Consider the following 56,930-nt stretch of genomic DNA (forward strand, 5'->3'; position numbering starts at 1 on the left):
GCACGGCTACTCCTACTTCCTCAACTCGATGTACGACGACGAAGAAGAGTCCAAGCGCATCATCGCCACCGCCCGCCGCCCGGCAGGCAATGTGGTGATCGCCAACTCCGACTCCGACTGGAACCCGTACACCCACGCCGCCATCGACCAGGCATGGCGCGCCGTCAACGAGCTGAGCTGAACCACAGGAATACCGTGATGAAACTGATGAATACCTTGGGCCTTTTCGCCCTGCTGGCCGCCGCGCAGACGACGTTGGCCACCGCCGACACCGACAGCGTGCGCCGCGGTGCCTACCTCGCGCGCGTATCCGACTGCATCGCCTGCCACAGCGCGCCAGGCGGCAAACCCAATGCCGGCGGCCTGGCCATGGACACCCCAGTCGGCAAGATCTACTCCACCAACATCACGCCGGACAAGGAAACCGGCATCGGCGACTACAGCTACGAGGACTTCGCCCGCGCGCTGCGCCAGGGCGTGGCCAAGGACGGCCATTCGCTGTATCCGGCCATGCCCTATACCTCCTTCGCCCGCATCAACGACGCCGACATGCGCGACCTCTACGCCTACTTCATGCGCGGCGTGGCGCCGGTGGCGCAGGACAACCGCGACAGCGACATCCCGTGGCCGCTGTCGATGCGCTGGCCGCTGGCGTTGTGGCGCTGGTTCTTCCATGACGACAGCGCCTACCAGCCGACCGCCGGCCAGAGCGCGCAATGGAACCGCGGCGCCTACTTGGTGCAGGGCATGGCTCACTGCGGCACCTGTCACACCCCGCGCGGCGCGGCCTTCCAGGAAACGGCGCTCACCGACAAGAAGCCGGGCTACCTCACCGGCTCGCAGCTGGCCGGCTGGTACGCCGGCAACCTCACCGGCGACGCGCGCGAAGGCCTGGGGGGCTGGTCGGCGGAAGAACTGGTGGAATACCTGCAGAAAGGCCGCAACCGCTACACCGCCGCCTTCGGCCCGATGGCCGAAGTGGTGCATTACAGCACCCAGCACGTCAGCCACGACGATCTGACGGCGATGGCGGTCTACCTCAAGAGCCTGCCGGGCGCCGGCGCCGCCGATGTGAAGCCGGTGCGCACCGGCTCCGCGCTGTTCTTTGAAAACTGCGCCACCTGCCACCAGGCCAACGGCCAGGGCCACGACAACGTGGTACCGGCGCTGGCCGGCAGCTCGGCGGTGATGGCCCGCGACGCCACCTCGCTGATCCGCGTGGTGCTGGAGGGCGGCGTCAACACCCGCACCAGCCATCTGCCGTGGGAATACAGCATGCCCGGCTACGCGCAGCAGCTGTCCAACCAGGAAGTCGCCGACGTGCTGAGCTATATGCGCCAGAGCTGGGGCAACGCCGCCAGTCCGGTCGACGCGGACCAGGTGGCCGAAGTGCGCGGCGCCATCGCCAAGACCAGCCAGGCGCAATAAGCGCCAGGGACGCAAGAACGCCGCCGCATCTTTAATATGATGCGGCGGCGTTTGTCCTTGCCTCCCCAGGCGGGCTGACGGGACGGGCCCGTCAGCGATCAGGGCGCGTTCAGCGTGAACACATCGCCGCACTGGACGGTATTGCCGCGGCCGTAGACGCTGAGGGAGATCTGCCGCCCCGATTGCACCGCGCTGACGATGTCGCCGGTATTGAAGCAGTTGTACCAGGCGCCGCTGCGGTCGTTGATCACGCCCCAGGAATAGACGCCGCGGCCGGCGATCTTGTCGATGCCGGCCTTGGCGAGATCGACCTCGTAAGGATGGCCCGCCAGCGGCCCGCTCGCCCAGTTCACCGCCAGCCCGGTGGCGAAGCCGCCCACCGAAGGCCGGCAGCTGAGCGCGCCCTGCTGGCGGCCATCCGCCAAGGCGGAGGTGGTGAACGCGCACACCGCGCCGCTGCTGCCCACATAGCTGCCGGCGACGAACTGCAACCCCTGCGGGCTGGCCGACGGCTTGATGGTCTGGGCCGGCTTGCCTATCGCGCCATTCTTGTCCACTGGCAGGGTCAGGGTGATGTCGGAATAATGGATTTTGCCTGCCGCATCCTGGCTAGGCACCCGATACAGGCTGACGGTATTGCCGTTGGCGATCACGCTGGCGCCTTCCAGATTGACCACGGGCACCACGGCTGCCTGCCCCGCCGCGGCAAAGCCGCAGGACGCGGCCAATAACAAGAGTTTTTTCATCAAATGCGCGCTCCATCGCTGTGCGGTCTACCGGCAGCCGCCGGCTCATCCGCAACGGCCGCCGAAAACAAAGAATGGATAATATCAGCGCGCAAACATTGCCAAAAGCATGTTTTGAATGAAAGCGCGCCAGAAAATCGCTCCCCTGGCGCAAAACATCAGCGGCTGGACCGATACGTCGCATCGCCATACGGCGCGGCCCTGAATTCCGCCAGCGCCTCCGCTTGGGCAGACAAGGCGCTCAGTGCGGGATAAGGCCCGATGGGCACGATGTCGGCAATCATCTGCTGGCTGAAATTCCAGGCTACCGCGGCGGTCAACAACGCTTGATCCATCGATTCGCTGCGAATCTCCGGCAAACCCGGAGCGAACTCCCGCTCCAGCTCGTCATAAGCGGCCAGCAACTGGCCGCTTATCCGCTCCAGCCAGGGCTGGTACAGCATCTGCTCCGGCCGCAGCTTGCGTTCATAGACAATCTGCACGCTCTTCTCGCAGGCGGCCAGGGCCAGCCCCGTAAGCCGCAGGCCGCGCAGCAGCTGGCGCGGCTCGGACGGCAGCAGGCTGCGCGCCCCTGCAATCGATTCGGCATACTGCAGGATCAGTGTGGAGTCCATCAGCGCCGAGCCGTCGTCGCAAATCAGGGTCGGAGCCTTCACCACCGGATTGACGGCGCGGAAGTGGTCAAAGGTGCTGAACACCGATAAGGGCTGGTGCTCAAAAGGAATGTCCAGTAATTGCAGGGAAATCGCGACGCGACGGACATAGGGGGAATCCAGCATGCCAATCAGCTTCACAAGCGCTCCTTATCACAGTTGGGAATCAGCGGCCGGACCGCTCCTCTCCATCGCCCGGAACGCGACGAACCGGGTACAGCCACTGTAACAAAGACTCGTCGTCCTGATCCACCACCACCCCGCCGCGCAAGAAGCCCAGCTTCTGCGCCACCCGGGTCGAAGCCAGATTGTCCGCATTGATCTGCGCCAGGACCTCCAGCACTTCGCCGCTGTCCCGCGCGCGCTCCAGCAGCAGGCGCACCGCCATTGCCGCCGCGCCCAGCCCCCGGCAGGCGGGAGCGACCGAATAGCCTATCTCCACCCGGCCTGCGCATGGGCTTCCCTTGAAGCCGCAGGCTCCGACAATGCGCCGCTCGGCGTCGCGCATGTAAAACGGCAGACACCAGCGCTCGGGATCGCCGGCTCGCAGACGCTCCAGCGCCCGCGTCGCCACCCGCGGCGGCGGCATCGCCCCATCTACCGCCCGGCCCGACAAGCGGCGCGGCGTCAACGCCTGTTCGAGATCGACCAGTTCGCCTGCCGCAATCGGCTCAAGAAATATCTGCATTACGCCTCGCGCTGGAACGTTGGAAAAGATTAAAGGAAACGGACGTCCCCGATCCAGTTGCGGGCCAGGCGATCAGCCTCGCCCTCGCCGTCAAACGAAACCGGCTCATCGCAGCCCTCCGGAATGGACAGCGCTTCAAACGCATTGACGTTGACCACCGCGTATACATTGCCAGCAATCCGGCTGCTCACCAGCGGCACCACGCCGCATGCGGCGCAGACATGGAATTCGGCGGTGCCGGCGCCGGAACGGCAGCACGACACCCGCCCCGGCTCGCGGACGCTCACCCGCAAACTGCCATCGCGGCAAGAGGTCCACACCCCGCCATGCTTGCGGCAGAAGCTGCAGGCGCAACGCCGGGCTGGAATCTCAGCCGGCCCCGGCAACCAGTTCAGGTCGAACGAGATATTGCCGCAATGGCAAGCGCCATCGATTCGCCTTGTAATGGAACGCCGTTGCGCAGAGCATCCCGCCCGCCAAAGAGAACGGCCCGCTTGCGCGAGCCGTCGCATCCGCGCAAGCCCGGCATCAGCACGGAATATGCACGCTGTTCGATCCGGCGTACAGATTGACGCAGGACTTGCCCGACCCGGCACCCTTGACCGTGAAATGCCTGTCATTGGGCTGATGGCAGCCTTTGACCACGGTCAGCTTGCAGGCGCTCTTGTCTATCATCTGCTTCAGATCGCTGCTGTAGCCGGCCAGATAGGCGCTTGCGCCGGCCTGGGTATAGGCCTGCGCATTGCTATTGGCGGGCGAATCCCAGCCACTCTCGAAAACGATGCGCGCCTGCGCGGTGGAAGCCAGCAGCGCGCAAGCGCAATATGCGATCAACGGAACGCTCATCTTCACTCTCCCAGGGTTGACTTTCTTCATCAGTCAGAACGCCCTGCCCTGGCGCGCGTGAAAACAACAGACGCCTCACCCTTTGCGCTGATGCAGCACCCGGCGCACGTCCCGCGCCGCCTTCAATGGCGTGGCGGAAAAATTGGTGGCGGCGAAATGCCCCGCCTGGCGCGACGCCTGGGACATCGCTGCGCCCGAGGCGTAGCCCACTTCCAGCGCCTGGCGCATCACCGCTATCGGCGCGGCATCGTTGTCCGGCAGCTGCTGCCGCAAGCAGCGCCCCACGTCGGCCATCAGCCTTTCCGCGACCAGCATCAGCTCGCGCTGGGTATCGGCCTGAGCCTGCCACAGCGCGGCCCCGACCAGCAGGCCGCCGTCTATCCTTTTTTCCATCTCGCATTCGGACAAGGGAAAGCTGGGCGACAACGACGACAGCCAGGTGCTACAGACGTCCTCCTGCACCTCAAGCCAGCGCCGCTGCCCCCTCTCCATCGCACCGCAATACGTTTCCATCGCTCCGACGATCCAGCTGGCCATATGGCCTCCTCATCGATAGACGCAAGCCGCGTCTCAGGCAACAGATTGCGGGCACGGCAGTTTCCACACCGCCAACAGCTCCCGCAACAGGGTCTCCAGCACCGGATCACCCGCCCGGTCCGCCGGATAGACAAACTGCAAATCCGCGCTCTTGCGCAATTCCGGCACCAGCCAGACGCGGCCGTCGGCCTGCCAGGCCAGCGCATCCTCCTCGCGCACCAGCGCCACGCCGACGCCGGCGGCCACCAGTTCCAGAATCACCGACAGATGGTCGCTCTCCGCAACCTTCTTCGGCGAGATGTTCAACTCGCGCCACAATTCCGCGGTGATTTTCGACAGGCTGGAAAACTGCGAGATGCCCACCCATGGCAACTTGCCCAGTTCCTTGAGCTTGCCGCCCTCCAGTTGCTCCGCCCAGGACACGGGCAGCGCCACCCGGAACGACAACGTCTGCAGCGGCACGGTACTGACATTCATATAAGGGTTGCGGCCAAGATAGAAGCCGGCGTCCAGCTCTTTCTTGCGCACCAGGTTGAGCACATCCACCGACACCCCGTGGTTCAGTTGCACCTCCAGCAGCGGGTACGCCGCCACCAGCGCCGCCACCCATGGCCCCAGCTTGAGGATGTCCGGCATCAGGGTGACGCCTATCCTGGCCTGGCCAGCCAGCTGGCCTTTCAGCTTGCGCGCATGATTGATGATGTCGCGCGCCGCCCCCAGCACGCCCTGCGCTTCCGGCAACAGCTCCTGCCCGGCCCGGGTGAGGCTCACGCCGCCGGCGTTGCGCTCGAACAACTGCATGCCGACCTCCTCTTCCAGCGCCTTGATCTGGGCAGTCACCGCCGGTTGCGACAGATGCAACAGTTCGGCCGCCTGCGTCAGGTGGCCCTGCTGCGCCACGGTGACAAAGGTCCGCAACTGGTAGATTTCCATGCTCTTCCCTGCAGTTCGATCACAGAGGCCCGGCATGGCTGTCCGCCGGGCCAGTATATGCCAAATGTCGCCTAGGCTAGCACAGGGTTGCCCGTCCGCTCAAAAACAAACCGCCTGCCACTTCGGTTGCTGGCAGGCGGTTGACTCACGACGCGCGCATTGCGCATCGCATCAGTCGTCGTCCTCCTGCACCCAGCCGGGCGTGCGCTTGGCCATGAAGGCGGCTACGCCTTCCACTTGCTCGGAGCTCCCCACCAGGCCCAGCGTGGCGGCGCGTTCGCGCGCCAAGTGCTGTTCCAGAGTCAGGTTGGGGCTGTCTTCGATCAGTTTGCGCGCCACGGCCACCGCGTCCGGCCCCTGCGCGGCGACCTTGTTGGCCAGACTCACCGCCACGATCTTCGCGAAGCCCTGATCCACCACTTCCTCAATCAGGCCTATGCTCAACGCCTTTTCCGCATTCACCACCTCGCCGCCCAGAATGATGCGCTTGGCCCAGGACACCCCCACCTTGTCGGCCAGGGTCTTGGTGCCGCCGGCGGCCGGAATCAGGCCCACCTTGGCCTCCGGCAGGCCCAGCTTGGAGCCGCGTTCGGCGATGATGTAGTCGCACACCAGCGCGCACTCCAGGCCGCCGCCCAAGGCGTAGCCGTTCACCGCCGCCACGGTCACCCCGCGGTAGCCGCGTATCGCCTGCAGCGCATCGGCGAAGGCTTGCAACAGCACATCGGCTGCGGCCTTGTCGCCGGCGGCGAACTGCTTCAGGTCCGCTCCGGCGGAGAAGAAAGCGTCGCCCGCTCCGGTAATCACCACCGAGCGGACGGAATCATCGGCATTCAACGCCTGCAGCGTGGCGGTCAGCTCGTTCAGGCTTTCCGTCGTCAGCAGATTCGCCGGCAGGTTGGAAAGCGTGATGATGGCTGATTTGCCCAGCCGTTCAAGTGTCAGATACCTAGCCATATTGTGTTCCTCACTGTATCCCCATCTATCTTCGTTAGCCTCCCGGCCCGGATCGACCCCGCCTCTACAGCATGGCATCGCTCCCATTTCCGGCCCAGGGCTGGGGCCATCCACCGCGTCATTGCGTTGCAGCGTCTTGCGTCCAGGCGGACATTCTCTTTGCAAACTGTACTTTTAGCCAGTAGGCAAAACAATTATATCCAACCTTTTTTGTAGAATGCTTGTTTCAACAATGCCAAAAAGAATCAGACAAAACGGCTGTCATCCCCACGGCAAGTCCACGCGCCGCAGTATGCAACTTCGTCATGGTCCTCTGTTACCATAGAGCTTTCGTCGGCAGCTTGCGGCATGATTGAAACGAATTTCTGGATTTTGTTCTTGGCCGGACTGCTGGGCGGCGGCCACTGCGTGGGCATGTGCGGCGGCATCGTCGCCGCGCTCACCCTGCACCATCCGGCCGGAACTGCCCGCTGGCGCATCCTGGCCGGCTACAATCTTGGCCGCATCGCCAGCTATGCGCTGATCGGCGCGCTGCTGGGGGCGCTGGCCGCCAGCGGCCTCGGCCTCGCCGCCGCCCATCCCTACCAGCTGGCGCTGCTGGCGCTGGCCAACCTGATGCTGGTGGCGATGGGCCTGTACCTGGCCGGCTGGTCGGCCGCTATAGGCTCGCTGGAGAAACTCGGCCAGCCGGTATGGCGGCGCTTGCAGCCGCTGGCGGGCCGCATGCTGCCGATACGCGGCGCCGGCGGCGCGGTGGCGGTGGGCGCGGTATGGGGCTGGCTGCCCTGCGGCCTGGTCTACAGCGCGTCGATCTCGGCGCTGGCCAGCGGCTCGGCATGGCATGGCGCAGGGCTGATGCTGGCTTTCGGCCTGGGCACGCTGCCCAATCTGCTGCTGATGGGGGTGTTCGCCGACGGATTGCGGCGCTGGATGCAACAACGCCCAGTGCGGCTGGCGGCCGGACTGGGCGTGGCGGGACTGGGCGCGTATCGCCTGATCCAGCTGCTTATCTGAACGATTTCATGATGGTTTCGACGTTGTAGCGCACCAATCGCAGATAGCTGGGCGCCGGGCCCTGGGGGCCGGACAACGCGTCGGCGTACAATTGTCCGCCGATCTTCACCTTGGCTTCATTCGACAACTGCTGCAACAGGCGCTTGTCGCTCATATTCTCCATGAACACGGCAGTGACCTTTTCCTGGCGCACCTGGCGCACCAGTTGCGCCACGCCCTTGGCCGACGCCTCGGCCTCGGTGCTCACGCCCTGTATCGCCAGCACCTTCAACTGGTAATGCTCGCCCATGTAGCCGAAGGCGTCGTGCGAGGTCAGCATCTTGCGCCTGGCTGCCGGCACCGCGGCGAACTGCTTCTTCGCCCAGTCGTCCAGCGTCCGCACCTTGGCGGCGTAGTCGGCGGCGCGACGCTGGTATTCGGCCTTGCCGGCCGGGTCGGCCTGAATCAGGCCGGCACTGATATTCTTGATATAGATCTGCACCCGCGACGGATCGTGCCAGGCGTGGGGGTCCAGCTCGCCGTGATCATGGCCATGCTCGTCGGCGGCATGCTCCTCCTCCGGCGCCTGGCGGGTCTTGATGCCCTTGGCGGCCACCACGGTCACGCCTCGGAAGCTGGCCGCCTTGTCCAGCCTCGACATCCAGCCCTCCAGACCCAAGCCGTTCAACACCAGCACCTTGGCGGCGGACACTTTCTTGATGTCGGCTGGCGCTGGCTGGAACACGTGGGCGTCCTGGTCCGGCCCCACCAGCGACACCACCTCGACGCGGTCGCCGCCGATTTCGCGGGTCATGTCGGCGATGATGCTGAAACTGGCCACCACCGGCAGCTTGGCCAGCGCCAGCGCCGGCATGCCCAGCAGCAGCAAGGCGGCTAAAGTCTTCTTCATGCGGTTTTCCTCACTCTTACGATTCAAGATGGCGCGCGCGGATATAGCGCGGCAAAGCCCCGCCCACCGGCGCAAACAGCAAAGACAACAGGTAGACCACGCCGGCCAGCAGGATGATGGCCGGACCGGACGGCAGCTCGAAGTGGTAGGACAGCAGCAGGCCGCCCAGGCCGCTGGCGAAGGCGATGCCGACGGACAGCGCCAGCATCGCCTCGATGCGTTCGGTCCACAGCCGCGAGGTGATCGCCGGCAGCATCATCAGCCCCACCGCCATCAGCGTGCCCAGCGACTGGAAGCCGGCCACCAGGTTCAGCACCACCAGCATCAGGAACAGCAGATGCCACCAGGCGCCGCGCGCGCCCACCGCGCGCAGGTAGACCGGGTCCAGGCTTTCCAGCAGCAGCGGCCGGTAGATCAGCGCCAGGGTCAGCAAAGTAACGCTGGCCACGCCGGACACCAGGTACAGCGCGGCGTTGTCCACCGCCAGCACCGAGCCGAACAGGATATGCATCAGATCGACATTGCTGCCGCCGCGCGACACCAGCAGCACCCCCAATGACAGGGACAGCAGGTAGAAAGCGGCGAAGCTGGCGTCCTCCTTGATGCTGGTGAAGCGGGTGGCCAGGCCGGCCAGCAACGCCACCAGCACGCCGGCGACAAAGCCGCCCAGGCTCATCGCCGGCAAGCTGAGGCCGGCGAACATGAAGCCGACGGCGGCGCCGGGCAGCACCGCGTGGCTCATCGCGTCGCCCATCAGGCTCATGCGCCGCATCACCAGGAACAGCCCTATCGGTCCGGAGCCCAGCGCCAACGCCAGGCAGCCGGCCAGCGCGCGGCGCATGAAGGCGAATTCGACGAAGGGCGAAATCAGTAGATCGTACAGATGTTGCATCAGGCTCTCGCTCCGTCCAGGCCGCAGACCGGCGCTTGCGCCTGCCAATGGGCGGCGGTTTCCACCGCGCGCCGCAGATTGTCCTCGCTCAGCACCGCGGCGCTGTCGCCCCAGGCGATCACCTCGCGCGCCATCAGCAGCGTGTGCGGGAAATGGGTCCTGACCTGCAGCGCGTCGTGCAGCACCGCGATCACGGTGCGGCCCTCCTTGCGCCACTGCGCCACCAGCCGCAGCAGGTCTTCGGTGGTCTTGGCGTCCACCGCGTTGAAAGGCTCGTCCAGCAGGATCAGCCTGGCGTCCTGCACCAGGATGCGGGCGAACAGCACACGCTGAAACTGGCCGCTGGACAGCGCGGCGATGGGCCGCAAGGCGAAATCCGCCAGCCCCACCTGCTCCAGCGCCGCCAGCGAGCGCTCCACGCCGGCGCGCCCCACCTTGCCGAACGGCCCGCTCTTGTGCCACAGGCCGGTGCCCACCAGCTCCAACACGCTCACCGGCATGCTGCGGTCGATTTCGGCCTGCTGCGGCAGATAGGCGATGTCGGCGCGGCGATAGCCGTTCAGGTCCACATTGCCGGAATCCGGCGTCAGCGCGCCTATCATCGCCTTCAGCAGCGTGCTCTTGCCGGCGCCGTTCGGCCCGCAGATGGCGGTGGCGTCGCCTTCGGCGAAGCGGCCGCTGATGTGATGCACCGCGGGGTGGCGCTGGTAAGACACCGTGAGATTGTTCAGGACGATGCTCATGCCAGCTCCTGCAATGCCCACCACACCAGCAGCCACAGGGCGGCGAGCGGCAGCAACGCCAGCGCCAGGCGCTGGCCGGCAGACATCGCCAGCAGGCTGAGCGGCGCGCGCAGCGTGGCCGGGGTCAGATGTTGATGGCTATGCGGGCGGTGGGGGGCGTGGCCATGCGAATGGCCGCCTGACGATTCGCTCATTCCAGGCACTCCTTCAGCCATTGCTCCATCTGGGCAGCGTCGAATTGCGGCGCAATCAGCTCGAAGCGGCTGTCGCGGCGCCAGGACACCTGGGCGGCGCCCCACTGCCCGGCCGCCCAGTTCAGCCACACCCAGCTGTCCAGCACGCGGAACACGCCCTTGGCGCGCACGAGACCCGGCACCTTCTTAGGCAAATCGTCGAACAGCCGCGTCAGACGCTCGCCGTCGAAATTCAGTTCCGGCTCGAAGGTCCAGCCGGCCGACTGCCATTCGCTGGCGATGTCCGGCAGCACCGCAGGCCGGTAGCGCGGCTTGGCCGCCAGCTCGGCGTCCAGCCAGGCCACGTCCAATTCGCCGTTGCGCACCTCACCCACAAGCGATTTGGGCGGAAACAGCGCCGCCGCCTGCTGGCGGAAGGCGTCCATGGTCGGGATGTCGGCGGTGTCTATCTTATTGGCCACCAGCACGTCGGCGATCGATATCTGGTCGCGGTACAGCGGCTGGCGATGGTAGTCGGGCTGGATGAACTGACGCGGGTCCACCAGCGTCAGCACCGCCGCCACCTCCAGCGCGTCGCCCAGCGGCTTGGCGCGCAGCTCGTCGATGACGCCGGCGGCGTGGGCCAGGCCGCTGGCTTCGACCAGCAAGCGGTCGGGCTTCTCGCGCCGCAGCAATGTCGCCACGGTGGCGGTCATTTGCGGACCGGCCACGCAGCACAGGCAGCCGCCGGCGATCTCCGCCACCGCCAGCTCGTCGTTCAGCAGCGCGGCGCCGTCTATGCCCACCTCGCCGAATTCGTTGACGATCACCGCCCACTTTTCATGCGCGGGACGATGGGAGATCAGATGTCGCAGCGCGGTGGTCTTGCCCACGCCCAGAAAGCCGGTAAACAGATTGACTTTGGTCTTGTTCATGATTGTTTGGCGCTTCAAATGGCACAGGACTGGCAACGGCCAGCCAGCACCAGGTTCTGCGGGCTGAGGGCGAAGCCTGCCGCCTGCGCCATTTCGCGCAAGGTGGCGAGGCCGCTGGCGGCGTCCACCTCATTGACGCGGCCGCATTGCTCGCACACCAGAATCAGGCTTTCATGCTGGCAATCGAAATGGTCGCAGACGATGAAGCCGTTGAGCGCATCCACCTTGTGCAGCAGGCCGTGCTCCACCAGAAAGTCCAGCGCGCGGTAGACCGTGGGAGGCGCGGCCGCGCCGCGCTCCTGCTGCAAGTCGGCCAGCACCTGGTAGGCCTTGACCACGCCGCTGCGCTTCAACACCAGCTCCAGCACCTGGCGGCGCAAGGCGGTGAGCTTGCTGCCGCGCCCGGCGCAATGCCGCTCGGCGGCGGCAAGATAAGAAGATTGGTCCATGGAAGCCATTGGGAAGGAAACCGGATCAGTAGATGTTGCAAATGTTACTATATAACATCACGAAGCGGCAACCCTTTACATATTGCGGGTTTTGACAGTCCCGACGCTGTGATACGCTGACCAGCGGCATTTTCCACCACTTCCAAAGGGATATTCATGAAAAAGATGTTGCTCGGCATGGCAGCGACGCTGATCGCCAGCCAAGCCATTGCCGCCGATCCGATCAGCCAGCGCAAGGACGCGCTCAAGCAGTACAAGCCGGTCATCGGCGCGATGGGAAAAATGGTGAAAGGCGACACGCCGTACAACAAGGACGAGTTCGCCAAGCTGGCCAGCCAGTTGGAAGCGCTGTCGCAAAAACCGTGGCAGTACTTCCCGGCAGGCAGCGGCGTCGGCAAGACCGATGCCCGCCCGGAAATCTGGAGCAAGCCGGCGGACTGGCAAAAGGCCATCGACAACCACCAAGCCGCCACCGCCAATCTGAAACAAGTGGCCCAGGCCGGCGACCTGGCCGCGGTCAAGAAGGCTTTTGCCGACACCCAGCAGACCTGCAAGGCCTGTCACAAGGACTTCCGCAAGGATTGATCTCCGGGGCCGTCCGGCCCCATTGCCCCCCTCTGCCGCTTTACTGCCGATATAATGGCCACCGGCCCGCAAATCGTCGCACGCCAGTTTGCCTACCCACAGTAGAGTGACCATGAAAAAGATACTGACCGCGCTGCTATTGGCAGCGATCGCCGTCCCCGCCGCCCACGCCGACACCCCGGCGGAAATCCGCACCAAAGCCTTCAAGAAGATGCTGCTGACTTTCGAGCCGCTGGGCATGGTGGCGCGCGACCGCGCGCCCTACAACAAGGCGCAGTTCCAGCAGCAGGCGGAAACGCTGAAACAGCTGGCCGCCGAGCCGTTCAAGCACTTCCCCGCCGGCAGCATCAGCGGCAGCAGCCGCGCCAAACCGGAAATCTGGAGCCAGCCGGCCAAGTTCGAGGCCGACCGCGACGCCTTCCTGAAGTCGGTGGGGATCTGGCCGCCATCGCTAAGAACGGCGACCTGGCAGCGGTCAAAAAGGGCTACGGCCAAGTGGCGCAAAACTGCAAAACCTGTCACGACAGCTTCCGCGGACCGGAAAAGTAAGCCTGCGATCACGCAAAAAAGCCGGCGCACGCCGGTTTTTTTGCCGAAACAAACCCTGCCGCTATTGCAGCAAGGCGAAGTACAAGCCCCCCGCCGACAGCAGCAATGCCAGCAAAGCCAGCGCGCCATGGGCGAAATGCAATTGCGGCTTGCGGCCAGCCATGCGCTTGTAGCCGGTCAGCATCGGCAGCAACAGATTCTGCTTCTTCACCACCCGATACAGAACGATGGCCGCCACGTGCAGCGCCACCAAACCCAGCAAGCCGTTGAACAACAGCTTGTGCACGCTGGTCAGCGACTCGGCCAGCGAACTGTCGACATGCCTGGCCAGCGGACCATCGAACAGATAGCTGTCCACATCTGCGGCAAACAAGCCGGTCAGCACCTGGAATGCCAGCGCCAACAACATCGCCACCACCATCCAGCCGCCCAGCGGGTTATGGCCGGGCGCCTCGTGCTCCGGCAATTCGCCCCTCAGATAGCGCAGGATGGCGCGCGGCCCCCTGACGAAGCTGGAGAAACGCGCGGTCTGGCTACCCGCCACGCCCCAGATCAGACGGAACAGCAGCAGCGACGCCATCGCCACCCCGCCATAGATGTGATACTGCAGCCACTCGCCGCCCCGCTCAGCGCAGAACCACATGGCGGCGAACAGCGCCACCAGCGTCCAGTGAAACAATCGGGTGGGCATATCCCATACCTTGACCTGCTGCGACATCATCGACTTCCCTTCCTGATCCGGCATCCCGCTATTTTGCCGCATCGCGGCGGCCAGGCATACCGCGCACCCGCAATCCACCTCAACAATGTGGTCAACCCAGCGCAATTTCCGCTCATTTTCGGTTAAGATTGTTGTTTCTCCGGCTGCGCGCTTGGCGCGGCCGGACCTGTTTTCCGCGACGGCCCTGAGTGGGCCGTTGTTTTCTACCGTGTTGGAGACCCAGTCAAATGACGCAAACCGCCCTTCTTCAGGATCTAGAGGCCCGTGGCCTGATCGCGCAAACTACCGATATGGCTGCGCTGCAAGACCTTCTGAACAAGGAAACGGTTACGCTTTATTGCGGCTTCGACCCCACCGCCGACAGCCTGCACATCGGCAGCCTGGTGCCCATCCTGATGCTCAAGCGCTTCCAGCAGGCGGGCCACCGCCCGGTGGCGCTGGTGGGCGGCGCCACCGGCATGATAGGCGACCCCAGCTTCAAGGCCAGCGAGCGCAAGCTGAACACTCCGGACATCATCGAAAGCTGGGTGGCGAAGATCCGCGCCCAGGTGGCGCCCTTCCTCAGCTTCGAAGGCGACAACGCCGCGGTGATGGCCAACAACTACGACTGGTTTGGCGGCATGGGCGCGCTGGAGTTCCTGCGCGACATCGGCAAGCACTTCTCGGTCAACGCCATGATCAAGAAAGAAGCGGTGCAGCAGCGCATCGCCCGCGAAGACCAGGGCATCTCCTACACCGAGTTCTCCTACAGCCTGCTGCAAGGCTACGATTTCTCGGAACTGAACCGCCGCCTGGGCTGCCAACTGCAGATCGGCGGCTCCGACCAGTGGGGCAACATCACCGCCGGCACCGACCTTACCCGCCGTCTGAACCAGACCCAGGTCTTCGGCCTGACCATGCCGCTGGTGACCAAGTCCGACGGCACCAAGTTCGGCAAGACCGAATCCGGCACCATCTGGCTGGACGCCAAGAAGACTTCTCCCTATGCCTTCTACCAGTTCTGGCTGGCCACCGCCGATGCCGACGTCTACAAGTTCCTGCGCTACTTCTCCTTCCTATCGGTAGCGGAAATCGCCGCCATCGAAGAAGCGGACAAGAACCGCGAAGGCAAGCCGGAAGCCAGCGCATCCTGGCGGAACAGGTGACCGCGCTGGTGCACGGCCAGGCCGCGCTGGAAGCGGCGCAGCGCATCACCCACAGCCTGTTCAGCAACGATCTGTCCAGCCTCACGGCGGAGGACTTTGCCCAACTGGCACAAGACGGCCTGCCCTGCGTCAAGCTGGAAGCGGCCCACAGCGGCCTGGTGGACGCGCTGGCCGCGGCAAGCCTCGCCAAGTCCAAGACCGAGGCGCGCACCTTCATCCAGAGCGGCGCGGTCAGCATCAACGGCGTCAAAGCGGAAAGTCTGGATCATGCCATCCGCGCAGAAGAGCGCCTGTTCGGCCAGTACACGCTGCTCAAGCGCGGCAAGAAGCTGTACGCGCTGGTGGACTGGCAGTAAGCCTGCCGCGGCAAACCCAAAAGCCCGTCGATTGACGGGCTTTTTTGCGCCTGGCCGCCGGCTAGACCACGCTGAAGGCTTCCCCGGTGGCGAAGAACGCCCCGCCGGCGATGTAATGCAGGCTGCGCCGGACATCGTCGGAAAAGTGCCAGCGGCCGTCGCGGAACACCCCGTCGTCGGCCTGCGCGGCCACCACTTCGCCGATGAACAGGTCGTAGCGCTGCTGGTTGTGCGGCTCCGGCACCACCTTGCATTCCAGGTAGGCCAGGCAATCCGCCACGCGCGGCGCTCCGACCCGCTGCGCCGGCTGCGGCTGTAAACCGCTGACGGAAAACTTGTTCCGCTCACGCCCGCTGTCCGAGCCCGCGCTCAGCACCTGCCCGCCTGCGCGCGGCAGGGAATATTGAGGATAAACTCGCCGGAGACCTCGATCAGCTCGCGGCTATAGGTGGATTTGTCGATCACCACCAGCACCTTGGGCGGGTCGAAATCCAGCGGCATCGCCCAGGCCGCCGCCATCACGTTTTGCCGCCCGCCCGCCGCGCTGCTCACCAGCACGGTGGGGCCGTGGTTCAGCAACCGGTAGGCCTTGGCCAGTTCCACATCCGCCAGCATCGCCGTCTCCTTGCGCAAAACCACCATTCTAGCAGCAGCAAATCAATGCAGCGCCGGCAATTCCAACTGGCACAGCTGGCGCTGCAGCTGCGCGTCACGCGCCAGGATCTCCTCGAACAGCTTGCTGCGCGCGGCGATGTGGTGATCGAAGCGCCAGTCCCTAAGCAAGGCCATGCCCAGCTCGAAATACTGTGGCTCAATCTGGAACAGGCGCCGCAGATCGAAAGGCACGCCCAATTGCAGATTCGCGACCAGTTGCAACAATACCTCGGTCTGTTGTCGATCCACGCTCTGTTCCAGCAACAGGCGTATCTTCTTTGCTGCGTTCACACATATTCCATGCTCAAAATGACATAAAAATTTAGCATGGAATAAATATTTTCGTAACTGACTTTTCGTGCCGGCCATATAACAAAAAAGGCCCGGGGTTCGCCGGGCCAGTTTGCCATTATCCTCAAGCACAAAGACAGAGGAGATGTCATCGTGATGACAGTTGCGTTATAGACAAGATATTGCTGCACTGCAAGATCAAGCGCATCAGAAAATATACATGGCGCCGCTGCCCAAGGGATTGCTGCTGCCGGCAAAACCTATATACACGCTGCGGCCATAGAAAAATGGCAGGCCCCAGTCGAAATCGCCGGAAAGGCTGCCCGTCATCGGCGCCCCGATGCTGGGAAAAGCCGCATAACTGCTGTTGTTGAGCACTTGCGCGTCGATCAGATTGAAATTGACCGTACTGCTGCTGCTGCCGCTGGACAGGGTGGCGCTCAAATTAAGCTGCGAACCCGGGCAATACCAAGTGCTGCCGGCTACTTGGCAAGTGGTGATGCTGTTGTCGGTGAAATACAGAATGTTGGAACCGCTGTCGATGAAGCTGGGGTAAGTCTGTCCCTTGTAAATGCCGGTGATGGTGAAGCCATCGCTGGAAACCCGATAGGCCTTGGCCGAAGAGGCAATCGCGTTGTTGGACTGGGTACCGATGCCAAAGGTCAGGCTGCCCTGCACCGTCGCCTGGCCTGTTATCGGTATGCTGGGCAATTGCAACAGCACGCCGTTATTGTCGGCGGCGAAGCTCGCCACCGGATTGGACACCTGTTGCGCCAGCGGCACGGTGCCAGGCTGGCAAGTCAATGCGGTCGGGCACTGATAATAGAAACCGCTCACGACCGTATTGGCGCAACTACTGCCGCAATCCTGTTTGTTGAGGCCGACGCCTATGATGCCGTTGGCCCCCAATCCAGCCAGATTCCCCTCGTTGGAGCCGGTATTCGCGCAAGCGGAGGGCACGGTGGTGTAAACCGGGTCCGAAATCACCTGGATTGGCACCGAACTAGCCACCTCCCCCGCCATCCGCACATCCGCCACATTGACCGCGCCCCAGGTATAGCCATCGGCGAACTGCGCGCACTCCACCACTTGCCTGCCGTTTACCAGCTGGCTGCCCAGAGCATTCCGCACTGAACTCCCCAGTACCGACGACAGCACCCGCAGGCCGCTGGAGCCGGTATCCACCAGCACATGATCTATGGTCTGACAGTTGCTGGTGCTGCCCGGCGCGCACAAGGTCACCGACACATAGGGAATATTCAACTGCCCCAGAGCACCGCTGGGACCGTTGTCCACCGTCATGGTTACATTATTGGCAGTGCTGCTGCCATTGTTGCCGTTGGAAATCGAAGCGCCATCCCCGCCACCGCCGCCGCCTCCGCAACCCGCCAGAGCCAGGATCAACACGAACAAGCCAAACAGAATCTTTTTCATGTCGCCCCCTATTTAAGTTGATCCGGCGTGACACCAACCGGCATCAGCGCGCTGTCGTAGGCAAAGCCCTTGAATGCCCCCATGCGGCCGTGCGAGCGCACGATGAAGCTACCAACCTGCCCCTGCATCACATTCAAGCCATTGCGGTTGCTTTGCTGGGCCTGACGGTAGGCGGGAAAATAACTGCCCAGCAATTGCTGCAGATCAGGCTGGCTGCTGCCGCTCCAGGCCACAGCGAATACCGTGCCGTTGGACGCGGCATACTGCTTGATCAGCCGCCCGGCCGCATCCTGGCTCTGCTGCACGCGGAAAGCCCCGCCAGTCGGACTGAGCGCGGCCATCTGTCTGCCGGAGCCAGTTGCCGTCGGCGCGGAGTCCAGTCTCTGCCCAAGCTCGGCGCAGGCCAGGGCAGGCACGGCGAGCAACAACAACAACAAAACATTCGAAGATGCCTTCATCATTTTGTTTTCCTCTTGCGTTTAGCCAAGACTGCGATGCCACGCCATCACAATGGCATGATTTCAGCCACTTAACACCTTCAGCATACAAGATTGCCAGCTTGGCGACCCGCTCCAGCTTGTTAATAAAAAACGGGAGGCCAAGGCCTCCCGCTTTCCCTCTCCCAGCCGCCCGGCCACACCAAAACCGCCGCGCCGCGTTGTCCTTTCACATCAGTAAGTTAACTCGTCATGCCGGGTATCCACCCACTGCCCCGCCCCGAGCGACAGCATCAGCAAGGCCACGCGCTCATGCACGATCACGGTATGGGTGTTGCCGGAAAACTGCATGTAGCGCCGCAGATCCTCCCTCACCTTGCGCGAGCCGGTGACGTCGATGATGATGTCCACCCGCTCGCCCTGTTCTGCGATCTCGATGAAATTGGCAGTGACCGCCACGCCCCGCTCCTTGGCCAGCAGCACCCCCGGCAGTTGCAGATCCAGATCCGCCACCCCCACCATCTCCACAAATGGCGCATCCAGCAGCTGCTTCAGCAAAGGCGTTCCGGTCTCTCCCACGCCAACCATGCCGATTCTGAATTTTTGCATATATCCCCACCTGTCCATTTATGCCTAGCGTATAAGCGCCATCACTGTAGATCATTGATTGCAAAACCGACTTGAGGCAGGTCAAACCCCGACCGTCAAATGACATGGCCCGGCGCGAGCCGGGCCATCCCGTTGCAGGCATGACGCCGTTCAATGCAGATTCTGCTGCGACAGGAAACGCAGGTAGCCCAGGCCCTCCAGCCAGAAGCCACCATCGGCCAGCGGCGTGGCATCGGTCAGATCGGCCACGGTCAACACCAGTTCCTGGCCATCCAGATTGGCTTCCAGCACCACGTCGTCGTCATCGGAGAACTCTTCGGAAACCGTATGGAAGTCCGGCTTGACGAACTGGTTGTTGACCTGAATGTAGTCGGACTCATTCAGCAAACGCAGAATGTTCATGATGGCCTCCTCTTGATGCGGTGGGGAACAAGGTCAAACGGACAGTTACGTTTCGCAAACCCCGTAATCAGACAGCGGCACTGTCGAACCGCCATCGCATCGAAACCTGCATCTACAGCCAACCACGTTCGGCAAACGATTCCGCGTGTCCGCCAGTCACCACGAAATGATCCAGCAATTTGACGTCAACCAGCGCCAGCGCGCTCTTGAGCGTATCGGTCAGCGCCCTGTCCGCGGCGGATGGCTCGCTCACCCCGGAAGGATGATTGTGAGCCACGATCACCGCCGCCGCATTATGCCGCAAGGCGCGGCGCAACACCTCGCGCGGATACACCCTGGTTTCGGTCAACGTTCCCTTGAACACTTCTTCGACCTCGATCAAGCGGTTTTGTGCCGTCAAAAATATCACAACAAATATTTCAACTTCGCGCCGGCCTATGCTCAGCCGCAGGTAATCCCGCACCTGCTGCGGACTGGACAGCGCGTCGCCCAGCTGCATGGACTCGGACAGCGCCCGCCGCGCAAGCTCGGTGCAAGCCATCAGCTGCGCGTACTTGGCTTCGCCCAGCCCCGGCCTGGACTTGAACTCCGGTAGCGTCGCGGTCAGCAGCCGCGACAAGGAACCGAAATCCTGCAACAGGCGCCGCGCCAGCTCCACCGCATTGACGCCCTTGATGCCGGTGCGCAGGAAGATCGCCAGCAACTCGGAATCGTTGAGGGAAGCGGCTCCCTGCTGCAACAACTTCTCGCGCGGGCGCTCCGACTCGGGCCAACTGGCAATCGACATTGCGCATCCTCCCTCTGGCTATAGCATTGTTTGTGTCTACTGGCCAACAAGATAGCAACAAGCAATGACATTAACATGCAACAATCTGCCGACGCCAGAACCACCACGCGGCCAAATCCGCTAAAATGGCCAGTTTACGGCTGCTTTGCGAAGACATAACGATGACTGCCAAACGCATTCTTCTCGGCATCAGCGGCGGCATCGCCGCCTATAAATCGGCGGAACTGACCCGGCAGCTGATCAAGGCCGGCCATCAGGTGGAAGTGGTGATGACCGAATCCGCCACCCGCTTCGTGACGCCCGCCACCTTCCAGGCGCTGTCCGGCAACACGGTCTACACCGACCTGTGGGACCCGCGCCCCAGCAACGCGATGGCGCACATCGAGCTGTCGCGCCGGGCCGACGCGTTCCTGATCGCGCCCGCCACAGCCAACCTGCTGTTCAAGCTGGCGCACGGCGCCTGCGACGACCTGATCTCCACGCTGGCGGCCGCCCGCACCTGCCCGCTGATCGTCGCCCCGGCGATGAACCTGCAGATGTGGCAGAACCCGCCCAACCAGCGCAATCTGGCGCAGCTGCGCGCCGACGGCGTAACCGTGTTCGGACCCGGCAACGGCTCCCAGGCCTGCGGTGAAACCGGTGACGGCCGCATGCTGGAACCGCACGAAATTGTCGAGCTGCTGAACGGCTTCTTTGCCGACAAACTGCTGGCCGGCAAAAAGGTGCTGCTCACCGCCGGCCCGACCTACGAGGCGATAGACGCCGTGCGCGGCATCACCAACATCAGCTCCGGCAAGATGGGCTACGCGCTGGCGCGTGCCTGCCGCGACGCCGGCGCCGAAGTCACCCTGGTGTCCGGCCCCACCGGCATGCCGGCACCGCAGGACATCCGCCGCGTCGATGTCGCCAGCGCCGCCGACATGCAGCAGGCGGTGCTGACGGAAGTCGGCAGCACCAATGTGTTCATTTCGGTGGCGGCCGTGGCCGACTACAAGGTGAAAAACCGCAGCGAGCACAAGATCAAGAAAGGCGCCGTCGTCCCGACCATCGAGCTGGAAGAAAATCCCGACATCCTGGCCACCGTCGCCGGCCTGCCCGCCGCGCCGTTCTGCGTCGGCTTCGCCGCCGAGAGCCAGAACCTGCTGGAGTTCGCCGAGGCCAAACGCCGGCGCAAGAAGCTGCCGCTGCTGGTGGCCAACCTGGCGCAACAGGCGATGGGCGCCGACGACAACCAGGTGGTACTGCTGGACAATGCCGGCCAGCACCCTCTGCCGCAAATGCCCAAAGACGAAGTGGCGCGCGCCATCGTCCGCCATCTGGCGCGCCTGCTCCCCAGCCGCTGAATACCCATCCCGGCGGCCTGCTGGCCGCCAACGACTTGAGGACACACCATGCAACCCGTTATCGACGTCAAGATCCTGGACGCGCGCCTGCGCGAAAACCTGCCGGCCTACGCCACTTCCGGCTCGGCCGGCCTGGATCTGCGCGCCGCCATCGATCAGGACCTGACCATCGCCCCGGGCGAAACCCACCTGATCCCCACCGGCCTCTCCATCCACCTGGACAATCCGGGCCTCGCCGCCATGCTGCTGCCCCGCTCCGGTCTGGGCCACAAGCACGGCATCGTGCTGGGCAATCTGGTCGGCCTGATCGACTCCGACTACCAAGGCCAGGTATTCGTTTCCATCTGGAACCGCGGCTGCGAGCCGTTCCGCCTGGTGCCGATGGAGCGCATCGCCCAGATGGTGATCGTGCCGGTGGTGCAGGTGGGATTTAAGCTGGTTGACGATTTCGAACAATCCGAGCGCGGCAGCGGCGGTTTCGGCAGCACCGGACGCGGCTGAGCCGACCGGCATTCGCCCCTCCCCACAGGGGTGGGCGCTTGCCTATAATCGGGAATGCGATGGCGCCGCCAGACCAAGCGCCGCCCGTCCAGGAGTCTCCCTATGATGCAGACACCGCTTCCCGATCAGAATGAAAGCAAGCTGATTCTCGACAACCTAGTCGAGCTGACATCGCAGCGCGAGCAGGAAATGCTGGAGTCCAGCCTGCTTTCAACCCTGATAGAGGTCATGCACGTCGAACGAGTAGAGCTGTTCGCCTGCCGTTGGGTCAACAACACGCCCTACATCCGCCGGCGGCTGGAAGCCAGTGCCAGCCCCGGCAAACCCGTCATCAGCGAAACATCCGACGATGGCTGGCAGCAGCCGCCCACCGTCCTCCACGACCTGCTCGACCAGCCGGCAGGCGACGACAGCCTCCACCATCCCCCCGGCCGAATCTGCATGCCGCTGCGCTGCATGGGCAGCATCGCCTCGCTGCTGATCATCCATACTTCACAATTCCAGGCCAATCACGCCATGCTCAGAGCGATGGCGCGGATACACGAGAACTTCCTGCGCCTGCTGTTCGAAGCCGACCGCGACATGCTGACCGCGCTGCACAACCGCCGCAAGTTCGACCAGCGCTTCTACAGCCTGATCGCCTCGCTGCAACATCCGCAGACCCCGCAGAACCCCTACATCCTTGCACTGTTGGACGTGGACATGTTCAAGCGCGTGAACGACCGCTTCGGCCACATGGTGGGCGACGAGGTGCTGCTGTTGCTGGCCCAGTTGATGCAGCAAAGCTTCGGCGAAGAGGACGGGCTGTTCCGCTACGGTGGCGAGGAGTTCGCGCTGCTGCTGCGGGGTTCGGACATCGAGCAGGCGGAAATGGCGCTGGAGCGCTTCCGTATCAAGGTGGCGCGCCACGCCTTTCCCCAGGTCCAGAACGTCACCATCAGCATAGGCTACACCCGTATCCACCCCGCCCTGCTGCCCGGCCAACTGGTGGAACAGGCCGACCGCGCGCTCTACTACGCCAAGAGCCATGGCCGCAACCAGGTCTGCGGCTACGAGAAACTGGTGGCCGACGGCGCGCTGGAAATTCAGCAGTTGAGCGGGCAGATCGACTTCTTCTGAGCGGCGCTCAGGGCCGCTGGATGATGCGGTTCAACTGCGGCACCGCCACCATCGGCCTTGTCTGGAAATAGTCCTCCAGCGCATTCACATCCACCACGCCACCCACCCGGTTGCCCCCCTTGGTCAATACAGTGAAACCATCGCCGCCGCCAGCGATGAAGTTGTTGACCTGCACCCGGTAGGCCGCCTGCGGATCAATCGCCACGCCATTGATCTTGATGCTGGAAATATCCACCTTGTTGCCTGCGGGGGCCGATTGGCTCCACTCATAGCTGAAGCCGGCCGACACCTGCAGGATCTTGGGCTGGGTCGGATTGCTCCACTGCTGCTCCAGCAATTGGTCGATTTGCTGGCCGGTGAGCGTCATGGTCATCATGGTGTTGCCGAAAGGCTGGACGGTATAGATCTGCTGGTAGCTGACGCCGCCGCCAGCCGCCGGCGCGATGTCGGCGCGGATGCCGCCCGGATTCATGAAGGCAGCCACCGCGCCCTGCTCCCGGCCAGCCGCCAGCTGGGAATCCGCAATCACATCGCCCAGCGTCGATTCGCCAGCCGCGTTAACCCCGCGAGTCAAGGCGCCTGCCGCCTGCCCCACCACCCGGTTGGCGATGGAAGCCACCAGAGACTGATAGATTTTGATCAGGCTGGTCACTTCAGCGCGCGGCGCGATGTCCTGGCCTACCAGCCGGTTGGCTGCCTGAATCGATCCCGGCACAAAGCCTTTGGTCGCGGGATCCAGCTTGAAATCTATCTCGGTGAACAACTGGCCGTAATTCTTGGCGCTGGTCACCCGGCGGCCGTCTATCACGCAGTTGTAGGCCTGATGGGTATGGCCGGTGACCACTAGCCCCACCGCCTTGTCCAGCTTGCCCACGATGTCGACGATGGGACCGGAGACTCCATTGCAATCGTTGAAGCTGCCTGACTGATAACCGCCCTCGTGCACCACCACCACCACCGCCGCCACACCCTGCTGCTTCAGCTTGGGTATCAACTGATTGACGGTATCGGCTTCATCCTTGAAGTTCAGGCCCTGGAGGCCAGTGGGAGAGACGATTTCCGGCGTGCCTTTCAAGGTCATGCCGATGAAAGCCACCGGAATATTGCCGTACTTCTTGATTTCGTAGGCCGGGAACAGCGTGCCGCCATCCGGCTTTTGCACATTGGCGGCCAGGAACTTGAATTTCGCGCCGACAAACTTGCCGCCGTTCTGGCAAGTGGTGGCTGAGCCCGGTTTGCAGCCGCCGTTCTGCATCCGCAGCAATTCAGCTTGGCCGTCGTCGAATTCGTGATTACCCACCGCGTTGATGTCCAGACCCAGCAGATTCATCGCCTCTATCGTCGGCTCGTCATGGAATAAGCCGGATACCAGCGGGCTGGCGCCTATCAGGTCACCGGCGGACACCACCACGGTGTTGGGCGACTTGTCGCGCAGCGACTTCACCCAGGCCGCCAGATAATCGACGCCGCCGGCATTCACCTTGATGGTCTTGCCCGGATTGGCAGGGTCCGGCACCGTCAGCATACCGGGAGACTCCAGATTGCCATGGAAATCATTGAAGGCGATCAGCTTGACTGCCACTGGCGCGCCGCTCGGCACCTGTTGGTCATTATTTTCGCCGCGATTGGATGCCACGGAAGAAGAATCGGACATGCAGGCGGCCAGCGCCAGCGTAACGCTCAAGCAAAGGCTCAGCGGAATCAGTTTCATTGACTTGCTCCATTGTTATGTTGACAGTCCGCTGCCGGCCGCCGCCACAGCCAAACATCGCAATCCGCCAACATACACAAGAAAAATGACATTTAAAAACAAAAAACTGATTTTTAATAAAATTAAATTCCAATAACTTGCAATTTCGCAACAAGTAGCCGCAATAAAAAACGCCACGAGCAAGCTCGTGGCGTTTTGTCATCCCGACACCGCAGCCGGGACATCACCGCTGCAAGATCATGCCAGCAGATGGTTGTTCAACTCGCGCATGCCGGCGGACAGCATCGCCAGATCCAGCGCGCTGAACGACTGCAGCTCGGCGAACATCTGGCCGCACACTTCCACCGCGGCATGGCGCGTTTCGAGCCATTTCACGGCGAAGGCTTCGGTTGCCTCACCGTCCAGCAGCGCCTGGCGAGCCAGGTTGCAATGCACGCGGTACAGGTCGTCGCGCAGCGCCGAGCGCGCCAGCGACTGCCAGCGGTTGTCGCGCGGCAGGCTGGTGATGGCGTCGCGCAGCCAGTCCAGCTGCAAGGCGCTGCCCAGCTGGAAATAGTTGGCGGCAATCTGCTCCAGCGTCAGCTTGCTGCCTTCGCTGATTTCGATGATGTCCATCAGCGGCACCGCGAACTCCAGGCGCGCCAGCACCTGAGTCAGCGCCTGCGGCAGATTGGCGTGGGCGATGCGCTGCTCCAGCGCGGCCACCGCCGGGTAGCTTGCCGACGGCACCAGCTTGGGCAACTGCGCCAGCAGGCCTTGCACCTTGGCGGCGTACTGCTCGATCACCGCGTTGACCGAACCGAACGGACGCTTGTTGCGCAGCACCCAGCGGGTGACGCGCTCCACCAGCGTGCGCACCAGCACCATCAGCTGCATCTGCTGGTCGGCCGGCACCTTGTTGTCCAGCGCCTCGATCTGGCCCCACAGGCTTTCCGCGTTGAACACGCGGCTGGCGATCCACCATGCGCGGGAGATATCGGCCGCGGAGAACGGCGACTCTTCCTGCATGCGGAACACGAACGTCGTGCCCATGCGGTTGATGATCTGGTTGGCCAGCTGGTTGGAGATGATCTCGCGGCGCAGCTGGTGCTGTTCCATCTGCTTGCCGAAGCGCTGTTGCAGCGGTTTCGGGAAGTAGTTGACCAGCACCGGCAGGAAGTCCCTGTCGTCCGGCAGGTCGGTGGCCAGGATGGCCTGGTCCAGCGAGATCTTGCTATAGGCCAGCAGCACCGCGATTTCCGGCACGGTCAGACCCTGGCGCGCCAGGCGGCGCTCGTTGATGTGGGTTTCCGACGGCAGGTATTCGATCTCGCGGTTCAGCTCGCCGGTCTTTTCCATGTGGGCGATCATGCGCGCATGGGTGGTTAGCATCGCCGGCGCCTCCTGGCGCTTGATCGCCAGAATTTGCGTCTGCAGCACGTTGTTGCGCAGCACCAGATGGCCCACTTCGTCGGTCATCTCGGCCAAGAGCTCGTTGCGCTGCTTCAGCGTCATGTCGCCGGCCTGCATCACCGCGCCCAGCAGAATCTTGATGTTGACCTCGTGGTCGGAGCAATCCACGCCTGCCGAGTTGTCGATGGCGTCGGTGGCGATGCGGCCGCCGGCCAGCGCGAACTCGACGCGGCCCAGCTGGGTGCAGGTCAGGTTGCCGCCTTCGGCCACCACCCGCGCCTGCAGCTGGTTGCCGTTGACGCGCACCGGATCGCAGGCGCGGTCGCGGGCGTCGGCGTGGCTCTGCGTCGACGCCTTGACGTAGGTGCCGATGCCGCCGTTGTACAAGAGGTCGATCTTGGCCTTGAGGATTTCATGGATCAGCTCGTTCGGCGCCATGTGGTCTTTGTCGGTCTCCAGCCACGCCTTCACTTCCGGCGACAGCGGGATGGACTTGGCCGAGCGCTCGAAGATGCCGCCGCCCTTGGAAATCAGCTCGCGGTTGTAGTCGGTCCAGCTGGAGCGCGGCAGGTTGAACAGGCGCGCGCGCTCGGCGAAGCTCTTCTTCGCGTCCGGCGTCGGATCGAGGAAGATGTGCAGGTGGTTGAACGCCGCCTTCAGGCAGATGTGCTCGGACAGCAGCATGCCGTTGCCGAACACGTCGCCGGCCATGTCGCCGATGCCGATCACGCTGAAATCCTGCTCCTGGGTGTTGATGCCCAGATGGCGGAAGTGGCGCTTCACCGACTCCCAGGCGCCGCGGGCGGTGATGCCCATGCCCTTGTGGTCGTAGCCGGCGGAGCCGCCGGAGGCGAAAGCGTCGCCCAGCCAGAAGCCGTAGGATTCGGAAATGCCATTGGCGATGTCGGAGAAGGTCGCGGTGCCCTTGTCGGCGGCCACCACCAGGTACGGATCATCCGGGTCCAGGCGGCGCACGTCCTTGGGCGGAATGATCTGGCCTGCCACCAGGTTGTCCGTCACGTCCAGCAGGGCCGAGATGAAGATCTTGTAGCAGGCGATGCCTTCGGCCAGGAAGGCCTCGCGGTCGGACGGCGCCGGCAGCTGCTTGCCGACGAAGCCGCCCTTGGAGCCCATCGGCACGATCACCGAGTTCTTCACCATCTGGGCCTTCACCAGTCCCAGCACTTCGGTGCGGAAGTCTTCCATCCGGTCGGACCAGCGCAGGCCGCCGCGGGCCACCTTGGAGCCGCGCAGGTGCACGCCTTCGACGCGCGGGCTGTACACCCAGATCTCGAACATCGGCCGCGGCTGCGGCAGGAAGGCGATCTGGTTGCTTTCCAACTTGAACGAGATGTAGGACTTGAACTCGCCATCGGTGCCCTTCTGCCAGAAATTGGTGCGGCGGGTGGCCAGGATCACGGTCAGGAAGCCATTGAGGATGCGGTCCTCGTCCAGATTGGCCACGCCGTCCAGCATGCCGCGCACCGCGGCCAGCAGCAGCTCGGCCTTTTCGTCGTCATGCGCTTGCGGATCGAGGCGGGCGAAGAACAGCTCCACCAGGCTGCGGGTGATGGCCGGATAGTTGGCCACGCACTGCTCGAGGTAAGCCTGGCTGAAGGTCAGGCCGCCCTGGCGCAGATACTTGGCCAGCGCGCGCACCAGCGAGATTTCGCGCCAATCCAGGCCGGCCACCAACGCCAGGCGGTTGAAGCCGTCGTTTTCGCAACGCTTGGCGAACACTTGCGACAGCAGTTCCTGGAAGTCTTGTTGAACCTGGTCCCGGGCCATCTGCTCGCCGAAGCTGCCCACGTCCAGGCCGAAGTCGCTGATCCACACCTGGGTGCCGTCGGCGCGCTTGACGCAATACGGATGCTCGTCGCGCACCTTGACGCCCATGTTTTCCAGGATGGGCAGGCTGGCGGACAGGCCCATCGGCTCGCTTTCGCGGAACAGCTTGAGGTTGAACGCCGCGCCGCCGCGATGGAAGGGGCGGTACAGCTTCATCGCCAGCGGCTCGCCGGCGTTGATGCCTTCCAGATGCAGCACGTCCAGCACCGCGTTGCGCACCGCGAACTCTTCGCGGTAAGCCACCGGGAAGCCGTCCTTGTAGCGGTTGAACAGCGCGTTGCCGCGCTCTTCGCCGTGCGACTCCACCAGTTGCTGATGCAGCTCTTCCGACCAGCCGCGCACCAAGCGGGCGATTTCGGCCTCGATGTCGGCTTCGTGGAAGTCAGGCAGTTTGGGCGCGTTGGTGCGGATGATGTAGTGCACGCGGGCCAGGGTGCCGTCGCCGATCTGCACGCTGAATTCGGCGCTGCTGCCGTTGAAGGCGTTCATCAGCACTTTTTCTATTTTCAGGCGCACTTCGGTGCTGAAGCTGTCGCGCGGCACGTAGACCAGGCTGCTCACATAGCGGTGGTAACGGTCGCTGCGCACGAACAGGCGCACGCGCGGGCGCTCCTGCAGGCTGACGATGCCTTCAGAGATCGGCCCCAGCACCTCGGCCGGAATTTCAAACAACTCGTCGCGCGGGTAGCTTTCCAGCACGAAGCCCAGGGTCTTGGACTTGTAGCTGTCGTCGACAAAATCGCAGTTCTTGACTACGGTGGCTACCTTCTGGCGCAGGATGGGCACATCCTTCGGCGACATCTGGTAGGCGCTGGCGGTGTAGAGGCCCAGGAAGCGGCGCTCGCCCAGCACTTCGCCCTTGTCATTGAAGCGCTTGATGCCGACGAAGTCGACATAGGCCGGGCGATGGATGATGGAACGGGTCTGCGACTTGTTGAGGATGATCAGCTGCGGCAGATGCGCCAGTTCGCGCAACTCCTGCGGCAGCTGCTCGAAGCTGGCGGAGTATTCCTTGTCGCCCTGGTCCTGCAGGATGCCCAGGCCGGAATGCTTGACGATCTTCAAGCTGTCCTTGCCGTCGCGGCGGACCAGATCGTAGTCGCAATAGCCCATGAACAGGAAGTTGCGGGCCGCCATCCACTCCAGGAAGGCCACGGCTTCCTTGGCTTCCGCGGCGCGCTCGCCCTTGAGCTTGGCCAGGTCCTTGCCGATGTCGGCCAGCACTTCGCGCATTTTCGGCTCGTCGCTGACCACCAGGCGGATGTCGGCCATCACGCGCTTGAGTTCGGTTTCCAGCTGCTGCAGCAATGCCGCGTCGCTGATGCGGTCGATCTGGACATGGATCAGCGATTCCAGCGGCAGGCTGCGATCTTCGGTGCGCTTGATTGCCTGCAGCGCCCCGCTCTTGTCGCGGCCAACCGACAGCACCGGGTGCACCAACAGGTGCAAATTGAGGTTGTAGCGCGACAGCAGCATGGTGATCGAATCGATCAGGAACGGCATGTCGTCGTTGACCACTTCGATCACGGTGTGGGTGCTTTGCCAACCGTCACGCTCGAAATCGGGATTGTAGATGCGGCACTTGACCTGGCCGGCGCTGCGCTTGCCGGCAAACTCGTAATGCGCCATGGCTGCGCCGAACAGATCGAGCGAGGAGAACTGCCTGAGGTCGGCGTGTTCGGTCTCTTCGAAGTAGATCGGGAAGAAGGCGGCGAGTGTTTGGGTCTCCTTGGAAGAAAGCTTGCTCTCGGCTACAGCCTGAATATCTGCGATCAGGCTTGCCAGTTCGGTCTTGTTGGTAAGCGACATTTAGCTTCTCTTGTTGTGAGCAGGGAGGTTGTCGGGGCATTGTAGATAGCACTACCCGCCCGGGATTTCCTTAATGCGACATAGTCTTACATAAAACAGATTGACCCCATTCCAAACAGGGTACGCCAAAAGCATAAGCCGGCCCGGAATCCACGCGATACCTTACAGCAAAGCGACGAGCAGTTACACAAAGACCATTGCAGAGGACATTGTAGACAATCCAACAAACCATGCGTAACTTGCTGTTTTTTATGATATTTCCATTTTCATATCAAAGTAAGGTAGAATGTGCGCACTTGCTTATGGGGATTGACCAATTCCGCCACTTGATGTTGCAGAAAGTGGCGTCCCTTGGCCGCCAATAAACACAAGACGGCCCGGATCGGAACAATAACGCTGCCTCCGGTGCGGGGTTTACAAGCCGGCAGCCGCGCGCGTCGCGCAGCCAGCCGAAAATAGAGAAGCAGAAGCAACATCATGAAAAAAGCACTGATCGCAAGCGCCAGCTTTGCCCTGGTTGCCTCCCTGTCCGCCCAGGCCGAAACCCTGCGCTTCGGCATCGACCTCAACTACCCGCCCTTCTCCAAGCAAGGCACCGACGGCAAGCCGCAGGGCTTCGACATCGACATGGCCAATGCGCTGTGCAAGGAGATGAAGGTCACCTGCCAGATCGTGCCGCAGGACTGGGATGGCCTGATCCCGGCGCTCAACGCCAACAAGTTCGACGCCATCATCTCGTCGATGCAGATCACGCCGGAACGCCAGAAGGCGGTGGACTTCACCCACAAGTACTACAATATCGCCAGCCGCCTGGTAGCCAAGGAAGGCACCAAGGTAGACGCCGCCAGCTTCAAGGGCAAGAAGATCGGCGTGCTGCGCGCCTCCACCCAGGAAAAGTTCGCCAAGGACTTCTGGGGCAAGAACGGCGCCAGCGTCGTCTCCTACGCCAAGTCCCCTGAATCCTTCCTCGACCTGAAATCCGGCCGCGTCGACGCGGTGTTCGTCGACGGCGCCGTCGGCGAGGGCGAATTCCTCAAGACGCCACAGGGCAAGGGCTACGCCTTTGTCGGCCCCAACTACTCCGAGGTCAAATACTTCGGCCTGGGCGCCGGCATCGCCGTCAAGAAAGGCAACAAGGCGCTGGCCGACCGCCTGAACAAGGCTATAGACCAGGTGCGCAAGGACGGCGGCTACAAGAAGGTTCAGGACAAGTACTTCAGCTTCGACGTATACGGCGGCTGATACCGGCACCCCATCTCGGGCAGGCGCTGTCATCCTGGCGCGCCTGCGCCTGCAATCCCCTCTTTCGAGATTGCTTCATGTTTCTGCAAGGCTACTTACCCAGCATCCTCGAAGGTGCGGTGCTCACCCTGAAACTGGCCGGCTCGGCACTGGCGGTTGCCATCGCGCTCGGTCTGGTAGGCGCGCTGTTCAAATCCGCCCAGTCGCGGCTGCTGACGCTGCTGGCCGAGGTCTACTCCACCGTGGTGCGCGGCATTCCCGACCTGGTATGGATGTTCTTGTTGTTCTTCGGCGCGCAGATGCTGCTCAACGACGTCTGCGGCTATCTGGGCTGGCGAAGCCCCGACATCGACCCTTTCGTCGCCGGCGTGCTGACGCTGGGCTTCATCTTCGGCGCCTACATGACCGAAACCTTCCGCGGCGCGATGATGGCGGTGAACAAGGGGCAGATGGAGGCCGGACTGGCATACGGCATGAGTCCGCTGCGGGTATTCTTCCGCATCACCCTGCCGCAGATGGTGCGCTTCGCGCTGCCCAGCTTCTCCAACAACTGGCTGGTGCTGGTCAAGTCCACCGCACTGGTCTCCGTCATCGGCCTCAATGACGTGATGTACCGCGCCGACGCCGCCAAATCGGCCACCCAGCAACCCTTCGACGTCTACATCATCGTCGGCCTGCTGTTCCTGATCGTCACCGGCCTCTCCAATCTGCTGCTGGCCTGGATGGAAAGGCGCTATTCGATGGGCACCAAGGAGAGCGGTCTATGATCGACCCGAAGCTTATTATCGAACGGCTCCCGGAGTTCTTCGGAGCCCATGACGGCGGCCCGATGCTGGCCAGCAGCGACGGCCTGATCCTCACCCTGCAGCTGTTGAGCGTGTCGCTGCTGCTGGGGCTGGCGCTGGCTATCCCGCTCGCCATCGCGCGCGTGGCGCAAAACCGCCTGTTGTCCGGCGGCGTCTGGTTGTTCGGCTACGTCTTCCGCGGCACGCCGCTACTGGTGCAGCTGTTCATCATCTACTACGGCCTGGCGCAATTCGACTGGGTGCGCGACAGCTGGGCCTGGCAGTATCTGCAGAACGCTTATGTCTGCGCCATCCTGGCCTTCACGCTAAACACCGCCGCCTACACCACCGAGATCATCGCAGGCCAGCTACGCAATACCCACTGGGGAGAGATAGAAGCCGCCCGCGCCATGGGCATGAGCCAGTGGCTGATGCTGCGCCGCATCGTGCTGCCGTCCGCGCTGCGCCGCGCGCTGCCGGCCTACAGCAACGAGGTGATCATGATGCTGCAGAGCACCGCCATCGCCGGCCTAGTGACGCTGGCCGACCTCACCGGCGTGGCGCGCCGCATCTACAGCGAAAGCTACATGCCGTTCGAGCCTTTTCTCACCGCGGCTGTCATCTACCTGGGTCTGACCTTCGCCTTGGTCTGGCTGATGAAGCGGGCCGAGCGGCGTTACCTGGCTTTCCTCGCTCCCAGAAAGCAATAAGGCAGTAAACGATAGCGACCGGCAGCAATTCTTCTGCCTGCCAACGGAAATAAATCGTACAATGCACGGCAAGATACGCCGCCATGCCAGGTCTCCCGGCATGGCGGTCTTTTTGCCACCCGAGTACAGACAATCACACCATGGGTCACCCGCCCCAAACCGGCAAAGCCCTGCGCTTTGGCTTCCTGCTTCTGCCCCACGCCTCGATGGCCGACTTCGCCGCCGCGTCCGAGGTGCTCGCCCACGCCAATCTGCTGGCCGAGAAACGCCTGTACGAAACCCTGCTGCTGTCGCTGGACGGCAGCCAGGTGCAGCTATCCAACGGCGTCAAGCTGGCGGTGGACCTGCCCTTGTCCTACGCCCCCAAGCTGGACTACCTGCTGATCCTGGCCGACGAGATAGGCAACGAGTTTGCGCTCGAAGAGCTGAGCAAGGGCATCTCGGCCTGCAACACCGACAAGCTCACGCTGGGCGGCCTGGGTTGCGGCAGCTACTGGCTGGCCCGCGCCGGCCTGCTGGCAGGGCAGCGCGCCACCATACACTGGCGCGAAATCTCGCGGCTGACCGAAGAATTTCCCGATGTGATCGTCACGTCCAATTTGTACGAAAGCGAAGGCCGCTACCTGAGCTGCGCAGGCGGCGCCGCCACTTTCGACTTCATGCTGGATCTGGTTGGCAAACAGCAAGGCCACGAATTCATCGCCCAGCTATCCGAACTGTTCAGCATGGAGCGGATACGCCCCGGCAACGAAAGACAGCGCATCCCGCTGGCCACCCGCATCGGCGGCAGCCAGCCCAAGCTGACCGAGGCGGTCAGCCTGATGGAAGCCAATATCGAGGAACCGCTGTCGACCGACGACATCGCCTATTATGTAGGCGTCTCCCGACGCCAATTGGAAAGGCTGTTCAAGCAATACCTGGGCACGGTGCCATCAAAATACTATCTGGAGTTGCGCTTGAGCCGGGCGCGGCAACTGCTGCAGCAAACCAGCAAGTCCATCGTGCAGATCGGCCTGGCCTGCGGCTTTTCCAGCGGCCCGCACTTCTCCAGCACCTACCGCAACCACTTCAACATCACCCCGCGCGAAGAGCGCGCGCAACGCACCCAGACCAGCGCGCTGCAACGCCAGCCGGTCTAGCCAGCCCGCCATCGGCAAGGCGCACCGCCTTGCCGGGATCCGCTAAGTCAGTTGGCGCTCGGCCTGCAGTGCCAGCGGCAGCTCGATGTGGAAGCAGGCGCCGCTGGCTGGAATGTTCTCCGCCGAAATCAACCCGCCGTACTGCTCGACGATGGTTTGGCAGATCGACAGTCCCAGGCCCATTCCATGAGGCTTGGTGGAGAAGAAGGGATGGAACAGCACTTCCAGTAGATCCGGCGTGATGCCGCGGCCGGTATCGCGCACCTCCAGTATTCCTTTTTTGCCCTCGCGCCGGGTATGCACGATCACATGCCGCTTCATCGCCGGCTCGTCCTTCAACGCATCCATCGCATTGGACAACAGATTCAGCACCACCTGCTCCAGCTGGATGCTGTCGGCCATCACCGGAATCGAATAGCCGGACAACAACTGCACCACTTCGATGCCGCGCTCGCGCAGATCGTACTCCACTAGGAACATGCAATTGCCCACCACCTGGTTCACGTCGATCAGCCGAGTCTCGATCGCCCGCTTGCTGACCAATGCCCGCAGCCGCTTGATGATTTCCCCCGCCCTGCCCGCCTGGGCCACAGCCAGCTTGAGCGCTGAATTCACTTGCGGAGGCACGTCTTCAACGCCGTCCAGCAACTGCATCGCCGCCTGGCAATAGTTTGAAATCGCGGTCAGCGGCTGATTCAGCTCATGCGCGATGCCGGACGCCATCTCGCCCATGGTATGCAGGCGCGCCACATGAGACAGCTTTTCCAGATGCTCCTTCACACGGGTTTCACTGGCTTCGAGCGCCTCCGCCGTGCGCTGGCGCAACGGCCCATGTCGCGCAAGGCGCACACCACGCCTATCAATACGCCATCGCGCGACAACAAGGGTGCCACCCCGCCCTCGACAAAATGCACTTTGCCGCGCGCGGTGGTCAACTGCATGCGTTCCGGCAATTCCACCGACAGGCCGGTGCGGAAGCACTCACTGATCGGGTCCTCGGCAAACTCCGACGCCAGTTCCCCCAGCAGACGGAACACCTCGTGGCAGGGTTGCCCCAACACTTCCTCGCTCGGCATTTCCACCAGCTGCAAGGCCATGGGATTCGCCATTTCTATGCAGCGGTCCTGCCGCAAGATCAACACGCCGTCATGAATGGCGCTGAGCGTTACCGATGCCCGCTCGCTCTGCAAAAACAGCTCTTCGTCAGCCTGGCTGCGCTCGCGCCGCAGAGCCATGCGCTGCTTATAGATCAGGCCGCCGGCCGCCAGCAACAAGGTGATGAACAGCTCTCTCAGCAAGAGCGGCAGCAGGGCCAGATCATTCAGGCGCACATCCTGCGCCACACCCAACACGAAGGGCTGAGCTTCGCTGTTCAAAGGCAGGCGCAATTCCAGCCGCGTCACCACCGGCCACCAATCGTGCTCGGCGAAGCGGTGCAAGCGCTCGTACAACGGTTCGCTGCCATCGCCCTCCTTCGGCAGCAGGGACAGATCCAGGCTGCCCGGCAGGCTTTGATCCACCGGCAGCTGCAACAGCTTGTCGCAAAACACCACCAGCGCGACCACTCCGGCCAGCTCCCGCTTAACGGACGTCCTTCTGGATTCGGCGGCCGATTGGCGAAACAGCGGTTGCATCAGCATGTAGGCGCGCCCGCCACCGTCATACAAATCAAACGGACGGGACGATACCTTTTGCCCGCTCAGCAGGACCTTGCGCAGCGCCGGGGCAAAATGGGGATCGCCTAGCACGTCGTAGCCGAACACCGGGCTGGCCGCAGGCAAATCCGGCTCTATCATCGACACCACCAGCGATTGCTGGCGCACCGGCGCCGGCTGCCAGCTACGCTTGCCCATCACGTCGAAATCGCGGATATAGAAGGTTTCGCCGAAACGGGTTTCCATCTCGCGCAGGAAGGACGCGCGATTTTCGGCAGTCACATTGCGGAAGAACTCTATAGCGTACAACTGCTGGTAGCGTGGCAGCATTTCCCGTGAAAATGCGCTCAATGCGGGAGCATCGAAAGGCTCCCTCGACAGCAGCAAGGCATCGATCGCCGACAGCACCGACTCGTTCTGGTCCAGCCTGCGCGCCACGCCGGCATAAGCCTGATGCGCAGCCAACTCAAAACCATCCTGCAGCCTGCGGTACTCCCCCATGCCCCACTGGCTCAGCACCAGAAGGGCGCAAATCAGCCAGATAGCACCAAACAGCAGCCACTCGCCACCTTTGAATTTACTCAAGACTCCCGCCTCAGGAATTTATCTGACATTTCAAATAATATGCATTGCATAAAACGTCTGCCGCGCATTTTTGCAAAAATCGCCCACGGTAGCAATGATTGCGGCATCAGCCTACCCGCAGCCGCCTCGCCGATGGTCGCCAAGCCCGAGCGCCGCCAGGTGACCCGGTTCGAGTACGGTACTCGCTCAGGCAAAGCCAACGGGAGGGCTTGCAAGCCGCCCTTTCGCATCCAGATAGAAACAGTGCAAACTGGCGAGAATCCTGACAGTCTTGGGGAGAAGCCGGCACGACGGGCGCGGGCGGGCGATCAGCCCCAAACGCAGAAACCCCAGCTCAATGAGCTGGGGTTTCAACAAATTCATCCGGCGCGCCAAACGCAAAAACCCCAGCTCATTGAGCTGGGGTTCTGCTATCGGGCGTCTGGCGGTGTCCTACTTTCACATGGCGAATGCCACACTATCATCGGCGCTAAGGCGTTTCACGGTCCTGTTCGGGATGGGAAGGCGTGGGACCACCTCGCTATGGCCACCAGACATAAACTGGTACAAACTCAAGAAGCCTGAACTCGTCTCTCAACGCGTTCTGAATATTTTTTCGGGTACTCAATTGTGTCGCACTCACACTCCATCTTCGTCACTCAGTTTCCCAAGCCACTCAAATGATAGGATCAAGCCTCACGAGCAATTAGTATCGGTTAGCTTCACGCCTCACAGCGCTTCCACACCCGACCTATCAACGTCCTGGTCTCGAACGACTCTTCAGGGAGGTCTAGCCTCCAGGGAAGTCTCATCTTCAGGCGAGTTTCCCGCTTAGATGCTTTCAGCGGTTATCTCTTCCGAACTTAGCTACCCGGCGATGCCACTGGCGTGACAACCGGTACACCAGAGGTTCGTCCACTCCGGTCCTCTCGTACTAGGAGCAGCCCCCGTCAAACTTCCAACGCCCACTGCAGATAGGGACCAAACTGTCTCACGACGTTTTGAACCCAGCTCACGTACCACTTTAAATGGCGAACAGCCATACCCTTGGGACCGGCTACAGCCCCAGGATGTGATGAGCCGACATCGAGGTGCCAAACACCGCCGTCGATGTGAACTCTTGGGCGGTATCAGCCTGTTATCCCCGGAGTACCTTTTATCCGTTGAGCGATGGCCCTTCCATACAGAACCACCGGATCACTATGTCCTGCTTTCGCACCTGCTCGACTTGTCGGTCTCGCAGTTAAGCTACCTTTTGCCATTGCACTATCAGCACGATTTCCGACCGTACCTAGGTAACCTTCGAACTCCTCCGTTACACTTTGGGAGGAGACCGCCCCAGTCAAACTGCCTACCATGCACTGTCCCCAATCCGGATCACGGACCAAGGTTAGAACCTCAAAGGGGTCAGGGTGGTATTTCAAGGTTGGCTCCACCTGAACTAGCGTCCAGGCTTCATAGCCTCCCACCTATCCTACACAAACCACTTCAAAGTCCAATGCAAAGCTACAGTAAAGGTTCACGGGGTCTTTCCGTCTAGCAGCGGGTAGATTGCATCTTCACAAACACTTCAACTTCGCTGAGTCTCAGGAGGAGACAGTGTGGCCATCGTTACGCCATTCGTGCGGGTCGGAACTTACCCGACAAGGAATTTCGCTACCTTAGGACCGTTATAGTTACGGCCGCCGTTTACCGGGGCTTCGATCAAGAGCTTGCACCCCATCACTTAACCTTCCGGCACCGGGCAGGCGTCACACCGTATACGTCCACTTTCGTGTTGGCACAGTGCTGTGTTTTTGTTAAACAGTCGCAGCCACCGATTCTCTGCGACCTGTCATAGCTTCAGACGCGAAGTCTTACACCACAACAGGCATACCTTCTCCCGAAGTTACGGTATCAATTTGCCGAGTTCCTTCTCCTGAGTTCTCTCAAGCGCCTTAGAATTCTCATCCTGCCCACCTGTGTCGGTTTGCGGTACGGTTCTTGTGTAGCTGAAGCTTAGTGGCTTTTCCTGGAAGCGTGGTATCAGTCACTTCAGGTCCGTAGACCCTCGTTATCACGTCTCGGTGTTAAAGAAGAGCGGATTTGCCTACTCTTCACACCTACCGGCTTGAACAGACTATTCCAACAGTCTGCTGACCTAACCTTCTCCGTCCCCACATCGCACTACACAAAAGTACGGGAATTTTAACCCGTTTCCCATCGACTACGCTTTTCAGCCTCGCCTTAGGGGCCGACTCACCCTACGCCGATGAACGTTGCGTAGGAAACCTTGGGCTTTCGGCGAGCGGGCTTTTCACCCGCTTTATCGCTACTCATGTCAGCATTCGCACTTCTGATATCTCCAGCATGCCTCTCGACACACCTTCACAGACCTACAGAACGCTCCCCTACCACGGACACATTTGACTGTGCCCATCCGCAGCTTCGGTTATCAGTTTGAGCCCCGTTACATCTTCCGCGCAGGACGACTCGACCAGTGAGCTATTACGCTTTCTTTAAATGATGGCTGCTTCTAAGCCAACATCCTGGCTGTCTATGCCTTCCCACTTCGTTTACCACTTAACTGATCATTTGGGACCTTAGCTGGCGGTCTGGGTTGTTTCCCTCTTGACAATGGACGTTAGCACCCACTGTCTGTCTCCCATGCTGGCACTTTCCGGTATTCAGAGTTTGCCATGGTTTGGTAAATCGCAATGACCCCCTAGCCATAACAGTGCTTTACCCCCGGAAGTGATACATGAGGCACTACCTAAATAGTTTTCGGGGAGAACCAGCTATCTCCGAGTTTGTTTAGCCTTTCACCCCTATCCACAGCTCATCCCCTAGTTTTGCAACACTAGTGGGTTCGGACCTCCAGTGCGTGTTACCGCACCTTCATCCTGGCCATGGATAGATCACTCGGTTTCGGGTCTACACCCAGCGACTGATTCGCCCTATTCGGACTCGGTTTCCCTACGCCTCCCCTATTCGGTTAAGCTTGCCACTGAATGTAAGTCGCTGACCCATTATACAAAAGGTACGCAGTCACGGAACAAGTCCGCTCCCACTGTTTGTATGCATCCGGTTTCAGGTTCTATTTCACTCCCCTCCCGGGGTTCTTTTCGCCTTTCCCTCACGGTACTGGTTCACTATCGGTCGATCACGAGTATTTAGCCTTGGAGGATGGTCCCCCCATCTTCAAACAGGATTTCGCGTGTCCCGCCCTACTTTTCGTATGCTTAGTACCAAGAATGCGTTTTCGTGTACGGGGCTATCACCCACTACGGCGGTCCTTTCCATGAACCTTCCACTAACTCAATCTCTATCACATACAGGCTGTTCCGCGTTCGCTCGCCACTACTTACGGAATCTCGGTTGATTTCTTTTCCTTCAGCTACTTAGATGTTTCAGTTCGCTGAGTTCGCTTCCTCAGACCTATGTATTCAGTCTGGGATGACCCCTAAGGGCCGGGTTTCCCCATTCGGATATCGCGGGATCAAAGCTCTATTGCCAGCTCCCCCGCGCTTTTCGCAGGCTTACACGTCCTTCATCGCCTGTGATCGCCAAGGCATCCACCAGATGCACTTAGTCGCTTGACCCTATCATTTCAGTAACCTACGTCACTTCATGACAGAGCGTGTTTGCGCGACGACTGCACCGCCCCTTTTGATATGGCGACGCAGCCTTAGATACAATCAAATACCCAAGATGACGATTTGTCCGCGTACAGAATTAACTCTACGCTTTCATTTCGCCGTCTTATATATTCGGCTTCTTCAGTTTGTTAAAGATCGGGCGTTAAAATTACAACGCAAACAGAACCAAACTCTTCCGAGTTCGCTTGTGTTTGAGTTGTGGTGGAGGATGACGGGATCGAACCGACGACCCCCTGCTTGCAAAGCAGGTGCTCTCCCAACTGAGCTAATCCCCCAACTGGTGGGTCTGGTAGGACTCGAACCTACGACCCCTGCGTTATCAACACAGTGCTCTAACCAGCTGAGCTACAAACCCAGTAAACTTCTACGCCAGCCCCACAAGGAGCTGGCTGCCCTTAACAGAATAACCGATAGGCTGTAAGTACTTGACGATCGCCTTCTCTAGAAAGGAGGTGATCCAGCCGCAGGTTCCCCTACGGCTACCTTGTTACGACTTCACCCCAGTCATGAATCCCACCGTGGTAAGCGGCCTCCTTGCGGTTAGCCTACCCACTTCTGGTGAAACTCACTCCCATGGTGTGACGGGCGGTGTGTACAAGACCCGGGAACGTATTCACCGCAGCATGCTGATCTGCGATTACTAGCGATTCCGACTTCACGCACTCGAGTTGCAGAGTGCGATCCGGACTACGATCGGTTTTATGAGATTGGCACCACCTCGCGGCTTAGCGACCCTCTGTACCGACCATTGTATGACGTGTGAAGCCCTGCTCATAAGGGCCATGAGGACTTGACGTCATCCCCACCTTCCTCCGGTTTGTCACCGGCAGTCTCATTAGAGTGCCCAACTTAATGATGGCAACTAATGACAAGGGTTGCGCTCGTTGCGGGACTTAACCCAACATCTCACGACACGAGCTGACGACAGCCATGCAGCACCTGTGTTACGGCTCCCTTTCGGGCACCAAGCCATCTCTGGCAAGTTCCGTACATGTCAAGAGCAGGTAAGGTTTTTCGCGTTGCATCGAATTAATCCACATCATCCACCGCTTGTGCGGGTCCCCGTCAATTCCTTTGAGTTTTAACCTTGCGGCCGTACTCCCCAGGCGGTCAATTTCACGCGTTAGCTACGCTACCAAGGATTCAAACCCCCAACAGCTAATTGACATCGTTTAGGGCGTGGACTACCAGGGTATCTAATCCTGTTTGCTCCCCACGCTTTCGTGCATGAGCGTCAGTGTCATCCCAGGGGGCTGCCTTCGCCATCGGTATTCCTCCGCATCTCTACGCATTTCACTGCTACACGCGGAATTCTACCCCCCTCTGACGCACTCTAGTCTTGCAGTCTCCAATGCCGTTCCCAGGTTGAGCCCGGGGCTTTCACATCAGACTTGCAAAACCGCCTGCGCACGCTTTACGCCCAGTAATTCCGATTAACGCTTGCACCCTACGTATTACCGCGGCTGCTGGCACGTAGTTAGCCGGTGCTTATTCTTCCGGTACTGTCATCCCCGCCAGGTATTAACCAGCGGAATTTCCTCCCGAACAAAAGTCCTTTACAACCCGAAGGCCTTCTTCAGACACGCGGCATGGCTGGATCAGGCTTGCGCCCATTGTCCAAAATTCCCCACTGCTGCCTCCCGTAGGAGTCTGGGCCGTGTCTCAGTCCCAGTGTGGCGGATCATCCTCTCAGACCCGCTACTGATCGTCGCCTTGGTGAGCTCTTACCTCACCAACTAGCTAATCAGACATCGGCTGCTCGTATAACGTGAGGCCTTACGGTCCCCCACTTTCCCCCTCAGGGCGTATGCGGTATTAATCCGGCTTTCGCCGAGCTATCCCCCATTACACGGTACATTCCGATGCGTTACTCACCCGTTCGCCACTCGTCAGCGGAGCAAGCTCCCTGTTACCGTTCGACTTGCATGTGTAAAGCATGCCGCCAGCGTTCAATCTGAGCCAGGATCAAACTCTTCAGTTCAATCTCATAGCAAATTTTCTGGCACGCAAGTTCAAAGAAATAAAACAAGTATTTCTTGTCTCTTGCAGTGCAAGTTTTTGGCTTTCGCCAAGCACTTACACCTATCGGTTATTCGTTCTGTTAAAGAGCAGTGCCGGCCGCTTCGAACACCGCCGGAACCTGTTTCGTTCGGCTTGTTTCGTTCGCTGCGTCAGCTGAGGAGGCGAACTATACCGCCGCGCCCTATCCTCGTCAACACCTTTTCGCAAAAAAGCGAGCAACGGCGGGCCGATCAGCCTCCAAGACCACGCAAGCAACTGATGAAAAAGAAGATATGAAGACGGGGTGTTTTACAACCCGGCCACAACAACCCCGCGCCGGTGCAAAACCTTGCCGCCCGCGCCATGAAAAACAGGCCGGCGTCGCCGCCGGCCCGTCGGCTCTCCCCCAGGGCCATGCCTATATATGGTCAAGCAGTTGCAGGGGTAGTCGATATCGGCATCCGCCCCCCACTCGTCCGGGCGATCCTCGTCCGAGATGTAACCCCAGTTGGCCAGCACTGTCTTCATGCCCACGCGGCGGCCAGCCATGATGTCACGCTCGGCATCGCCAACATATATGCAATGTTCCGGCGCGATGCCGATCTGCTGCGCGGCGTGCAACATCGGCCTCGGGTCAGGCTTGGCCACACCCACGGTATCGCCGCTGACCGTCACTGCCGGCGCGCTGGAAAATGGCAAAGCCGGCACCAACCGGTCGGTGAAGCGCATCGGCTTGTTGGTGATGATGCCCCACACCAGCCCACGACCATCCAAAGCATCGATCAGCGTATTGACGCCTTCGAACAAGCAGGTCTCGTCGGCGAAGCTGGCTTCGTAATGATCGAGAAAACGCAACCTGAGCGCCTCCAGCCTGTCCGCGCCGATATCCTTGCCGAAGCCCAGCCTCACCAGTCCGCGCGCGCCATGGCTGGCCAGTGGACGGATCGCCTCGTACGGCTGCGGCGGCAAGCCCTCCTCCGCCAGCAGGCGGTTGAGCGCAGCCCCCAGGTCGCGGGCGGTGTCCGCCAGCGTGCCGTCCAGATCGAATAACACTGCCTTGATCATGATCTCAACTTCAAACGTTATATATAGTTCGCCATTCCACCATCAACGGATGGTCTTGCCAAGAAACAAACGGTAAGCCGGGTTGCCGGTCTCTTCCACACACGGATAACCCAGAACATCCAAGAACCGCTGGAAGGGCTGGGCGTCGCCGGACGGCACCTGGATGCCGACCAGCACCCGGCCGTAATCGGCGCCGTGGTTGCGGTAATGAAACAAGCTGATGTTCCAGTCGGTGCGCATGGACTCCAGGAAGCGCATCAAGGCGCCCGGCCGGTCCGGAAACTCGAAGCGCAGCACCCGCTCGTCCTTCAGTTGCGGCGCATGGCCGCCCACCAGATGGCGGATATGCAGTTTGGCCAGCTCGTTGTCAGTGAGATCCATGCCGTCCAACTCCGCCGCGCGCAGGTCCTGCAACAAGCGCTCCACATCTTCGCGGCCGCTGATCTGCACGCCGACGAACACATGGGCGACGCTGGGGTCGGCGAAGCGGTAGTTGAACTCGGTGATGTTGCGGCCGCCTATCACCGAACAGAAGCGCTTGAAGCTGCCCGGCTTCTCCGGAATGGTGACGGCGATGATGGCCTCACGCCGCTCGCCCAGCTCGGAACGCTCCGACACATGGCGCAGGCGGTCGAAATTCATGTTGGCGCCGCAGGAGATCGCCACCAGCGTCTGCTCGCGGCAGCCTTCGCGCTCTATATAGGCTTTGGCGCCGGCCACCGCCAGGGCCCCCGCCGGCTCGACGATGGAACGTGTGTCCTCGAAGATGTCCTTGATCGCCGCGCAGATGGCATCGGAATCCACCAGGATGATCTCGTCCAGCAGCTCGCGGCAGATGCGGAATGTTTCCTCACCCACCAGCTTCACCGCCACGCCGTCGGCGAACAGGCCCACGTCCTTCAACTCCACCCGCTCGCCTTTTTCGATGGACTGGCGCATGGCGTCGGAATCCACCGGCTGCACGCCGATGATCTTGATCTCCGGCTTCAGGCGCTTGATGAAGCTGGCCACCCCGGCCGCCAGGCCGCCGCCGCCGATGGCGACAAACACCGCATCCAGCCCGTCCGGGTGCTGGCGCAGGATTTCCATCCCCACCGTTCCCTGACCGGCGATCACATCCGGATCGTCGAAGGGCGGGATATAGGTCCTGCCGCTTTGCTCGGCCAGCTGCACCGCGTGCAGGTACGCCTCATTGAAGGAGTCGCCGAACAGCACCACCTGGCTGCCGCGCTGCTTCACCGCGTCGATCTTGATCTGCGGCGTGGTCACCGGCATCACGATCACCGCCTCGCAGCCCAGCTTGCTGGCGGACAGGGCGACGCCCTGCGCATGATTGCCGGCGCTGGCGGTAATCACCCCCCTCGCCCGCTGCTCGGCGCTCAGCTTGGCCATCTTGTTGTAAGCGCCGCGCAGCTTGAAGGAAAACACCGGCTGCAGGTCTTCGCGCTTGAGCAGGATATTGTTGCCGTAACGGCGCGACAGGTTCGGCGCCCGCTCCAGCGGCGTCTCCACCGCCACATCGTAAACCCGTGACGTCAGGATGCGTTCCAGATAGTCTTGCTTGCCGCTCATAGTGATGCCTTCGTCCCTGTAATTTCTTGTATTTGAACTGTCAGAGTATCAGGAACTCCAAGCAAGCGGGAGGCCCGCCGCGCATCGGCCGTTGCATTGCAACATCCAGGCGGTCAGCGGGTTTTTCCGGTAACGGTGGTGGCCACAGCGTGTATAATCAGCGGCTACTGTTTGTGACCCCTAGCAAGTCCTCTCCAAAATGAAAAAACTCACCACTGCCCTGGTGGTCGCCGCCCTGGCGCTGCCGTCCCTTGGTTTTGCCAATACCGCATTCACCCCGCCCGCGCCGGAAATCGCCGGCAAGGCCTACTATCTGCTGGACTACAACAGCGCCCAGGTGCTGGCCGCGCGCGACCCGGACTCCCGCATCGAGCCGGCCTCGCTGACCAAGCTGATGACCGCCTACCTGACCTTCAAGGCGCTGAAGGAGAAACGCCTGAGCCTGGAGCAGACGCTGACCGTGTCGCAGCGAGGCTGGAAGACCGAAGGCTCGCGGATGTTCCTGGATCCGAAAGTCCCGGCCAAGGTGGACGACCTGATCAAGGGCATGATCGTGCAGTCCGGCAACGACGCCTGCGTGACGCTGGCCGAAGCCATCGCCGGCAGCGAAGACGTGTTCGCGCAGATGATGACCCAACAGGCGCAGAAGCTGGGCATGAAGAACACCCAGTTCAAGAACGCCACCGGCCTGCCGCACGCCGACCACTACACCACGGTGCACGACCTGGGCATCCTGGCCGCCGCGCTGATCCGCGACTACCCGGAGTTCTACCCGATCTACTCGATGAAGTCGTTCACCTACAACAACATCAAGCAGCCCAACCGCAACCTGCTGTTGTACCGCGACCCCAATGTTGACGGAATGAAGACCGGCTACACCGACAGCGCTGGTTACAATATGGTAACGTCGAGCCACCGCGACGGCCGCCGCGTGATTTCCGTGGTGGTCGGCACCGCCAGCCCGGAGGCGCGCGCGGTGGAAAGCTCCAAGCTGCTCAATTACGGCTTGCAGTTTTTCGATACGCCCAAACTTTATGCAGCGAACACCCGGGTGTCCGACGTATCCGTGTATAAAGGCAGCGACAAACTGGTGCCGGTGGGGTTCGGCAGCGATGTCTACTCCACCGTGGCCAAAGGCCAGGCGGCCAAGCTGAAAGCCGACCTCACCACCATGCAGCCCCTGATCGCCCCGATCAAGGCCGGCCAGGTGGTGGGCAAGCTGACGGTGTCGCTGGATGGCAAGCCGCTGCTGGAGCGTCCGGTGGTAGCATTGAAGGCGGTGGAGGAAGGCAACTTCTTCAGCCGCTTGTGGGACAGCCTCAAGCTGATGCTGGGCTGGAAATAAAGGCATTCGCAGCAAGGGCGGGCCCAGGCGTCGCCGCGGCTCGCCGGTTTCGCAATTGGCAAGAGTAGATCTGACATGTCTGATGAAAAACAGGAATTGATGGAGTTCCCCTGTCGCTTCCCGCTCAAGATCATGGGCGAGCGGCACGACGAATTCGTCGCCACCATCACCGAAGTGGTGCGCATCCACGCTCCCGACCTCGCCGAGGTGGACGTGGTGCTGCGCGAAAGCTCCGGCGGCCGCTTCTATGCGCTGACCATCACCGTCACCGCGACCTCGCGCCAGCAACTGGACAACATCTACCTGTCGCTGACCGGCCACCCTATGGTGAAGATGGTCCTCTGACTAGGGAGCTCAGGTGCAACGCATCATCAAACATTTGGGCTTGGTCGACTACGAGCCGACCTGGCGCGCCATGCAGGAACTCACCGACCAGCGCAACGCCGACACCCGGGATGAGCTGTGGGTGGTGGAACACCCGCCGGTATTCACCCAGGGCCTGGCCGGCAAGCCGGAACACCTGCTGCAGCAGAACGACGTGCCGGTGGTGAAAACCGACCGCGGCGGCCAGATCACCTACCACGGCCCCGGCCAGCTGGTGGTCTACCTGCTGGTGGACTTCAAGCGCATGCATGTCGGCGTGCGCGAGCTGGTGCGCAACATCGAACAGGCCATCATAGACATGCTGGCCGAGCAGGGCATCGCCGCCAATGGCGATGTCGACGCCCCCGGCGTGTACGTGGATGGCGCCAAGATCGCCTCGCTCGGCCTGCGCATCAAGAACGGCGCCACTTACCACGGCCTGAGCCTGAATGTTGACATGGACCTGGCCCCGTTTGGCTGGATCAACCCTTGCGGCTACGCCAACCTCAAGGTGACACAATTGAAGAATCTGGGCGTGAACCTCACGGTCGCCGAAGCCGCCGACAAGCTGCTGCCGCACCTGGAACGCCACCTGAGCACAAGCAAGGAGACAGCATGAAGCCGGATAACCAGGCCGGGGTGAAGCACAAGGGCGCAGCCAAGACCGCCCGCATCCCGATCAAGATCGTCCCGCTGGACGAAAAGCTGAGAAAACCGGAATGGATCCGCGCCAAGCTGCCAAACAGCCAGCGCTTCCATGAAATCAAGCAGATTCTGCGCGAGCAGAAGCTGCACACCGTCTGCGAGGAAGCATCCTGCCCCAATATCGGCGAATGCTTCAGCAAGGGCACCGCCACCTTCATGATCATGGGCGACATTTGCACCCGCCGCTGCCCGTTCTGCGACGTCGGCCACGGCCGCCCCAACCCGCTGGATGCGAACGAGCCCAAGCACCTGGCCGACAGCGTGGCCGCCATGCGCCTGAAGTACGTGGTGGTAACTTCGGTCGACCGCGACGACCTGCGCGACGGCGGAGCCCAGCACTTCGCCGACTGCATCAACGCGGTGCGCGAAGCCTCGCCCGGTACCCAGATCGAAACCCTGGTTCCAGACTTCCGCGGCCGCCTGAACATCGCCATCGACATCCTCAGCGGCACCGCGCCGGATGTGATGAACCACAACCTGGAAACCGTGCCGCGCCTCTACAAGCAGGCCCGCCCGGGCGCCGACTACGCGCACTCGCTGCAGCTGCTGAAAGACTACAAGGCCAAGAACCCTGACGTCCGCACCAAGTCCGGCCTGATGGTGGGCCTGGGCGAGACCGACGAGGAGATCCTGGAAGTGATGCGCGACCTGCGCGCGCACAATGTGGACATGCTGACCATCGGCCAGTACCTGCAACCATCCGACGGCCACCTGCCGGTGCTGCGCTACGTGCATCCGGACGTGTTCAAGATGTTCGAGGAAAAAGCCTATGAAATGGGCTTTGTCCACGCCGCGGTAGGCGCCATGGTGCGCTCCAGCTACCACGCCGACATACAGGCGCATGAGGCGGGCGTGTAAGCAACACGACGACAGGCCAGAACGGCATCCCCGCCAAGCGAGGATGCCGTTTTTACATCCAGAGCGCCCCCTGCCAATTGGCAGACAGAATCCGCGGCACCGTCATGCGCCCTAAAACCATAGGCAACACGAAACAGCCGCCCGCCCCCGCAAGATCGCTCGTCCATCGCATGCGAAATGGGATACTGGAAAACTCAATAATCAATCCCATTCCGCCAGCGGCCATTGGGTTTCGATCTGAGAATGGCATGTTTGCCACGATTTACACCTAGAAAACCAATAGAGTTTGATTTAATAGGCAGTTTCGCTTATAGTCGGATTGTTATTAATTTTGCAAAGGCAAACCGTGGACAACGACGGTTCCAGTCGATCTTCGATCGCAGTATCGCCTTGCAGGATTTAAGCAGACCGAACTCCTTCCATCTGCCATATCCTGCAAAGCCAGGATGTGGCGTCTGCACCAGCCCGGACCGGGCTGCGCACTAAACGCAATCCACACAGTTCCATCTTGATAGCGCCGTGCAGTAGCCGTGTTTTTGCATGCGCCGCGCGTCATTGTGGCAGACGGATTGCAACCACACCCCCAAGCATCAGACCGACTCAGTACCCGACCGAATTGTTTGCGCTAGCTGCGTACGCCAAAGGAGATTCCATGCCGGAAGAACCAGAACCGCGAACGTATGCGCTGCGTACCTGCGTGTCCGGCTGATTCCGCAATATGGCGGCAATAGCCGGTTCAGCAGCCGCGCCATACTCCGCCTATTCAATATCGGACCACATCCCCGCATACGGTTATTCAAACCGGAAAGGGATGGCTATTACCTGTTGCAATCAAATGGGGGATTCAATATGCAAGCCCTGAAACTGTTCCAGCTGCTGAAATTCTTTACCCGCAATAACAAGTCCGCACAAGCGGCCGACTTCCGCCTGAATATCGTTTGCGATAAAACCGTCATCACCACCCTGCGCAAACGACTGTTCTGGGAAATGCACGATCTGGGTCTGCGCGCCTCGCAAGTCACCATCGGCCCGGACAGCCATGAAAACCAGTGCAAGCTGTCGGTGGTGCTCAACTGCCCGCTGATGCGACGCCAGGAACTGGACGAGATGGCGCTGCGCCTGAGCCAGCTGCCGGAGATCCACCGCGTGCACTGGGGACGCCGCCTGCATAGCGCGCCGTCGCATCATCGCTCCCTGTTCAGCAGCCGCCCCCGCATCGCCGCCTGAACCCAACTTTGTCCATGCCGGCGGCAATGCGCCGCCGGCAGCCCATCGCGCAATATAAGGCCCAAGCCATGCCCGAAGAACCCGAACCGCTGACAGCAAGGCCTTCGCCACCGGCATCGCACTGACCCTCCCCTTCCCGTAAGCGTTGGACGGTGCCGCCGCGGCGCCCTCCATCACGCCTTCCCTGGCCCCGGCACGCCATAGGAAAAGCCTGCCTGTCGCCATGTGAAACCACACGCGCCACCCCACCGGAGCTTACGATGCAAAACCCATTCGCCAACCCTCGCAATCCGCAACTCTATCAACTGTCCATCATCTGCCCGTCGATGTCGCTGGGCACTGCCCGGCGGGAAATCCGCACCCTGGCGCAAAAGCACGGCCTGCGCATCCAGCAGTGGCAGGAGCAACCGCAACCGGCGGCCCGCGAAAGCCGCAACACGCTGACGCCCTGGCTGATCTGCGCCGACTTCCGTTGCGGCTCGGAAGCCTGTATGCACTTCCTGCAAGGCATCGCCCAGCGGCTGGCCACCATGCCGCTGACCCGGGTCAAGCTGGATTGCCTGTCGCTGCCGCCAAGCGGCTTGCAACGCCCCGCCAGCGTCTAAGCTCAGCCGCCCAGCCGCGGCGCCATCATTGTCCACAGGAGAAGGCATGCCATAAACACGCAACCCGCTGATTGAGATGCCATCCGCTGGGGCGTTCGCATAGAGCACCCCAACGGGCGGCAATGTTCTCTCGATTCCGAGTCGACACATTGTCGGCGCTGATGCCTCACGGCAGGGATGGTCACGCCCGTTGTCAGCGCCTGGAGATACCCATGACCAAACACAATACCCAACGCAGCAAAAACCGCGGCTTCATCGCCACCCCGGGCAAGCATGAAGGCAAAACCGCCTTCCGCCTGGCCAACGAGGCGCAACTGCCGCTGGAAGAGACCTTCAAGCGGCTGCGCAGCCAGCCTGATGGCCTCTCCGCGATGGAAGCCGCGCACCGCCTGCAGCAGGACGGCCCCAACGAAGTGGCGCACGACAAGCCGCCGCACCCGCTGATCCAGCTGTTCCAGGCGTTCAAGAATCCCTTCGTGATGGTGCTGATCGTGCTGGGCGTCATCAGCTACGTGATGGACATCGCGATGGCGCCGCCCGAAGACCAGGACTGGACCAAGGTCATCATTCTGGCCACAATGATCTCCATCAGCGGCCTGCTGCGTTTCTGGCAGGAGTTCCGTTCGGCCAAGGCGGCGGAAAAACTCAAGTCTCTGGTACGCAATACCGCCACCGTGCAGCGCCGGCCCTCCGCCCCCAATACGCCGGTGCGCATGGAGGTGCCGATGGCCGAGCTGGTGGTGGGCGACATCATCCACCTGCAAGCCGGCGACATGATCCCGGCCGACATCCGCCTGCTGGAATCGCGCGACCTGTTCATCAGCCAGGCGGTGCTCACCGGCGAGGCGCTGCCGGTGGAGAAATACGACACCCTGGGCGCGGTGGCCGCCAAATCCGCCGATCAGGATGCGGACGGCGCAAGCGATCTGCTGGATCTGCCCAATGCCTGCTTCATGGGCACCAACGTGGTGTCCGGCACCGCCCGCGCGCTGGTGGTGGCCACCGGCACCGATACCTACTTCGGCTCGCTGGCGCGCAACGTGGTCAGCCGCAAGCGCATCGAAACCAGCTTCGACAAGGGCGTCAACAGCGTGTCCTGGCTGCTGATCCGCTTCATGCTGGTGATGGTGCCCATCGTGTTCATGATCAACGGCGTCACAAAAGGCGACTGGATGTCGGCGCTGACATTCGCGCTGGCGGTGGCGGTGGGACTGACGCCGGAAATGCTGCCGATGATAGTCTCGGCAAACTTGGCCAAGGGCGCGGTGGCGATGGCGCGGCGCAAGGTAGTGGTGAAGCGGCTGAACTCGGTGCAGAACTTCGGCGCAATGGACGTGCTGTGCACCGACAAGACCGGCACCCTGACCCAGGACAAGATCATCCTGGAGCACCATTACAACATCCATGGCCTGAAGGACGAAACCATCCTGCAACTGGCCTGGCTCAACAGCTTCCACCAGAGCGGCATGAAAAACCTGATGGATATCGCCGTGGTGGAGCACGCCAACGAACTGGGCGAACGCGTCAAGCTGCAGCAATACGCCAAGGTGGACGAGCTGCCGTTCGACTTCGAGCGCCGCCGCCTGTCGGTGATAGTGGAAGATGGCGGACAGCAACTGATGGTATCCAAGGGCGCCGTGGAGGAAATGCTGGCCGTCTGCAGCCACGTGCAAGACGGCGACGTCGTCAAGCCGCTGGATCAGGCAGAGCGCGCCAACCTGCTGCGGCGCAGCCAGGAATACAATGCCGAGGGCTACCGCGTGCTGGTAGTGGCCACCCGCGACATTCCCGCCGCCGAACAGAAGCGCAGCTACAAGACCTCCGACGAGGCCGGCCTGGTGGTGCGCGGCTTCCTCACCTTCTTCGATCCGCCAAGGACTCTGCCGCTCCAGCCATCCGCGCGCTGAAGGAATACGGCGTGGCGGTGAAGGTGCTGACCGGCGACAACCCCATCGTCACCGCTAAGGTATGCCGCGACGTCGGCCTCAGCCCCGGTCTGCCGCTGGTGGGCAAGGAAATCGAGGCGATGGACGACGTGGCGCTATGCACCGCGGTCAAGCACACCACCATTTTCGCCAAGCTCACGCCGCTGCAGAAGTCGCGGGTGGTGAAAGCCCTGCAGGCCAACGGCCACACCGTCGGCTTCCTGGGCGACGGCATCAACGACGCGCCGGCGCTGCGCGACGCCGACGTCGGCATCTCGGTGGACAGCGGCGCCGACATCGCCAAGGAAACAGCAGACATCATCCTTTTGGAAAAGAGCCTGATGGTGCTGGAAGAAGGCGTGATCACCGGCCGCGAGACCTTCGGTAACATCCTCAAGTACCTGAACATGACCGCCAGCTCCAACTTCGGCAATGTGTTCTCGGTACTGGTGGCCTCGGCCTGGCTGCCGTGGGAGCCGATGCTGGCGATGCAGCTGCTGCTGCAGAACCTGGTGTACGACCTGTCGCAGATGTTCCTGCCCTGGGACAAGATGGACCCGGACTTCCTGAAAAAGCCGCGCAAGTGGGAAGCCGGCAACATCAAGCGCTTCATGCTGTGGCTGGGACCGACATCCTCGGTGTTCGACATCACCACCTACATCCTGTTGTGGACGGTGTTCGGAGCCGGCGCGGCCTACCATCTGCACGGCGGCGACGGCGGCCAGTTGATCATGAACTCCGGCTGGTTCATCGAGGGCCTGGTGTCGCAGACGCTGGTGGTGCACATGTTGCGCACCCGCAAGATCCCCTTCCTGCAAAGCACTGCGTCCTTGCCGATACTGCTGTCCACCAGCGTGGCCATCGCCATCGCCTGCTACCTGCCATATTCGCCGCTCGCCTCCTCGCTGGGTTTTATCCAGCTGGACACCAGCTACTTCTGGTGGCTGCTGCTGACCATGGCCGGCTACCTGGCGCTGACGCAGACCGTAAAAACCATCTACATCAAGCGCTACGGTCAGTGGTTCTAAGCCGCTGACGCGCTGATCTTTTCCACCTGAAACAGGGGCCGGCCGGCAGGCCGGTTTCTTTGCGTTTCGCCAGCCCGCCTTTAGTTCAGCAAGCCGCAATATCAACAATGTCAGTCGATCAAAAACGTTGATACTGTCCTTAATACCTGGTCGTATTCACACTTACCCCACTTGCCCTGAAATCAAAAACTTCATTAAAAATCATCAACCTAAAGTAAACACCAACACTAAAACCGTCGTTGTTGGCATTTATCCGACAAGACTCCGTTCGTTTCAATCCGCCCCCTGCTGCATTACCACTCACGTATCGGTTCGCACTTTCACGTGGGAGGAAAAACATGAGCATGGATGCGCCAAGCGGGCAGAAGCGCTGGGCCCGGGACTATGTGTTCGATATCCTGAGCCAGTTGGGCATACACCGGATTTTCGGCGTGCCGGGCACCAACGAGATTCCCATCATCGATGGCACTTCCTACCCGGAAAATCGAGTGGAGTACATCGAATGTCTGCATGAAAACATCGCCATCGGCGCCGCCATGGGTTCGGCGCGGATGACGGGCAAGCCCGGCGTGCTGGTGGTGCACGTCACCCCCGGCATCGCCCACAGCATCGGCAATCTGTTCAACGCCTGGCGTTCTCAGGCGCCGCTGGTGATCCTGTGCTGCCAACAGCAGAATGAACTGGTCACCCAGGAGCCGTTGCTGGCGTCCAATCTGGTGGACCTGGCACGCCAGTACACCAAATGGGCGCACGAAGTCCGCACCGAGCAGGAATTTCCCATGGTGCTGCAGCGCGCCTTCAAGGAAGCGATGGCACCGCCAAATGGGCCGGTATTCGTCGCCATTCCATGGGAATTCACCATGCGCCGCATCGGCGACGACGACCGCATCAAGGGCGTGACCCAGATTTCTCCCCACTTCACCGCCGACCGGCAGGCAATAGAACAGGCCGCCAAACTGCTGCGCGAGGCGAAGAATCCCATCATCGTCGCCGGCGACGCGGCCGGCTACGCGCAGGCCTGGCCGGAACTGCAGCAGATGGCGGAACTGCTGGGCGCGCCGGTGCTGCAACAAACCTTCAGCAGCCTGGCCAACTTCCCCAACAACGACTACCACTGGCAAGGCGAACTACCCGGCAGCCAGTCCGGGGTGCAGCAGGTGTTCAAGGACCATGACGTGGCGTTCCTGTGCGGCTTCAGCAACCAGGCGCAGATCACCGTCTACAAGTACAGCGACGGCCCGCTGATCCCGCCGCACGTCACCCAGGTCTACCTCAGCAACAACACTTGGGACATAGGCAAGAACTACTACGGCGAGGCGGCGCTGTTCGGCGACCTGAAGGCCACCTTGCCCTTGATCAACCAGCTGATAGGCAATCAGCCCTCTCCCGCCGCCGCCGCGCGCAACCAGAAGCTGAAGGAGTTCGCCGCCAAGCGCGCCGCCGACTGGGAAGTCTATCTGCGCGAAGCGACGCATCAGAACGAAATCTGGGCGGTGGTGATCGCCGACGCGCTGCGCAAGGAGATAGCCGAGCGCAAGCTGGAAAAGCAGTTCGTCTATGTGCATGAGGCGGTATCCGACCCGGCGCCGTTCCAGTACCTGCTGCCGTTCACTGACCAGGCGGCGGCGCCGATCAGCTACTACTGCGTCGGCGGCGGCTCGCTGGGCTGGTCGATGCCAGCCACGCTGGGCATCAAGCTGGAACAGGACGGCTGCCAGAGCATAGACACCCGCTTCGTGGTGGCCGCCACCGGAGACGGCTCCTCGCTGTTCTACCCGCAAACCTGGTGGACCGCGCAACACCGCAAGCTGGGCGTGCTCTACATCATCACCAACAACCACGAATACCACACGCTGCAAATGGGCTTGACCCAGGTGGAAAGCATGTACGGCGAGGCGGAAGGCTACGAATGGACCGCCAAGACACAAGACCCGGAGTACCTGCGCATCCACCGCCCCAAGCCGGACTTCGTCACCCTGGCCAAATCCTTCGGCGGCATGGAGGGAGAGATCGTTCGCCATCCGGAAGACGTACGCGCGGCGGTGCGGCGCGGCATCGACCACGTGTTGAGCGGCCAGGCCTATGTGCTGGACATGCATACCGTAGGACTGGACCAGCCCACCCCCGACCTGCAGGCATCCAACGCCCGCTACGAGAAGCAGCCGCCGCTGGACTGCTTCCACTTCCGTCCGGAAACCGGGCTGCTGAGCAACGGCCCGGGCCAACCCGGCAACGTGCCGGTGATCTTCTAACCCTTCCAATCTCCAGTAGAGGAATGCACCATGGCTGACGAAAACCTTGACATCGCCATCATCGGCGGCGGCGTATCCGGCGTCTACTGCGCCTGGCGCCTGAAACAGGAAAAGCCCAACGACAAGATCGCCGTCTTCGAGGCCAGCAACCACATCGGCGGCCGGCTGCTGTCAGTGCGCCCGCCGGACATCCCCGACATGGTGGCGGAGCTGGGCGGCATGCGCATCCTGCCGGCGGTGCAGCCGCTGATCACCGACCTGATCGCGGAACTGAACCAGGAACTGCCCAAGGACCAGCAAATCGAGCTATACGACTTCCCGGTGGACGAACCGCAGAACATCGCCTATCTGCGCGGCGTCTACTTGCGCCTGGCCGACTTCACCGCCAATCCGGACAAAGTGCCCTACCAGCTGAACTTTCTCGATCAGGGCCAGAGCGCCGGCAGCGTAATCGTCAACGCGATCGAGCAGATCGTGCCCGGCATCACCAATTCCAACCTCAGCGAGGAAGAACGGCGCGAAATGGCGCAGCAGGCCGAGTTCGGCGGCGTGCCGCTGTACAAGCAGGGCTTCTGGAACGTGCTGCTGCGGGTCATCACCGGCGAGGCCTATCAGTACGCCGAGGATGTCGGCGGCTACGACTCCACGATGTGCAATTGGAACGCCGCCGACGCCATCCCCTGGTATCTTTCCGACTTCGGCGTCAGCCCGGTATACAAAGGTTTCAGCAACGGCTTCCAGCAGGTACCGTTGACCCTGGCGCAGTTTTTCCAGCAGCTGGGCGGCGAAGTGCGGCTGGAGTCCAATGTGTCCAATATCGTCAGCAAGGCCGGCGGCTTTGAATTTCAGTCTCAGGGCCGGACCATCGCCGCCAAGTCGCTGATCCTGGCGATGCCACGCCGCGCGCTGGAAATCCTGGCGGCCACCAGCCCGGTGCTGCAGGAAATCCAGCCGTTGATCGGCACCGTCACGCCACGGCCGCTGTTCAAGCTGTTCACCACCTACAACAGCCCATGGTGGCGCAACACTGGCATCACCATTACGGTCACGGACAAGGATGGCAAAGATCAAGCGGTCTACGTGCCGGTGCAGGCCGGCCGTTCGGTGACCGATCTGCCGGTGCGCCAGACCTATTACTGGCCCCAAAGCAACGGCGAGGCCGCCACCCAGGGCCACGCCATGCTGCTGGCCAGCTACGACGACGGCGACAACACCGGCTTCTGGGACGGCTTGCGCGCCAGGCGCCGCCAGCCGCGCGCGCCTGGACTGGATGCGGCGCCGCTGGCGGACCCCTTCATCGGCGAAGACGACAATGTGCAACGCAACGAGTTGACCTGGCACCAGTACAAAGCGCCGCGGATGATGACCGAGGAGGTCACCCGACAGCTCACCCTGATGCACAGCCTGTCCTACACCCCCAAAGTGCGCAACGCCGCCTACCGCGACTGGGGCGATGATCCCTACGGCGGCGGCTGGAACAGCTGGAACATAGGCGTAAAAAGCTGGGAGGTGAAGCACCGCATCGTGCAGCCGACCGATTTGCCGCTGTTCATCTGCGGCGAAGCTTACTCCGACGCCCAAGGCTGGGTGGAAGGCGCGTTGCAGACCGCCGGCTATCTGCTGGCCAAGTTCGGCGTGGCGCCACTTCCTCACTAGGCCGCGCCAGCGCCATCTTGCCGCCCCTGGGTTACCGCGCAGGGGCGGTTTTCATTCAGCCGGCGCCATCCTGCTCTACCAGAGCCAATCGCGCCACCACCGCGCGCGGGGCCAGCACCGTGCCCGGCGACAGCACGGCGTTGGCGCCCACCCGCACATGGTCTCCCAGCAACGCGCCCAGCTTTTCCAGGCCCGGCTCAACGGTCCGGCCGGCAAAATGCAGCCGGATGGCCTTGTCGGTGCGCTCATTCCAGTGGTTGGCCAGAATGGCGCCGGCCTCCAGATTCACATCCCGTCCCAGCACCGAATCGCCGACGAAGTTGAAATGGGCCAGCCGGCTGCCGGGTCCGATGATCGAGGTCTTGATCTCGCAGCCGGGCCCCACCGCCGCCCCCCGGCACAAAACCACTCCGCCGCGCAGATAGGCGTGAGCGGCAATACGGCAGTTCGGTCCTATCCACGCGGGCCCCTTGAGAACCACGCCGGGGTCCAGCTGCGCGCTGCGGTGGATGGCCGCCTCGCCCTCCACGCGCCATTCGTCGGCAGGCAAGCGGTCAAGGCATTGCGATAAACGCCGCGGCAACTGTTGCAGCCATTGCCATGGTTCGCATTCGGCCGCCGGCCACGGCAGATCCGCAGCCATTGCTTGAAACAAGCGCTGAAATTCGGACATCGGCCACTCTCCTGATGAAAAACCCTGTGTTAATGCCATCGCGCGCCGGCGGGCAAGCCGGCCGGATATAAAACAAAACCGCCGCCTCCTTGCGGAGAGCGGCGGTTTTGTTGCCTAAGCCGATGTCAGCCCATCGGCAGGCAGCCATTCTGCATACCGTTTCCGGTATTAGAAGGAGTGAACCATGTTCAGGCCAACGCCACGCAGCTTGTTGCCGCTGATGGAGGTATCGCCGCTGTTGTTGAAGATGGCTTGATCAGCCTTGACTTCGCCATACTGCAGGCCAACCACGGTGCGCTTGGACATTTGGTAGTCAACGCCCACCAGGAACTGCTTGTAGCCGGTG

General features: G+C 61.9%; 53 protein-coding genes, 2 tRNA genes, 3 rRNA genes and 3 pseudogenes (1 of these 61 running past the window's edge). 25 read left to right on the top strand and 36 right to left on the bottom strand.

Annotated features, from left to right (window positions below):
* Both BI344_RS16470 and BI344_RS16475 read left to right on the top strand, forming a co-directional pair.
* Positions 1-181: hypothetical protein (locus tag BI344_RS16470; RefSeq protein ID WP_139167059.1), on the top strand; the 181-nt coding region annotated here is incomplete at its 5' end.
* A 17-nt stretch (positions 182-198) separates the two neighbouring features.
* The gene (locus BI344_RS16475) at positions 199-1,428 is read left to right on the top strand and encodes a c-type cytochrome (protein ID WP_071113959.1); all 1,230 of its coding nucleotides are present in this window, start codon (positions 199-201) and stop codon (positions 1,426-1,428) included.
* Between the two features lie 98 nt (positions 1,429-1,526).
* Here BI344_RS16475 and BI344_RS16480 read toward each other — a convergent pair whose 3' ends face one another.
* The 8 genes from BI344_RS16480 to BI344_RS16515 form a co-directional block, all read right to left on the bottom strand.
* Complete coding sequence (locus tag BI344_RS16480; protein WP_139167060.1) at positions 1,527-2,174, bottom strand: hypothetical protein; 648 nt, start codon at positions 2,172-2,174, stop codon at positions 1,527-1,529.
* A gap of 158 nt (positions 2,175-2,332) precedes the next feature.
* Positions 2,333-2,968, bottom strand: a complete 636-nt coding sequence (locus BI344_RS16485) for a glutathione S-transferase (RefSeq protein ID WP_071113961.1) — start codon at positions 2,966-2,968, stop codon at positions 2,333-2,335.
* A 25-nt stretch (positions 2,969-2,993) separates the two neighbouring features.
* The gene (locus BI344_RS16490; protein ID WP_071113962.1) at positions 2,994-3,515 is read right to left on the bottom strand and encodes a GNAT family N-acetyltransferase; all 522 of its coding nucleotides are present in this window, start codon (positions 3,513-3,515) and stop codon (positions 2,994-2,996) included.
* 29 nt (positions 3,516-3,544) lie between these two features.
* The gene (locus BI344_RS26330) at positions 3,545-4,135 is read right to left on the bottom strand and encodes a GFA family protein (protein ID WP_479415226.1); all 591 of its coding nucleotides are present in this window, start codon (positions 4,133-4,135) and stop codon (positions 3,545-3,547) included.
* Entirely contained in the window at positions 4,044-4,361 is a 318-nt protein-coding gene (locus BI344_RS16500) for a hypothetical protein (protein ID WP_071113963.1), read from the bottom strand. Before BI344_RS16500 ends, BI344_RS26330 begins: the two co-directional genes overlap by 92 nt.
* Positions 4,362-4,436: 75 nt before the next feature.
* Positions 4,437-4,898: a hypothetical protein gene (locus BI344_RS16505; RefSeq protein WP_071113964.1), complete on the bottom strand. Its 462-nt coding sequence runs from the start codon at positions 4,896-4,898 to the stop codon at positions 4,437-4,439.
* Between the two features lie 33 nt (positions 4,899-4,931).
* Positions 4,932-5,831, bottom strand: a complete 900-nt coding sequence (locus BI344_RS16510; protein WP_071113965.1) for a LysR family transcriptional regulator — start codon at positions 5,829-5,831, stop codon at positions 4,932-4,934.
* A gap of 171 nt (positions 5,832-6,002) precedes the next feature.
* Positions 6,003-6,788, bottom strand: a complete 786-nt coding sequence (locus tag BI344_RS16515) for an enoyl-CoA hydratase (RefSeq protein WP_071113966.1) — start codon at positions 6,786-6,788, stop codon at positions 6,003-6,005.
* A gap of 348 nt (positions 6,789-7,136) precedes the next feature.
* Here BI344_RS16515 and BI344_RS16520 point away from each other — a divergent pair, with 348 nt between their 5' ends.
* Positions 7,137-7,802, top strand: coding sequence for a sulfite exporter TauE/SafE family protein (locus tag BI344_RS16520; RefSeq protein WP_071113967.1), 666 nt, complete (start codon positions 7,137-7,139; stop codon positions 7,800-7,802).
* Here the strand turns inward: BI344_RS16520 and BI344_RS16525 are convergent.
* Genes BI344_RS16525 through BI344_RS16550 form a run of 6 tightly spaced genes read right to left on the bottom strand, consistent with a single transcriptional unit; the run spans position 7,795 to position 11,883 of the window.
* Positions 7,795-8,691, bottom strand: a complete 897-nt coding sequence (locus tag BI344_RS16525) for a metal ABC transporter substrate-binding protein (protein ID WP_071113968.1) — start codon at positions 8,689-8,691, stop codon at positions 7,795-7,797. The genes BI344_RS16520 and BI344_RS16525 overlap by 8 nt on opposite strands.
* A gap of 16 nt (positions 8,692-8,707) precedes the next feature.
* Complete coding sequence (locus BI344_RS16530; RefSeq protein ID WP_071113969.1) at positions 8,708-9,583, bottom strand: metal ABC transporter permease; 876 nt, start codon at positions 9,581-9,583, stop codon at positions 8,708-8,710.
* A complete protein-coding gene (locus tag BI344_RS16535) occupies positions 9,583-10,326 on the bottom strand; it encodes a metal ABC transporter ATP-binding protein (RefSeq protein ID WP_071113970.1) in 744 nt (247 codons plus the stop codon). The genes BI344_RS16530 and BI344_RS16535 overlap by 1 nt, the downstream gene beginning before the upstream one ends.
* Positions 10,323-10,520: a hypothetical protein gene (locus BI344_RS16540; protein WP_071113971.1), complete on the bottom strand. Its 198-nt coding sequence runs from the start codon at positions 10,518-10,520 to the stop codon at positions 10,323-10,325. Before BI344_RS16540 ends, BI344_RS16535 begins: the two co-directional genes overlap by 4 nt.
* The gene (locus tag BI344_RS16545; RefSeq protein ID WP_071113972.1) at positions 10,517-11,434 is read right to left on the bottom strand and encodes a CobW family GTP-binding protein; all 918 of its coding nucleotides are present in this window, start codon (positions 11,432-11,434) and stop codon (positions 10,517-10,519) included. Before BI344_RS16545 ends, BI344_RS16540 begins: the two co-directional genes overlap by 4 nt.
* Before the next feature lie 14 nt (positions 11,435-11,448).
* On the bottom strand, positions 11,449-11,883 hold the full coding sequence (locus tag BI344_RS16550; protein WP_083339048.1) for a Fur family transcriptional regulator: 435 nt from the start codon (positions 11,881-11,883) through the stop codon (positions 11,449-11,451).
* Between the two features lie 156 nt (positions 11,884-12,039).
* On the opposite strand from BI344_RS16550, the gene BI344_RS16555 reads away from it, so the two are divergent.
* From BI344_RS16555 to BI344_RS25885, 3 genes and pseudogenes are all read left to right on the top strand, one after another.
* A complete protein-coding gene (locus tag BI344_RS16555) occupies positions 12,040-12,468 on the top strand; it encodes a c-type cytochrome (RefSeq protein WP_071113974.1) in 429 nt (142 codons plus the stop codon).
* Between the two features lie 238 nt (positions 12,469-12,706).
* Positions 12,707-12,841: pseudogene (locus BI344_RS25880) on the top strand (cytochrome c); the annotation flags it as partial.
* Positions 12,842-12,933: 92 nt separating this feature from the next.
* Complete coding sequence (locus tag BI344_RS25885; protein ID WP_277620463.1) at positions 12,934-13,017, top strand: cytochrome c; 84 nt, start codon at positions 12,934-12,936, stop codon at positions 13,015-13,017.
* Positions 13,018-13,078: 61 nt separating this feature from the next.
* Here the strand turns inward: BI344_RS25885 and BI344_RS16565 are convergent, their stop codons facing one another.
* Positions 13,079-13,738 carry a cytochrome b/b6 domain-containing protein gene (locus BI344_RS16565; RefSeq protein WP_239690940.1) on the bottom strand — a complete coding sequence of 220 codons (660 nt, stop codon included), beginning with the start codon at positions 13,736-13,738 and terminating at the stop codon, positions 13,079-13,081.
* Positions 13,739-13,965: 227 nt separating this feature from the next.
* On the opposite strand from BI344_RS16565, the pseudogene tyrS reads away from it, so the two are divergent.
* Positions 13,966-15,239, top strand: a pseudogene (gene tyrS / locus BI344_RS16570) (tyrosine--tRNA ligase).
* Positions 15,240-15,300: 61 nt separating this feature from the next.
* Here tyrS and BI344_RS16575 read toward each other — a convergent pair.
* From BI344_RS16575 to radC, 8 genes are all read right to left on the bottom strand, one after another.
* Positions 15,301-15,615, bottom strand: a complete 315-nt coding sequence (locus BI344_RS16575; RefSeq protein WP_277620460.1) for a flavin reductase family protein — start codon at positions 15,613-15,615, stop codon at positions 15,301-15,303.
* Positions 15,609-15,854 (bottom strand): flavin reductase family protein, encoded by a 246-nt coding sequence (locus BI344_RS25890; RefSeq protein WP_277620461.1) that lies wholly within the window; start codon positions 15,852-15,854, stop codon positions 15,609-15,611. The genes BI344_RS16575 and BI344_RS25890 overlap by 7 nt, the downstream gene beginning before the upstream one ends.
* Before the next feature lie 42 nt (positions 15,855-15,896).
* Positions 15,897-16,184 carry a hypothetical protein gene (locus tag BI344_RS16580; protein WP_071113976.1) on the bottom strand — a complete coding sequence of 96 codons (288 nt, stop codon included), beginning with the start codon at positions 16,182-16,184 and terminating at the stop codon, positions 15,897-15,899.
* 207 nt (positions 16,185-16,391) lie between these two features.
* Positions 16,392-17,618 carry a DUF3443 domain-containing protein gene (locus BI344_RS16585; protein ID WP_071113977.1) on the bottom strand — a complete coding sequence of 409 codons (1,227 nt, stop codon included), beginning with the start codon at positions 17,616-17,618 and terminating at the stop codon, positions 16,392-16,394.
* An 8-nt stretch (positions 17,619-17,626) separates the two neighbouring features.
* On the bottom strand, positions 17,627-18,079 hold the full coding sequence (locus BI344_RS16590) for a DUF2844 domain-containing protein (protein WP_071113978.1): 453 nt from the start codon (positions 18,077-18,079) through the stop codon (positions 17,627-17,629).
* 210 nt (positions 18,080-18,289) lie between these two features.
* Positions 18,290-18,664: an oxidoreductase gene (locus tag BI344_RS16595; RefSeq protein ID WP_071113979.1), complete on the bottom strand. Its 375-nt coding sequence runs from the start codon at positions 18,662-18,664 to the stop codon at positions 18,290-18,292.
* Between the two features lie 150 nt (positions 18,665-18,814).
* Positions 18,815-19,066, bottom strand: coding sequence for a hypothetical protein (locus tag BI344_RS16600; protein WP_071113980.1), 252 nt, complete (start codon positions 19,064-19,066; stop codon positions 18,815-18,817).
* 112 nt (positions 19,067-19,178) lie between these two features.
* Entirely contained in the window at positions 19,179-19,853 is a 675-nt protein-coding gene (gene radC / locus BI344_RS16605) for a RadC family protein (RefSeq protein ID WP_071113981.1), read from the bottom strand.
* A gap of 161 nt (positions 19,854-20,014) precedes the next feature.
* On the opposite strand from radC, the gene coaBC reads away from it, so the two are divergent.
* From coaBC to BI344_RS16620, 3 genes are all read left to right on the top strand, one after another.
* Complete coding sequence (gene coaBC / locus BI344_RS16610; RefSeq protein WP_071113982.1) at positions 20,015-21,196, top strand: bifunctional phosphopantothenoylcysteine decarboxylase/phosphopantothenate--cysteine ligase CoaBC; 1,182 nt, start codon at positions 20,015-20,017, stop codon at positions 21,194-21,196.
* A gap of 48 nt (positions 21,197-21,244) precedes the next feature.
* On the top strand, positions 21,245-21,697 hold the full coding sequence (dut, locus tag BI344_RS16615) for a dUTP diphosphatase (protein WP_071113983.1): 453 nt from the start codon (positions 21,245-21,247) through the stop codon (positions 21,695-21,697).
* 102 nt (positions 21,698-21,799) lie between these two features.
* The gene (locus tag BI344_RS16620) at positions 21,800-22,816 is read left to right on the top strand and encodes a GGDEF domain-containing protein (protein ID WP_071113984.1); all 1,017 of its coding nucleotides are present in this window, start codon (positions 21,800-21,802) and stop codon (positions 22,814-22,816) included.
* Positions 22,817-22,823: 7 nt separating this feature from the next.
* Here the strand turns inward: BI344_RS16620 and BI344_RS16625 are convergent, their stop codons facing one another.
* The gene (locus BI344_RS16625; protein ID WP_239690939.1) at positions 22,824-24,398 is read right to left on the bottom strand and encodes a bifunctional metallophosphatase/5'-nucleotidase; all 1,575 of its coding nucleotides are present in this window, start codon (positions 24,396-24,398) and stop codon (positions 22,824-22,826) included.
* Here BI344_RS16625 and BI344_RS25455 point away from each other — a divergent pair.
* The gene (locus BI344_RS25455) at positions 24,388-24,663 is read left to right on the top strand and encodes a hypothetical protein (protein ID WP_239690938.1); all 276 of its coding nucleotides are present in this window, start codon (positions 24,388-24,390) and stop codon (positions 24,661-24,663) included. The two genes, BI344_RS16625 and BI344_RS25455, sit on opposite strands and share 11 nt — an antisense overlap.
* A gap of 101 nt (positions 24,664-24,764) precedes the next feature.
* Here the strand turns inward: BI344_RS25455 and BI344_RS16630 are convergent, their stop codons facing one another.
* Positions 24,765-29,576, bottom strand: coding sequence for an NAD-glutamate dehydrogenase (locus BI344_RS16630; RefSeq protein ID WP_071113986.1), 4,812 nt, complete (start codon positions 29,574-29,576; stop codon positions 24,765-24,767).
* A 477-nt stretch (positions 29,577-30,053) separates the two neighbouring features.
* Here BI344_RS16630 and BI344_RS16635 point away from each other — a divergent pair, with 477 nt between their 5' ends.
* The 4 genes from BI344_RS16635 (at position 30,054) to BI344_RS16650 (ending at position 33,452) form a co-directional block, all read left to right on the top strand.
* Positions 30,054-30,818, top strand: a complete 765-nt coding sequence (locus BI344_RS16635; protein ID WP_071113987.1) for an ABC transporter substrate-binding protein — start codon at positions 30,054-30,056, stop codon at positions 30,816-30,818.
* A gap of 77 nt (positions 30,819-30,895) precedes the next feature.
* Positions 30,896-31,585, top strand: a complete 690-nt coding sequence (locus tag BI344_RS16640; protein ID WP_071113988.1) for an ABC transporter permease — start codon at positions 30,896-30,898, stop codon at positions 31,583-31,585.
* A complete protein-coding gene (locus tag BI344_RS16645) occupies positions 31,582-32,313 on the top strand; it encodes an ABC transporter permease (protein WP_071113989.1) in 732 nt (243 codons plus the stop codon). The genes BI344_RS16640 and BI344_RS16645 overlap by 4 nt, the downstream gene beginning before the upstream one ends.
* A 140-nt stretch (positions 32,314-32,453) precedes the next feature.
* Entirely contained in the window at positions 32,454-33,452 is a 999-nt protein-coding gene (locus BI344_RS16650; protein WP_071113990.1) for a GlxA family transcriptional regulator, read from the top strand.
* 42 nt (positions 33,453-33,494) lie between these two features.
* Here the strand turns inward: BI344_RS16650 and BI344_RS16655 are convergent, their stop codons facing one another.
* From BI344_RS16655 to ilvA, 9 genes and pseudogenes are all read right to left on the bottom strand, one after another.
* Entirely contained in the window at positions 33,495-34,232 is a 738-nt protein-coding gene (locus tag BI344_RS16655) for a sensor histidine kinase (protein WP_158021083.1), read from the bottom strand.
* Entirely contained in the window at positions 34,229-35,692 is a 1,464-nt protein-coding gene (locus tag BI344_RS16660; RefSeq protein WP_071113992.1) for a CHASE domain-containing protein, read from the bottom strand. The genes BI344_RS16655 and BI344_RS16660 overlap by 4 nt, the downstream gene beginning before the upstream one ends.
* Before the next feature lie 419 nt (positions 35,693-36,111).
* Positions 36,112-36,226, bottom strand: a 5S ribosomal RNA gene (gene rrf / locus BI344_RS16665).
* Positions 36,227-36,356: 130 nt separating this feature from the next.
* Positions 36,357-39,252: ribosomal RNA gene (locus BI344_RS16670) — 23S ribosomal RNA — on the bottom strand.
* 256 nt (positions 39,253-39,508) lie between these two features.
* Positions 39,509-39,584, bottom strand: a tRNA-Ala gene (locus tag BI344_RS16675).
* 3 nt (positions 39,585-39,587) lie between these two features.
* A tRNA-Ile gene (locus tag BI344_RS16680) sits at positions 39,588-39,664 on the bottom strand.
* Positions 39,665-39,754: 90 nt separating this feature from the next.
* Positions 39,755-41,290: ribosomal RNA gene (locus tag BI344_RS16685) — 16S ribosomal RNA — on the bottom strand.
* Together the 16S, 23S and 5S rRNA genes with 2 tRNA genes alongside form the textbook arrangement of a ribosomal RNA operon.
* Before the next feature lie 449 nt (positions 41,291-41,739).
* Positions 41,740-42,375: pseudogene (locus BI344_RS16690) on the bottom strand (HAD family hydrolase); the annotation flags it as partial.
* Between the two features lie 42 nt (positions 42,376-42,417).
* Positions 42,418-43,947 (bottom strand): threonine ammonia-lyase, biosynthetic, encoded by a 1,530-nt coding sequence (gene ilvA / locus BI344_RS16695; protein WP_071113993.1) that lies wholly within the window; start codon positions 43,945-43,947, stop codon positions 42,418-42,420.
* A gap of 199 nt (positions 43,948-44,146) precedes the next feature.
* Between ilvA and BI344_RS16700 the strand changes: the two genes are divergently transcribed.
* From BI344_RS16700 to BI344_RS16740, 10 genes are all read left to right on the top strand, one after another.
* Entirely contained in the window at positions 44,147-45,292 is a 1,146-nt protein-coding gene (locus BI344_RS16700; RefSeq protein ID WP_071113994.1) for a D-alanyl-D-alanine carboxypeptidase family protein, read from the top strand.
* 75 nt (positions 45,293-45,367) lie between these two features.
* The gene (locus tag BI344_RS16705; protein WP_071113995.1) at positions 45,368-45,637 is read left to right on the top strand and encodes a YbeD family protein; all 270 of its coding nucleotides are present in this window, start codon (positions 45,368-45,370) and stop codon (positions 45,635-45,637) included.
* 13 nt (positions 45,638-45,650) lie between these two features.
* On the top strand, positions 45,651-46,274 hold the full coding sequence (gene lipB, locus BI344_RS16710; RefSeq protein ID WP_071113996.1) for a lipoyl(octanoyl) transferase LipB: 624 nt from the start codon (positions 45,651-45,653) through the stop codon (positions 46,272-46,274).
* Positions 46,271-47,218: a lipoyl synthase gene (lipA, locus tag BI344_RS16715; protein ID WP_071113997.1), complete on the top strand. Its 948-nt coding sequence runs from the start codon at positions 46,271-46,273 to the stop codon at positions 47,216-47,218. Before lipB ends, lipA begins: the two co-directional genes overlap by 4 nt.
* A gap of 849 nt (positions 47,219-48,067) precedes the next feature.
* Positions 48,068-48,445: a hypothetical protein gene (locus tag BI344_RS16720; RefSeq protein ID WP_071113998.1), complete on the top strand. Its 378-nt coding sequence runs from the start codon at positions 48,068-48,070 to the stop codon at positions 48,443-48,445.
* A gap of 260 nt (positions 48,446-48,705) precedes the next feature.
* Positions 48,706-49,050 (top strand): hypothetical protein, encoded by a 345-nt coding sequence (locus tag BI344_RS16725; RefSeq protein WP_071113999.1) that lies wholly within the window; start codon positions 48,706-48,708, stop codon positions 49,048-49,050.
* A gap of 212 nt (positions 49,051-49,262) precedes the next feature.
* Positions 49,263-50,957 carry a magnesium-translocating P-type ATPase gene (gene mgtA, locus BI344_RS25460; RefSeq protein WP_241499388.1) on the top strand — a complete coding sequence of 565 codons (1,695 nt, stop codon included), beginning with the start codon at positions 49,263-49,265 and terminating at the stop codon, positions 50,955-50,957.
* Between the two features lie 11 nt (positions 50,958-50,968).
* A complete protein-coding gene (locus BI344_RS25465; protein WP_241499389.1) occupies positions 50,969-52,003 on the top strand; it encodes an HAD-IC family P-type ATPase in 1,035 nt (344 codons plus the stop codon).
* A gap of 338 nt (positions 52,004-52,341) precedes the next feature.
* Entirely contained in the window at positions 52,342-54,255 is a 1,914-nt protein-coding gene (locus BI344_RS16735) for a thiamine pyrophosphate-binding protein (protein WP_071114000.1), read from the top strand.
* Between the two features lie 30 nt (positions 54,256-54,285).
* The gene (locus BI344_RS16740) at positions 54,286-55,911 is read left to right on the top strand and encodes a flavin monoamine oxidase family protein (RefSeq protein ID WP_071114001.1); all 1,626 of its coding nucleotides are present in this window, start codon (positions 54,286-54,288) and stop codon (positions 55,909-55,911) included.
* Positions 55,912-55,966: 55 nt separating this feature from the next.
* On the opposite strand, the gene BI344_RS16745 is transcribed toward BI344_RS16740, so the two are convergent.
* On the bottom strand, positions 55,967-56,584 hold the full coding sequence (locus BI344_RS16745; RefSeq protein WP_071114002.1) for an LbetaH domain-containing protein: 618 nt from the start codon (positions 56,582-56,584) through the stop codon (positions 55,967-55,969).
* Between the two features lie 168 nt (positions 56,585-56,752).
* Positions 56,753-56,930: the 3' portion of a porin gene (locus tag BI344_RS16750; RefSeq protein ID WP_071114003.1), read on the bottom strand. 911 nt of this gene lie beyond the right edge of the window; 178 of the gene's 1,089 nt are visible here — the last part of the coding sequence; the start codon falls outside the window, past its right edge; its stop codon occupies positions 56,753-56,755.

Origin of the sequence: Chromobacterium sphagni, from assembly GCF_001855555.1 — a bacterium.
Classification (GTDB): Bacteria; Pseudomonadota; Gammaproteobacteria; order Burkholderiales; family Chromobacteriaceae; genus Chromobacterium; species Chromobacterium sphagni.

What these genes read in the sequence shown, in the direction of transcription:
- BI344_RS16475 (WP_071113959.1), top strand. Translation starts at nt 199, where the DNA reads ATGAAACTGATGAATACCTTGGGCCTTTTCGCCCTGCTGGCCGCCGCG.
- BI344_RS16480 (WP_139167060.1), bottom strand. Translation starts at nt 2,174, where the DNA reads ATGAAAAAACTCTTGTTATTGGCCGCGTCCTGCGGCTTTGCCGCGGCG.
- BI344_RS16490 (WP_071113962.1), bottom strand. Translation starts at nt 3,515, where the DNA reads ATGCAGATATTTCTTGAGCCGATTGCGGCAGGCGAACTGGTCGATCTC.
- BI344_RS26330 (WP_479415226.1), bottom strand. Translation starts at nt 4,135, where the DNA reads ATGACAGGCATTTCACGGTCAAGGGTGCCGGGTCGGGCAAGTCCTGCG.
- BI344_RS16500 (WP_071113963.1), bottom strand. Translation starts at nt 4,361, where the DNA reads ATGAGCGTTCCGTTGATCGCATATTGCGCTTGCGCGCTGCTGGCTTCC.
- BI344_RS16505 (WP_071113964.1), bottom strand. Translation starts at nt 4,898, where the DNA reads ATGGCCAGCTGGATCGTCGGAGCGATGGAAACGTATTGCGGTGCGATG.
- BI344_RS16510 (WP_071113965.1), bottom strand. Translation starts at nt 5,831, where the DNA reads ATGGAAATCTACCAGTTGCGGACCTTTGTCACCGTGGCGCAGCAGGGC.
- BI344_RS16515 (WP_071113966.1), bottom strand. Translation starts at nt 6,788, where the DNA reads ATGGCTAGGTATCTGACACTTGAACGGCTGGGCAAATCAGCCATCATC.
- BI344_RS16520 (WP_071113967.1), top strand. Translation starts at nt 7,137, where the DNA reads ATGATTGAAACGAATTTCTGGATTTTGTTCTTGGCCGGACTGCTGGGC.
- BI344_RS16525 (WP_071113968.1), bottom strand. Translation starts at nt 8,691, where the DNA reads ATGAAGAAGACTTTAGCCGCCTTGCTGCTGCTGGGCATGCCGGCGCTG.
- BI344_RS16530 (WP_071113969.1), bottom strand. Translation starts at nt 9,583, where the DNA reads ATGCAACATCTGTACGATCTACTGATTTCGCCCTTCGTCGAATTCGCC.
- BI344_RS16535 (WP_071113970.1), bottom strand. Translation starts at nt 10,326, where the DNA reads ATGAGCATCGTCCTGAACAATCTCACGGTGTCTTACCAGCGCCACCCC.
- BI344_RS16540 (WP_071113971.1), bottom strand. Translation starts at nt 10,520, where the DNA reads ATGAGCGAATCGTCAGGCGGCCATTCGCATGGCCACGCCCCCCACCGC.
- BI344_RS16545 (WP_071113972.1), bottom strand. Translation starts at nt 11,434, where the DNA reads ATGAACAAGACCAAAGTCAATCTGTTTACCGGCTTTCTGGGCGTGGGC.
- BI344_RS16550 (WP_083339048.1), bottom strand. Translation starts at nt 11,883, where the DNA reads ATGGACCAATCTTCTTATCTTGCCGCCGCCGAGCGGCATTGCGCCGGG.
- BI344_RS16555 (WP_071113974.1), top strand. Translation starts at nt 12,040, where the DNA reads ATGAAAAAGATGTTGCTCGGCATGGCAGCGACGCTGATCGCCAGCCAA.
- BI344_RS16565 (WP_239690940.1), bottom strand. Translation starts at nt 13,738, where the DNA reads ATGATGTCGCAGCAGGTCAAGGTATGGGATATGCCCACCCGATTGTTT.
- BI344_RS25890 (WP_277620461.1), bottom strand. Translation starts at nt 15,854, where the DNA reads ATGCTGGCGGATGTGGAACTGGCCAAGGCCTACCGGTTGCTGAACCAC.
- BI344_RS16585 (WP_071113977.1), bottom strand. Translation starts at nt 17,618, where the DNA reads ATGAAAAAGATTCTGTTTGGCTTGTTCGTGTTGATCCTGGCTCTGGCG.
- BI344_RS16590 (WP_071113978.1), bottom strand. Translation starts at nt 18,079, where the DNA reads ATGATGAAGGCATCTTCGAATGTTTTGTTGTTGTTGTTGCTCGCCGTG.
- BI344_RS16595 (WP_071113979.1), bottom strand. Translation starts at nt 18,664, where the DNA reads ATGCAAAAATTCAGAATCGGCATGGTTGGCGTGGGAGAGACCGGAACG.
- BI344_RS16600 (WP_071113980.1), bottom strand. Translation starts at nt 19,066, where the DNA reads ATGAACATTCTGCGTTTGCTGAATGAGTCCGACTACATTCAGGTCAAC.
- radC (WP_071113981.1), bottom strand. Translation starts at nt 19,853, where the DNA reads ATGTCGATTGCCAGTTGGCCCGAGTCGGAGCGCCCGCGCGAGAAGTTG.
- coaBC (WP_071113982.1), top strand. Translation starts at nt 20,015, where the DNA reads ATGACTGCCAAACGCATTCTTCTCGGCATCAGCGGCGGCATCGCCGCC.
- dut (WP_071113983.1), top strand. Translation starts at nt 21,245, where the DNA reads ATGCAACCCGTTATCGACGTCAAGATCCTGGACGCGCGCCTGCGCGAA.
- BI344_RS16620 (WP_071113984.1), top strand. Translation starts at nt 21,800, where the DNA reads ATGATGCAGACACCGCTTCCCGATCAGAATGAAAGCAAGCTGATTCTC.
- BI344_RS16630 (WP_071113986.1), bottom strand. Translation starts at nt 29,576, where the DNA reads ATGTCGCTTACCAACAAGACCGAACTGGCAAGCCTGATCGCAGATATT.
- BI344_RS16635 (WP_071113987.1), top strand. Translation starts at nt 30,054, where the DNA reads ATGAAAAAAGCACTGATCGCAAGCGCCAGCTTTGCCCTGGTTGCCTCC.
- BI344_RS16640 (WP_071113988.1), top strand. Translation starts at nt 30,896, where the DNA reads ATGTTTCTGCAAGGCTACTTACCCAGCATCCTCGAAGGTGCGGTGCTC.
- BI344_RS16645 (WP_071113989.1), top strand. Translation starts at nt 31,582, where the DNA reads ATGATCGACCCGAAGCTTATTATCGAACGGCTCCCGGAGTTCTTCGGA.
- BI344_RS16650 (WP_071113990.1), top strand. Translation starts at nt 32,454, where the DNA reads ATGGGTCACCCGCCCCAAACCGGCAAAGCCCTGCGCTTTGGCTTCCTG.
- ilvA (WP_071113993.1), bottom strand. Translation starts at nt 43,947, where the DNA reads ATGAGCGGCAAGCAAGACTATCTGGAACGCATCCTGACGTCACGGGTT.
- BI344_RS16700 (WP_071113994.1), top strand. Translation starts at nt 44,147, where the DNA reads ATGAAAAAACTCACCACTGCCCTGGTGGTCGCCGCCCTGGCGCTGCCG.
- BI344_RS16705 (WP_071113995.1), top strand. Translation starts at nt 45,368, where the DNA reads ATGTCTGATGAAAAACAGGAATTGATGGAGTTCCCCTGTCGCTTCCCG.
- lipA (WP_071113997.1), top strand. Translation starts at nt 46,271, where the DNA reads ATGAAGCCGGATAACCAGGCCGGGGTGAAGCACAAGGGCGCAGCCAAG.
- BI344_RS16720 (WP_071113998.1), top strand. Translation starts at nt 48,068, where the DNA reads ATGCAAGCCCTGAAACTGTTCCAGCTGCTGAAATTCTTTACCCGCAAT.
- BI344_RS16725 (WP_071113999.1), top strand. Translation starts at nt 48,706, where the DNA reads ATGCAAAACCCATTCGCCAACCCTCGCAATCCGCAACTCTATCAACTG.
- mgtA (WP_241499388.1), top strand. Translation starts at nt 49,263, where the DNA reads ATGACCAAACACAATACCCAACGCAGCAAAAACCGCGGCTTCATCGCC.
- BI344_RS16735 (WP_071114000.1), top strand. Translation starts at nt 52,342, where the DNA reads ATGAGCATGGATGCGCCAAGCGGGCAGAAGCGCTGGGCCCGGGACTAT.
- BI344_RS16740 (WP_071114001.1), top strand. Translation starts at nt 54,286, where the DNA reads ATGGCTGACGAAAACCTTGACATCGCCATCATCGGCGGCGGCGTATCC.
- BI344_RS16745 (WP_071114002.1), bottom strand. Translation starts at nt 56,584, where the DNA reads ATGTCCGAATTTCAGCGCTTGTTTCAAGCAATGGCTGCGGATCTGCCG.